At 62.5% G+C, this 57671-nt stretch carries 47 protein-coding genes and 3 tRNA genes (2 of these 50 cut by a window edge); 29 read left to right on the top strand and 21 right to left on the bottom strand.

Features of this window, described 5'->3' with window-relative positions:
• On the top strand, positions 1 to 792 hold the 3' portion of the coding sequence (locus AB0O81_RS07470; protein ID WP_363582823.1) for an acyl-CoA dehydrogenase family protein. It extends 372 nt beyond the left edge of the window; the window shows 792 of its 1164 coding nt (coding positions 373–1164); the start codon falls outside the window, past its left edge; its stop codon occupies positions 790 to 792.
• Positions 793 to 866: 74 nt separating this feature from the next.
• Here AB0O81_RS07470 and AB0O81_RS07465 read toward each other — a convergent pair whose 3' ends face one another.
• From AB0O81_RS07465 to AB0O81_RS07455, 3 genes are all read right to left on the bottom strand, one after another.
• Positions 867 to 1706, bottom strand: coding sequence for an energy-coupling factor transporter transmembrane component T (locus AB0O81_RS07465; RefSeq protein WP_363582821.1), 840 nt, complete (start codon positions 1704 to 1706; stop codon positions 867 to 869).
• Complete coding sequence (locus tag AB0O81_RS07460; protein ID WP_363582819.1) at positions 1703 to 3532, bottom strand: energy-coupling factor transporter ATPase; 1830 nt, start codon at positions 3530 to 3532, stop codon at positions 1703 to 1705. The genes AB0O81_RS07465 and AB0O81_RS07460 overlap by 4 nt, the downstream gene beginning before the upstream one ends.
• Positions 3533 to 3615: 83 nt before the next feature.
• Positions 3616 to 4167, bottom strand: coding sequence for an ECF transporter S component (locus tag AB0O81_RS07455; RefSeq protein WP_363582817.1), 552 nt, complete (start codon positions 4165 to 4167; stop codon positions 3616 to 3618).
• A 136-nt stretch (positions 4168 to 4303) separates the two neighbouring features.
• On the opposite strand from AB0O81_RS07455, the gene AB0O81_RS07450 reads away from it, so the two are divergent.
• Positions 4304 to 7873, top strand: a complete 3570-nt coding sequence (locus tag AB0O81_RS07450; RefSeq protein WP_363582815.1) for a S8 family serine peptidase — start codon at positions 4304 to 4306, stop codon at positions 7871 to 7873.
• Positions 7874 to 7947: 74 nt separating this feature from the next.
• On the opposite strand, the gene AB0O81_RS07445 is transcribed toward AB0O81_RS07450, so the two are convergent.
• Positions 7948 to 8268, bottom strand: coding sequence for a GNAT family N-acetyltransferase (locus AB0O81_RS07445; RefSeq protein ID WP_363582813.1), 321 nt, complete (start codon positions 8266 to 8268; stop codon positions 7948 to 7950).
• A gap of 115 nt (positions 8269 to 8383) precedes the next feature.
• Here AB0O81_RS07445 and AB0O81_RS07440 point away from each other — a divergent pair, with 115 nt between their 5' ends.
• From AB0O81_RS07440 to AB0O81_RS07415, 6 genes are all read left to right on the top strand, one after another.
• Complete coding sequence (locus tag AB0O81_RS07440) at positions 8384 to 10150, top strand: MDR family MFS transporter (RefSeq protein ID WP_363583362.1); 1767 nt, start codon at positions 8384 to 8386, stop codon at positions 10148 to 10150.
• A 12-nt stretch (positions 10151 to 10162) separates the two neighbouring features.
• The gene (locus AB0O81_RS07435; protein ID WP_363582811.1) at positions 10163 to 12667 is read left to right on the top strand and encodes a DUF3516 domain-containing protein; all 2505 of its coding nucleotides are present in this window, start codon (positions 10163 to 10165) and stop codon (positions 12665 to 12667) included.
• A gap of 53 nt (positions 12668 to 12720) precedes the next feature.
• Complete coding sequence (recQ, locus tag AB0O81_RS07430) at positions 12721 to 14733, top strand: DNA helicase RecQ (protein ID WP_363582809.1); 2013 nt, start codon at positions 12721 to 12723, stop codon at positions 14731 to 14733.
• Between the two features lie 185 nt (positions 14734 to 14918).
• The gene (locus AB0O81_RS07425) at positions 14919 to 17024 is read left to right on the top strand and encodes an acyl-CoA dehydrogenase (RefSeq protein WP_363582807.1); all 2106 of its coding nucleotides are present in this window, start codon (positions 14919 to 14921) and stop codon (positions 17022 to 17024) included.
• A gap of 34 nt (positions 17025 to 17058) precedes the next feature.
• Positions 17059 to 17637, top strand: a complete 579-nt coding sequence (locus tag AB0O81_RS07420) for a DNA-3-methyladenine glycosylase I (protein ID WP_363582805.1) — start codon at positions 17059 to 17061, stop codon at positions 17635 to 17637.
• Positions 17638 to 17698: 61 nt separating this feature from the next.
• Entirely contained in the window at positions 17699 to 20044 is a 2346-nt protein-coding gene (locus AB0O81_RS07415; RefSeq protein WP_363582803.1) for an excinuclease ABC subunit UvrA, read from the top strand.
• Positions 20045 to 20065: 21 nt separating this feature from the next.
• Here the strand turns inward: AB0O81_RS07415 and AB0O81_RS07410 are convergent, their stop codons facing one another.
• From AB0O81_RS07410 to AB0O81_RS07400, 3 genes are read right to left on the bottom strand one after another with little or no spacing between them, the layout of a single operon-like run.
• The gene (locus tag AB0O81_RS07410) at positions 20066 to 20575 is read right to left on the bottom strand and encodes a dehydrogenase (RefSeq protein WP_363582801.1); all 510 of its coding nucleotides are present in this window, start codon (positions 20573 to 20575) and stop codon (positions 20066 to 20068) included.
• Positions 20576 to 20634: 59 nt separating this feature from the next.
• Positions 20635 to 22374: a sodium:proton antiporter gene (locus tag AB0O81_RS07405; RefSeq protein WP_363582799.1), complete on the bottom strand. Its 1740-nt coding sequence runs from the start codon at positions 22372 to 22374 to the stop codon at positions 20635 to 20637.
• 1 nt (position 22375) lies between these two features.
• Positions 22376 to 23389: a malate dehydrogenase gene (locus tag AB0O81_RS07400; protein ID WP_363582797.1), complete on the bottom strand. Its 1014-nt coding sequence runs from the start codon at positions 23387 to 23389 to the stop codon at positions 22376 to 22378.
• 145 nt (positions 23390 to 23534) lie between these two features.
• On the opposite strand from AB0O81_RS07400, the gene pip reads away from it, so the two are divergent.
• On the top strand, positions 23535 to 24602 hold the full coding sequence (gene pip / locus AB0O81_RS07395) for a prolyl aminopeptidase (RefSeq protein WP_363582795.1): 1068 nt from the start codon (positions 23535 to 23537) through the stop codon (positions 24600 to 24602).
• Between the two features lie 174 nt (positions 24603 to 24776).
• Positions 24777 to 26351 carry a DEAD/DEAH box helicase gene (locus AB0O81_RS07390; RefSeq protein WP_363582793.1) on the top strand — a complete coding sequence of 525 codons (1575 nt, stop codon included), beginning with the start codon at positions 24777 to 24779 and terminating at the stop codon, positions 26349 to 26351.
• 52 nt (positions 26352 to 26403) lie between these two features.
• Here AB0O81_RS07390 and AB0O81_RS07385 read toward each other — a convergent pair whose 3' ends face one another.
• Genes AB0O81_RS07385 through AB0O81_RS07355 form a run of 7 tightly spaced genes read right to left on the bottom strand, consistent with a single transcriptional unit; the run spans position 26404 to position 34757 of the window.
• Positions 26404 to 28041 (bottom strand): GMC family oxidoreductase N-terminal domain-containing protein, encoded by a 1638-nt coding sequence (locus tag AB0O81_RS07385; protein ID WP_363582791.1) that lies wholly within the window; start codon positions 28039 to 28041, stop codon positions 26404 to 26406.
• Positions 28038 to 29837, bottom strand: coding sequence for an aldehyde dehydrogenase family protein (locus tag AB0O81_RS07380; RefSeq protein ID WP_363582789.1), 1800 nt, complete (start codon positions 29835 to 29837; stop codon positions 28038 to 28040). The genes AB0O81_RS07385 and AB0O81_RS07380 overlap by 4 nt, the downstream gene beginning before the upstream one ends.
• 23 nt (positions 29838 to 29860) lie before the next feature.
• Positions 29861 to 31309: an MFS transporter gene (locus AB0O81_RS07375; protein WP_363582787.1), complete on the bottom strand. Its 1449-nt coding sequence runs from the start codon at positions 31307 to 31309 to the stop codon at positions 29861 to 29863.
• Between the two features lie 48 nt (positions 31310 to 31357).
• The gene (locus tag AB0O81_RS07370) at positions 31358 to 32629 is read right to left on the bottom strand and encodes an aminotransferase class V-fold PLP-dependent enzyme (protein ID WP_363582785.1); all 1272 of its coding nucleotides are present in this window, start codon (positions 32627 to 32629) and stop codon (positions 31358 to 31360) included.
• On the bottom strand, positions 32619 to 33593 hold the full coding sequence (locus tag AB0O81_RS07365; RefSeq protein WP_363582783.1) for a hypothetical protein: 975 nt from the start codon (positions 33591 to 33593) through the stop codon (positions 32619 to 32621). The genes AB0O81_RS07370 and AB0O81_RS07365 overlap by 11 nt, the downstream gene beginning before the upstream one ends.
• On the bottom strand, positions 33590 to 34450 hold the full coding sequence (gene kynA / locus AB0O81_RS07360; protein WP_363582781.1) for a tryptophan 2,3-dioxygenase: 861 nt from the start codon (positions 34448 to 34450) through the stop codon (positions 33590 to 33592). Before kynA ends, AB0O81_RS07365 begins: the two co-directional genes overlap by 4 nt.
• 49 nt (positions 34451 to 34499) lie before the next feature.
• A complete protein-coding gene (locus tag AB0O81_RS07355; protein ID WP_337336848.1) occupies positions 34500 to 34757 on the bottom strand; it encodes a glutaredoxin domain-containing protein in 258 nt (85 codons plus the stop codon).
• Positions 34758 to 34849: 92 nt separating this feature from the next.
• Here AB0O81_RS07355 and AB0O81_RS07350 point away from each other — a divergent pair, with 92 nt between their 5' ends.
• Positions 34850 to 35995 carry a glycosyltransferase family 2 protein gene (locus AB0O81_RS07350; RefSeq protein ID WP_363582778.1) on the top strand — a complete coding sequence of 382 codons (1146 nt, stop codon included), beginning with the start codon at positions 34850 to 34852 and terminating at the stop codon, positions 35993 to 35995.
• On the opposite strand, the gene AB0O81_RS07345 is transcribed toward AB0O81_RS07350, so the two are convergent.
• Entirely contained in the window at positions 35992 to 36246 is a 255-nt protein-coding gene (locus AB0O81_RS07345; RefSeq protein ID WP_363582776.1) for a PLDc N-terminal domain-containing protein, read from the bottom strand. The two genes, AB0O81_RS07350 and AB0O81_RS07345, sit on opposite strands and share 4 nt — an antisense overlap.
• A gap of 31 nt (positions 36247 to 36277) precedes the next feature.
• Here AB0O81_RS07345 and AB0O81_RS07340 point away from each other — a divergent pair, with 31 nt between their 5' ends.
• Entirely contained in the window at positions 36278 to 36793 is a 516-nt protein-coding gene (locus AB0O81_RS07340) for an ACT domain-containing protein (protein WP_363582774.1), read from the top strand.
• 12 nt (positions 36794 to 36805) lie between these two features.
• On the opposite strand, the gene pgi is transcribed toward AB0O81_RS07340, so the two are convergent.
• The 4 genes from pgi to AB0O81_RS07320 form a co-directional block, all read right to left on the bottom strand.
• Entirely contained in the window at positions 36806 to 38485 is a 1680-nt protein-coding gene (gene pgi, locus AB0O81_RS07335; RefSeq protein WP_363582772.1) for a glucose-6-phosphate isomerase, read from the bottom strand.
• Between the two features lie 91 nt (positions 38486 to 38576).
• A tRNA-Phe gene (locus AB0O81_RS07330) sits at positions 38577 to 38649 on the bottom strand.
• Positions 38650 to 38719: 70 nt separating this feature from the next.
• Positions 38720 to 38793: transfer RNA gene (locus tag AB0O81_RS07325), tRNA-Asp, on the bottom strand.
• 20 nt (positions 38794 to 38813) lie between these two features.
• A tRNA-Glu gene (locus AB0O81_RS07320) sits at positions 38814 to 38886 on the bottom strand.
• Positions 38887 to 39108: 222 nt separating this feature from the next.
• Between AB0O81_RS07320 and AB0O81_RS07315 the strand changes: the two genes are divergently transcribed.
• Positions 39109 to 40542 carry a peptidoglycan DD-metalloendopeptidase family protein gene (locus AB0O81_RS07315; RefSeq protein WP_363582770.1) on the top strand — a complete coding sequence of 478 codons (1434 nt, stop codon included), beginning with the start codon at positions 39109 to 39111 and terminating at the stop codon, positions 40540 to 40542.
• A gap of 47 nt (positions 40543 to 40589) precedes the next feature.
• On the opposite strand, the gene ppa is transcribed toward AB0O81_RS07315, so the two are convergent.
• Complete coding sequence (gene ppa, locus AB0O81_RS07310) at positions 40590 to 41123, bottom strand: inorganic diphosphatase (protein WP_363582768.1); 534 nt, start codon at positions 41121 to 41123, stop codon at positions 40590 to 40592.
• Between the two features lie 99 nt (positions 41124 to 41222).
• On the opposite strand from ppa, the gene tilS reads away from it, so the two are divergent.
• The 12 genes from tilS (at position 41223) to lysS (ending at position 52479) form a co-directional block, all read left to right on the top strand.
• Positions 41223 to 42230 (top strand): tRNA lysidine(34) synthetase TilS, encoded by a 1008-nt coding sequence (gene tilS / locus AB0O81_RS07305; protein ID WP_363582766.1) that lies wholly within the window; start codon positions 41223 to 41225, stop codon positions 42228 to 42230.
• A gap of 38 nt (positions 42231 to 42268) precedes the next feature.
• The gene (gene hpt / locus AB0O81_RS07300; RefSeq protein WP_363582764.1) at positions 42269 to 42823 is read left to right on the top strand and encodes a hypoxanthine phosphoribosyltransferase; all 555 of its coding nucleotides are present in this window, start codon (positions 42269 to 42271) and stop codon (positions 42821 to 42823) included.
• Positions 42824 to 42967: 144 nt separating this feature from the next.
• A complete protein-coding gene (gene ftsH / locus AB0O81_RS07295) occupies positions 42968 to 44983 on the top strand; it encodes an ATP-dependent zinc metalloprotease FtsH (protein ID WP_363582762.1) in 2016 nt (671 codons plus the stop codon).
• Between the two features lie 9 nt (positions 44984 to 44992).
• Positions 44993 to 45607 carry a GTP cyclohydrolase I gene (gene folE, locus AB0O81_RS07290; RefSeq protein ID WP_363582760.1) on the top strand — a complete coding sequence of 205 codons (615 nt, stop codon included), beginning with the start codon at positions 44993 to 44995 and terminating at the stop codon, positions 45605 to 45607.
• Positions 45604 to 46413 (top strand): dihydropteroate synthase, encoded by an 810-nt coding sequence (gene folP / locus AB0O81_RS07285; protein ID WP_363582758.1) that lies wholly within the window; start codon positions 45604 to 45606, stop codon positions 46411 to 46413. The genes folE and folP overlap by 4 nt, the downstream gene beginning before the upstream one ends.
• Complete coding sequence (gene folB / locus AB0O81_RS07280) at positions 46410 to 46787, top strand: dihydroneopterin aldolase (protein WP_363582756.1); 378 nt, start codon at positions 46410 to 46412, stop codon at positions 46785 to 46787. Before folP ends, folB begins: the two co-directional genes overlap by 4 nt.
• The gene (gene folK, locus AB0O81_RS07275) at positions 46784 to 47317 is read left to right on the top strand and encodes a 2-amino-4-hydroxy-6-hydroxymethyldihydropteridine diphosphokinase (protein ID WP_363582754.1); all 534 of its coding nucleotides are present in this window, start codon (positions 46784 to 46786) and stop codon (positions 47315 to 47317) included. The genes folB and folK overlap by 4 nt, the downstream gene beginning before the upstream one ends.
• Complete coding sequence (locus AB0O81_RS07270; protein ID WP_363582752.1) at positions 47314 to 47811, top strand: DUF3180 domain-containing protein; 498 nt, start codon at positions 47314 to 47316, stop codon at positions 47809 to 47811. Before folK ends, AB0O81_RS07270 begins: the two co-directional genes overlap by 4 nt.
• Positions 47753 to 48397 carry a PH domain-containing protein gene (locus AB0O81_RS07265; RefSeq protein ID WP_363582750.1) on the top strand — a complete coding sequence of 215 codons (645 nt, stop codon included), beginning with the start codon at positions 47753 to 47755 and terminating at the stop codon, positions 48395 to 48397. Before AB0O81_RS07270 ends, AB0O81_RS07265 begins: the two co-directional genes overlap by 59 nt.
• Positions 48394 to 50118, top strand: coding sequence for a PH domain-containing protein (locus AB0O81_RS07260; RefSeq protein WP_363582748.1), 1725 nt, complete (start codon positions 48394 to 48396; stop codon positions 50116 to 50118). Before AB0O81_RS07265 ends, AB0O81_RS07260 begins: the two co-directional genes overlap by 4 nt.
• Complete coding sequence (locus AB0O81_RS07255; protein WP_363582746.1) at positions 50115 to 50828, top strand: DUF2520 domain-containing protein; 714 nt, start codon at positions 50115 to 50117, stop codon at positions 50826 to 50828. The genes AB0O81_RS07260 and AB0O81_RS07255 overlap by 4 nt, the downstream gene beginning before the upstream one ends.
• A gap of 121 nt (positions 50829 to 50949) precedes the next feature.
• The gene (lysS, locus tag AB0O81_RS07250; RefSeq protein WP_363582744.1) at positions 50950 to 52479 is read left to right on the top strand and encodes a lysine--tRNA ligase; all 1530 of its coding nucleotides are present in this window, start codon (positions 50950 to 50952) and stop codon (positions 52477 to 52479) included.
• Here the strand turns inward: lysS and AB0O81_RS07245 are convergent, their stop codons facing one another.
• A complete protein-coding gene (locus AB0O81_RS07245; RefSeq protein WP_363582742.1) occupies positions 52480 to 53634 on the bottom strand; it encodes a DUF4192 family protein in 1155 nt (384 codons plus the stop codon).
• A 125-nt stretch (positions 53635 to 53759) separates the two neighbouring features.
• Between AB0O81_RS07245 and AB0O81_RS07240 the strand changes: the two genes are divergently transcribed.
• From AB0O81_RS07240 to AB0O81_RS07225, 4 genes are all read left to right on the top strand, one after another.
• Positions 53760 to 53960 carry a hypothetical protein gene (locus tag AB0O81_RS07240; RefSeq protein ID WP_363582740.1) on the top strand — a complete coding sequence of 67 codons (201 nt, stop codon included), beginning with the start codon at positions 53760 to 53762 and terminating at the stop codon, positions 53958 to 53960.
• A 52-nt stretch (positions 53961 to 54012) separates the two neighbouring features.
• The gene (gene cls / locus AB0O81_RS07235; protein ID WP_363582738.1) at positions 54013 to 55476 is read left to right on the top strand and encodes a cardiolipin synthase; all 1464 of its coding nucleotides are present in this window, start codon (positions 54013 to 54015) and stop codon (positions 55474 to 55476) included.
• A gap of 39 nt (positions 55477 to 55515) precedes the next feature.
• On the top strand, positions 55516 to 56268 hold the full coding sequence (locus AB0O81_RS07230) for a hypothetical protein (protein WP_363582736.1): 753 nt from the start codon (positions 55516 to 55518) through the stop codon (positions 56266 to 56268).
• A gap of 517 nt (positions 56269 to 56785) precedes the next feature.
• Positions 56786 to 57671: the 5' portion of an ATP-dependent Clp protease ATP-binding subunit gene (locus tag AB0O81_RS07225; RefSeq protein ID WP_363582734.1), read on the top strand. It continues 1640 nt past the right edge of the window; the window shows 886 of its 2526 coding nt (coding positions 1–886); its start codon is at positions 56786 to 56788; its stop codon lies off the right edge, out of view.

The following is a 57671-nucleotide window of genomic DNA, read 5'->3' as shown; positions in this document are numbered from 1 at the left end:
CTCGGCGCCCTCGCCATGACTGAGCCTGGCGCAGGTAGCGACCTCCGCGGTGCGAGCACGACCGCCAAGAAGGTTGACGGCGGCTACATCGTCAACGGTGCGAAGACATTCATCTCTTCGGGTAAGACTGCTGACATCGTTGTCACGTTCGTCAAGACCGGCGAGGGCAACCGCCCCGACGCCTTCAGCCTTCTCATCATCGAGAACGGCATGGAGGGCTTCGAGCACGGCAAGAAGCTCAACAAGATGGGCTCGCATGGCCACGACACCGCAGAGCTCTCTTTCTCTGACGTCTTTGTGCCCGACGAGAACCTCATTAGCGGCAAGGAGGGCCAGGGCTTCATCCAGCTGATGATGAACCTGCCCCTTGAGCGATTGTCGATTGGTATCGCTGCCGCTGCGGCATCGCAGGCGGGCTTCGCCTGGACGGTCGAATACACCAAGAGCCGTGAGGCGTTCGGCGAGCGCATCATCGACTTCCAGAACACGCGCTTCAAGCTCGCAGATATCTCCACCACGGTAGACGTGATGTGGGCGTACCTCGACCGCGCACTGCTGGCGTACAAGGACGGAAAGCTCACCGCCGAAGAAGCGGCGAAGGTCAAGTTCTGGACCACTGAGCGCGAGTGGGAGATTCTCGACCAGTGCGTGCAGCTGCACGGTGGCTATGGCTACATCACCGAGTACCCGATCGCTCAGGCTCTGCTTGACGCACGCGTTCACCGCATCTACGGCGGTACGAACGAGATCATGCGCGAGATCGTTGGTCGCCAGATCGCAGGCAAGCGCTAAGCGTCTCCTCGACATCGAAATGCCGCGTCTCGCCCTTCGGGGCGGGCGCGGCATTTCGCGTCATTGGCCGCTAGCTACGCAAGAACCCACGGATACGTGAAGAAGAAGATCAGGGCGGATGCTGCGACGAAGAGCGCGACAAATACAGTGTCGCGAGGGCGCCACGGCACCAGGTAGCGCTCGGTGCGGTCAGGATAGGCACCGAAGGCGCGCGCATCCATCGCGAGGGCAACCCTTTCAGCGTGCCGGATCGCCCCGGCGAGCAGCGGCACAATATAGCCGCTCCACCGAGCGATCACGGCGACCGGTCCGCGTCCGCCGTGGGCGCCACGCACGCGATGGGCTTGTCTGATGACCTCAAGCTCATACCCGAACCGTGGCACGAAGCGGAACGCGGCGAGTGCCGTGTAGCCGATGCGATACGGCACCCGCAGTTGCTGAACCATTGCTCGCACGAGATCTGGGCCGGTGGTTGACAGCCCGACAATCAGCGTGAGCGAGACGATCGCCGCGATGCGAAGACCAGTCGTGAAGCCGATTGCGAGTGCGCCCCAGTACAGCGTCCAGTCGCCTAATTGCAGGGCGGGGGCGGTGTGGTCGACCTGGGCGGCATCGGTCCAGATCGAGAACCCGACACCGACGACGATGATGGCGAGTGGCAGAGTCACCAGGACAGCGGCAAGACGCCTCGTCATCGATACTCCGACGAGAATGATCGCGTAGCTGAGCACGATGAAGGCGGCAGGGGTGACAGCATCCCGAACAAAGACCAGCACCATCATCGCGGGAAGCGGCGCCATGAGTTTGGCCAGCGGGTTGAGGGCGAAAAGAAAGCGGATAGGGGACGCCGCTACCCGCGCTGCATACGGATCGAATTCTTCTTGCGCGGGAGCGAGCAGTGTCGCGGCGGTCATGAGATGCTCCCGCCCGGAAGGTCTCGAAGACGTGCGATATCCGTGAGATCAGGGTGCGAGGGCAAGTTCGCGAGGGCCTGCCGAAGCGGCGGCAGGCGTAGACCCGCCCGTTCAATCAGCGTGTGATCGCCGAAGATGTCGGGTGTGGGTCCGGCTGCGATGACGCGGCCGTCGGCGAGCACGATCGTGCGGTCAGCGTATTCGGTCACCAGTTGCATGTCGTGGGTGACCACAACGATGGTGGTGCCGTGATCATTGAGCTCTCCCAGCAACGAGAGCAACTCGTCAGCGCGAGCGCGGTCTTGCCCGAACGTCGGTTCATCGAGAACCAGAATTGGAGCTCCCGCGACCAGAGCGGTGCCGACGGACAGTCGCCGCTTTTGCCCTCCCGAGAGCAGGAAAGGGTGGCTGTGTGCCTTGTCGGCGAGGCCGAACCTCTCAAGCAGTGCGAACGTGCGAGCTTCAACCTCGTCTTCTGGCAGTCGTTGGCGCCGCAGCCCATGCGCAACTTCGTCAAACACCGTATGCGCGATGAATTGGTGCTCAGGGTTCTGGAAGACGAAGCCGATTCGCGTACTCATGGTGTGCGCGTCCGTGCGGGCAACGTCGACGCGTCCGCGGTCCGCAGCGCTGCCCACTCGGGCGGTGCCACCCACGTGCGCGTCGCTATTCAAATGCACGGTGTCGCGTGGTGGTGCAATGACCCCGGCAATCGCCTGGATCAGGCTGGTCTTGCCCGCCCCGTTCGCTCCGACGATCGCAACGAACTCGCCCTTGCGGATCTCAAGGTTCACGTCGTGAAGCACCGTGGCGCGTCCGCGTCGAAGTGTGAGGTTGCGCACCTCGATGGCAGTGTGAGGTGTGGATGCTGCGCGTTGCGTGACCGCGAGTGGATGCGGCATCTCGTCCTTGACGGCAGCTACTTGCTCGGGTGCTGATTCGAGCGCGGCGCGAAGTTCGGCGGGTGTGAGGGGGAGGGGGTCGAATACGTACCCGGCGCGACGCATTCGAAGCGCGGCGATCGTCGAGACGGGCAGCCACACCCCCATCGCGTGCAGCTCGGTCGCGCGATCGCGCAGCACTTCGTCGACAGAGCCGTCATAGGCGACAACGCCCGCGTGGTCGAGCACGACCACTCGGTCAACGAAACCGATCGCGGCATCGAGGTTGTGTTCCACTAGCAGGATTGCATGATTGCTGGCAGAGACCAGCTCGGCAAGGGCCTGATAGACCTCTTCAATTCCCTGCGGGTCAAGGTTTGCGGTGGGCTCATCGAGCACGAGCAGCGGTGCACCCATGGCCAATGCGCAAGCGATAGCGAGGCGCTGGCGGCCGCCACCCGAGAGGCGGTCAGGATTCTCACGGCGACGTTCCCACAGCCCGACCTGCCGAAGCGCGGCCTCTGCGCGTGAGAGCACAGCGGCGGTGGGCATTCGAAGATTCTCCGGACCGAAAGCTACCTCATCGAGAAGAGTGCCCGTCACCAACTGCGCGTCGGGGTCTTGGAAAACCATGCCGACGCGGGTGCTGAGTTCGGCTACGGAGGTCTCGAGGGTGTTGAGTGCGTCGACCGAGAGTGACCCCGTAACTCCAGCCGGTATCGCGTGAGGGATCAAACCGTTGAGGGTGAGGGTGAGGGTGGACTTGCCCGAACCAGAAGGCCCGAGCAACAGCACGACCTCACCCGGGGCGATCTCGAGGGAGACCAATGCTGGCGAGGCTACGGTTTCACCCTCGTGCGTGATCGCAACCTCTCGCAGCCGCACCAGGGGGACGGTGAGGTCGGCCGGCCCAGCGGTGGAGGCGTCGCGCTCGAGTGCGGTCATGAAACTTTCCGAAGGTGAACTTAGTCAGTCCTAACTTAGTTCACCCTAAGGAATAGGGCGAGTCTCACGGAGTCGCTGTGTGCTCAGCTTCGCACGCGGCGAGGCACGCCGGCGCGGCGCAGAGCACGACCGATGGCGAGGCCTATTGCCGTCCACGCGACAGGGCCCGCGATGAACAGCGCTACGTAGACAATCTGTCCCCATAGTGGAAAGCGTGTGACGTCTGCGGCGAACCAGATGGCAACGGCGATGACGGCTCCCACAATCACCGCAGAGAGAAAGAACCGCCACGGTTGCCACTGTTTGTAGCGCGAAGTCGCGGCCACGAGTTCTTGGAGCCCGCCGATGAGCAGGGCAGTGCCGATGTAGCGACCGATCCAAGGCGGGGTCATCGCGCTTGCCACGAGGGCCGCGACGAAGTGAGTGATGAGCGCAACCCACGGCGCCCGCAACAGTTCTTGGGCGATTACGCCGGGAAGCACGTGCACACCAAGCACGAGACCATAAAGGATGGGCAAAGTCGCCGAAACGGGCACGCTGATGACGCCAGCAGCCACCTGCAATACGCCTGTCGCGACGCCAATCGCGGCGCACGTGAGCAAGACGCTCGTAGACAGGCGCGATTGTGAAGTCACCCGCCCAGCGTAGTCCCGGTCTCTCATCGGATTCTCACAAAGGCCCATTCACAAGCTCGAAGCTGTGGGTTAGCTTTGATTTTGCGGGTGTCGAAGACGACATCTGCTCATCTTCCTACACACCAGGGAGCACTTCATGGGTCGAAATGCCTTGAGGGCTGCAGCGGCGATTACCCTCGCTGCGCTGTTCACAAGTACCGCCACCGCCGGCTTCGGCGCGACCGACGAGGAGGTGACCGTCCCCGCCCCCATCGACTCGCCCACCGGCAATTACATCGTGCTTCTCGAGGAAGAACCTGTCGCTGGCTATGAGGGCGGCGAAGCAGGCCTTGCGCCCACCAAACCTGGAGAAGGTGAGAAGCTCGATCCTCGCTCGCGTAGCGCTCAGAACTACACCGAGTTCCTCGAAGAGCGTCAGAACGAGGTTGCTGCCGAGGCGGGCGTCGAGCCTGAAGCGTCCTACCAGGTCACGCTCAACGGCTTCAGCGCGCAAATGTCGCCGGAAGAAGCTGGCAAGCTCTCTGCCGCCAAGGGCGTGCTTTCCGTGTATCCCGATGAGATTCGGCACCCCGACGCTGTTTCATCGACCGAGTTCCTCGGTCTTGAAGGCGACGACGGCGTCTGGCAGTCAGTCGGTGGCGTGGATGCTGCGGGCGAGGGCGTAGTGGTGGGTGTCGTCGACACCGGTATCGCGCCTGAGAGCCCCTCATTCGCAGGCGACCCGCTTGGAACAACCCCCGGTGAAGATCCCTACCTTGTCGGCAACAACGTCGTCTTCGACAAAGCAGATGGGCAACAGTTCGTCAGCGAGCGAGTGACGGGTGATGAATGGGACAACAGCGACTATTCGACGAAACTCATCGGCGCGAAGTACTTCTCCTCGGGCGCCGCGGCCGCGGGCTACGATTTCGCCGCTGACTACCTGTCGCCCCGCGATGGCGACACCCACGGTTCCCACACCGCGAGCACTGCCGCCGGCAACGCGGGGGTAGCGGCCTCTGTTGCAGGCACCGACTTCGGCACGGTTTCAGGCGTCGCCCCAGCCGCAAAAGTCGCCTCATACAAGGCTTGCTATGTCGGTCCAGATCCGCTCACGACCGATGACGACATCTGCGCGCTGAGCGACCTTCTGAGCGCGATCGACGCTGCCGTCGCCGACGGTGTTGATGTCATCAACTACTCGATCGGTGGCGGCTCGGCGACCTCAACGCTCGCGGCCGACGACGTGTCGTTCTTCTACGCTGCCGTTGCGGGCGTTTTCGTCTCGGTGAGCGCCGGCAACTCTGGCCCGGGCGCGTCAACCGCCGACCATGCATCGCCGTGGTACATGACCGTCGCCGCATCCACTATTCCGACTTACGAAGGCACCGTGCAGTTGCCCAGTGGCTTCGAGGCGGCGGGTGCATCGATCTCAGTGCCGTTCGGCACGACGATCACCGACGATGTCATCTACGCCGGCGACGCGACGCTCGCTGGTCAGTCCACGACCGAGGCTGCGCTGTGCTACCTCGACACGCTTGACCCTGCCCTCGTCGAGGGCAAGATCGTGGTCTGTGACCGCGGCACCATTGCCAGAGTCGAGAAGTCCGAAGCTGTTGCCGAAGCGGGCGGCGTGGGCATGATTCTGGTGAACGTCACTCCGGGCTCTCTCGACAATGATTTTCACTCAGTGCCCACCGTGCACCTGAGTGATGAGTACCGAGACGCGATCCTCGAATACGTGCGCGCGACGCCGAACCCCACGGCGACTCTCATCGGTGACAACGTCACGGGCATCGAAACGCCCACGCCACAGGTGGCGGGATTCTCAAGTCGCGGTCCGATGCTGGCAGACGGCAGCGACGTCATCAAGCCAGATATCTCAGCTCCCGGCGTCGCGATTCTCGCGGCGGCGGCCAATGCTCCGGGCGAAGCGGGCGTGTTCGAGTTCCTCTCGGGAACCTCGATGTCATCACCGCATATTGCAGGCCTTGGGGCGTTGTATCTCGGCGAGCGACCGCTTGCCAGCCCCGCTGAGGTCAAGTCGGCAATGATGACTACCGCCTATGACACGGTTGACGCATCGAACAATGCGGTCACCGACCCGTTCGCGCAGGGCGCGGGACACGTAGACCCGACAAAGTTCTTCGATCCTGGGCTGCTCTATCTCAACGGACCGAATGACTGGGCCTCTTATATGGAGGGCACCGGCAATGCTGACTTTGCCGACATCGAGCCGATGGATCCCAGCGACCTGAACCTCGCGTCGATCGGTATCGGAAGCTTGTCAGGATCGCAGTCAGTGACTCGCACGGTCACCGCGACCACCGCCGGAACGTACACCGCGTCGGTGTCGTTCCCCGGCATCACGGCTGAGGTTTCACCCTCTACGGTCACGCTCGGTGTAGGTGAAAGCGCTGAATTCACCATGACGTTCTCGAACGAGAGCGCGGCGGTCGAGCAGTGGTCGACGGGTTCGCTGACGTGGACGGGCCACAACGGAATCACCGTTCGCTCACCGCTGGCAGTGCAACCGGTCACCGCCGATGCGCCAGAATCGGTGATCGGTCAAGGCATCACATCGAGCACGGATGTCACTTTCATCTCGGGCATCTCGGGCGATCTTCCGCTGAATCTCAGCGGACTTGCACCGCTCGAACTGCTTGTGGCTCCGGATGCTCCAGAGGCGCATTCAGGCGACGAAACCTCGGGCGATGCGAACGGCAATATCTCTTGGGTCACCGAGATTGAAGAGGGCACGCGTCTCGCCCAATGGACGCTCGACTCTTCTGACGATGTCGGCAGCGACCTCGACCTGTTTGTGTACCACGTCGTGAGTCCCGACGATCTGCGCTACTACGAGGTATGGCAGTCCGCGACGGGCTCAGCCGACGAGCAAGTCACGTTGGACTACCCAGAAGCGGGTACCTATCTGATCATTGCGAACCTGTATTCGGTCACCGATCCATTCACGTGGGACCTTCATGAAGGCATCGTTACCCCCGATGGGGTCGGCGAGTTCACGGCGACGCCCAACCCCGTCAACGTGGCTCAGGGCGAGCAAGCAACCTTCACCGCGTCATGGCAGAACCTTGAACCGTCAACCAGTTACCTGGGCGTCGTGCAGTACGGCGATTCTGCGGTGCGCACGCTGGTCACTGTCGAGGCAGGCGATCCCGCTCCGGTTGCCACTAAAGCTCCGAAGATCACTGGGTCTGCGAAGGTCGGTAAAACGCTCAAGGCTGACCCGGGAAAGTGGACACCGAGCGGCGTTTCAGTTGCCTATCAATGGCTGCGTGATGGCGAACCTATTGATGGAGCAACCACGCCGCGCTATGAGGTGACGTCGGCGGACGCTGGTTCAGCACTCTCGATTCAGGTGACCGCCACGCAGAGCGGGAACACCAACAGCGGCGTGGCTGTGAGCGATGAAGTGATTGTGAAGAGCAGCTCGAAGACGACCGTCAAGATGAACCGCTACGTCGGCAAGACTTCGCAGACGTTCGAAGTCAAAGTGTCGGTGAACGTTTCGGGCGACGCCGCTGCCGAAGGCGAAGTGACAGTGCGAGTGGATTCCAAGAAATACACGGGCACACTCGCCGACGGGGCGCTCACCATCACGCTGCCGAAGCAGAGCAGAGGCATCCACGTCGTGACGGCCGTCTATGAAGGCACCGACACGGTTGAGAGGTCAGCAGGAGTGTCAGGGTTCTTGGTGATCCGCTAGGGCGAAAACGTTGAGGGGCGCTCGAGCAGTGCTCGAGCGCCCCTCAACGTGTGGCGTGCGTTGGCCGACGAGGGTTACTCGGGGTGCGGCTCGTCGGGCCACACCACCTCAAGCCCCTCCACGGGGTTGCGCTTCAGATACTTCTCGACGAATGGGCAGTGCGGCACCACGGTGTCGTTTCGTGCGGCGGAGTCAGCCATCGCGTCTCTGACGAGAAGCTTCGCAAGCCCTCGCCCGGCGAAGGCGGGGTCAATTTCAGTGTGCGGAAAAGACACGCGTTCATGAGAGTCGATCTTGTAGTCGGCGAAGCCAGCCAACACATCGCCGACATGAATCTCGTAGCGGCCCGCTTTCTCATTGCGCGCGACGGTGGTTTCATCTGCGGAGGTTGTCATTGGCATCCTTTCCTCTGGTGATCAACGTACGGCTTTGTGAATCGTGTTGCCAGTCTCGCACTGCAGTAGGTTCCTGAGAGTGACGAAACCTGAACGGGCCGCTTCGCCCGCACTGATGACTCACCGACAGATTCTGTTGGTGATCGCTGGCCTGATGTCGGCGATGTTCCTGTCGGCGCTTGACCAGACGATCGTCGGCACGTCGATGCGCACGATCGCCGATGACCTGGGCGGTCTCGAACTGCAGGCGTGGGTGACCACCGCCTACCTCATCACCGCGACGATCACCACCCCGATCTATGGAAAACTCAGCGACCTGTACGGCAGACGACCGCTGTTCATCTTCGCGATCGCGGTGTTTCTGCTCGGGTCGCTCCTTTCGGGCATGGCGACGTCGATGTATGAATTGGCGGCGTTCCGTGCAGTGCAGGGCATCGGCGCTGGTGGTCTGATGGCGCTTCCGCTCGCAATCATGGGTGACATTCTGGCGCCGCGTGAGCGCGCCCGCTACCAGGGCTACTTTCTTGCGGTGTGGGGTGTGTCGAGCCTGATCGGACCGCTGGTGGGCGGACTGCTCGCCGGCACCGATCAGATTCTTGGCGTCGCGGGGTGGCGCTGGGTGTTTCTCGTCAACATTCCGGTCGGAATCATCGCGATGTTCATGGTGGTGCGTTTCCTTCACGTGCCCCGCTTCGCTCGAAGTGGCAAGGTGCGCATCGACTGGTGGGGGGCGACCTTTGTCATGGTCGCACTTGTGCCGTTGTTGATCGTCGCGGAGCAGGGAAGCGAGTGGGGCTGGAGCTCAGGGTGGTCGATCGGATGCTACGTCACCGGTGTGCTCGGCATTGCCGCCTTCATCTTCACCGAGCTCAAGATGGGCGAAGATGCTCTGCTGCCGATGAAGCTCTTCCGCATCCCCACATTCTCAGTCGTGGCCGTGCTGGGCTTCCTCGTCGGATTCGCTATGTTCGGCGCGATGATGACGATTCCGCTGTACCTGCAACTGGTAGACGGGGCAACACCCGCCGAGAGCGGCTTGCTGATGTTGCCGATGATCCTTGGACTGATGGTTTCTTCGATCGGCAGCGGGCAGATCATCGCCCGCACCGGAAAGTACCGAATGCTGCCCATTTTGGGCACTGCTTTGTTGTCTGTTGGCTACTTCTGGATGACGTTCCTCGACGCAGATCAGCCCATCTGGGTGATCATGGTGGGAATGGCGATCATCGGACTCGGCCTAGGCCAGCTGATGCAGACTCTCACGATCGCCAGCCAGAACGCGGTCACGGCGCGTGACATGGGCGTCGCTACGAGTTCGTCGACGTTCTTTCGCCAGATCGGCGGCACGCTCGGCACCGCCGTGTTCTTCTCGCTGCTGTTCAACAGGTTGAACGAAACGCTCGCCGAGGCGTTCTCAAACCCCACCATCATCGGCCCGCTGACAGACGCGATGCAAGACCCTACGGTGCAGGCCGACCCCGCGAACGCAGAGATTCTTGCCTTGCTCAACACGCAGGATCCCGCACAGATCGGCGGCGCGCTCGACACCGACAGCTCGTTCCTGCTCGGGGCCGACCCTCGGCTCGCTGAGCCCTTTCTCGTAGGCTTCAACGAAGCGACTGTCTCGGTGTACTGGCTTGGCTTCTTCGCAGCCATGCTCGCGTTCTTGGTGGCCTGGTTTGTGCCCTCGCTGCCGCTGCGTGAGGTATCGGCAATGCAGGAACAGGCCGATGCTGATGCCGCTGCTGCGCTGGTCGAACCAATGACGGGTTCGATCGCTGCCGCTGCCGCTGCCGCTGCCGCTGCCGCTGACAACGACAGCGAAAGTGACGCCCGGAGCGACGCCGAGAGTCGTGACGGGGGCGATGCCACCAAGAGGTGACAGAGTGGGGGGATGCCACAGCTCACCGACCTCGTGCCACCGGGCGCTGACGAAGACACCGTTTACGACGGGTTTGTGCAGTGGGCATCCAGTCGTGGACTGACGCTCTACCCCGCTCAAGATGAAGCGGTCATCGAGATCGCTTCCGGCGCGAACGTGGTGCTTTCCACCCCGACGGGCACCGGAAAATCGATGGTTGCGATTGCCGCTCACGCGGCGGCGCTCGCCGCAGGTGGGCGCACCTATTACACCGCGCCGATAAAGGCCTTGGTGAGCGAAAAGTTCTTTGCTCTGGTCGACATTTTCGGTGCAGACAACGTCGGCATGGTCACGGGCGACTCGTCGGTCAACGCGGATGCGCCCATTATTTGCTGTACCGCAGAGATTTTGGCGAACCTCGCGTTGCGCCAAGGGCCAGACGCGCTTGTCGACCAGGTCGTCATGGACGAGTTCCACTACTACGGCGACAGTGACCGGGGCTGGGCCTGGCAGGTGCCGTTGCTGCTTCTGCACCGCGCCCAGTTCATTCTGATGTCGGCAACCCTCGGCGACGTGACCGACATCGCCGAAGATCTCGAACGCCGAACGGGCCGGCCGGTCGCGCGCATCACGGGCGTCGAGCGCCCGGTGCCATTGCATTACTCGTACATGCGCAAACCCGTGCATGAAACGGTCGAAGAGCTGCTTCAGACGGGTGAGGCGCCGGTGTACATTGTGCACTTCTCGCAGGCTGCCGCGATGGAGCGAGCGCAGGCGCTCTCGTCAATTCGTATCGTGTCGCGCGAGCAGCGAGACGAGATTGCCGAGGCAATCGGCGGGTTCCGCTTCACCACCACGTTCGGGCGCACGCTCTCGCGATATGTGCGGGCGGGGATCGGTGTTCATCACGCGGGGATGCTGCCGCGCTACCGGCGACTCGTCGAAACTCTGGCGCAGCGGGGCCTGCTTCGAGTCATCTGTGGCACCGACACCCTCGGCGTCGGCATCAACGTGCCGATCCGCACCGTCATGATCACTGCACTGACCAAGTACGACGGCCAGCGGATGCGACAGTTGAGCGCGCGCGAGTTTCACCAGGTGGCTGGCCGGGCGGGGCGTGCTGGCTACGACACCGCCGGCACCGTGGTGGTGATGGCTCCCGACCACGAGATCGACAATGCGTCGTCGCTGGCTAAGGCGGGGGATGACCCGAAGAAGCTCAAGAAGGTCGTGCGAAAGAAAGCGCCGCAGGGGTTTGTCAACTGGGGCGAGGCCTCATTCGAACGACTCGTTGAGGCGGAACCTGAGCCTCTGGTTCCCCAGATGCAACTCACCGCTGCGATGCTCATCAACATCATCGCGCGTGGCGGCGACGTGTTTGAGAACGTGCGCGACATCGTGCGCAACAACCACGAGCCTCGTGCGCGACAGTTCGAGCTCGCGCGCCGCGCGCTTGACATCTTCCGCACCTTGGTGGCCGCCGACGTGGTTGAAGTGACAGGGGAAGGCAGCATCCGACTCACTGTCGACCTGCAGGCCAATTTCGCCCTCAACCAGCCGCTGTCACCTTTCGCGCTCGCCGCGATTGAGTTGCTTGACCCTGAAGACGAAGCGGGCAGCGTAGGAAGCGGGCACTACGCACTCGATGTCGTAAGTGTGATCGAGTCAACCCTCGACAGCCCTCGGCCGGTGCTGTCTCAGCAGCAGTTTCTGGCCCGAGGCGAGGCGGTTGCCGCGATGAAACGCGACGGTATCGAGTACGACGAGCGCATGGAGCTGCTCGAAGAGGTGACTTATCCGAAGCCGCTCGAAGAGCTGTTGAGCCAGTCGTACGAGGTCTTCGCTTCGAGCCAGCCGTGGATTCGTGACTTTGAGCTATCGCCGAAGTCGGTCGTGCGCGACATGTTCGAGCGGGCCTTCTCGTTCGCTGAACTAACGCAGCATTACCAACTGGCGCGCAGCGAAGGGCTTGTGCTGCGCTACCTCTCTGATGCCTATCGCGCCATCCGGCAGACCGTGCCGACCGAAGCTCAGACGTCTGAGCTGCTCGATCTGATCGAGTGGCTGGGCGAGCTTGTGCGCCAGGTCGACTCGAGCCTCGTCGATGAGTGGGAAGCGCTGATCAACCCGGTGGCTGATCCATCCGCTCCCGTCGTTCCGCCCGCACCGCCGTCGGTGCTCACGAACCGCCGCGCCTTTCTCGTGCTGGTGCGCAACGAGCTGTTTCGCCGCGTGCAGTTGGCGGCGTTGCAGAAAGACGACGAGTTGGTCGCGCTCGACCCTGACGTCGACTGGCCAGCGGCTCTGGACGCCTACTTCGACGACCATGACGAGCTGCTTACTGGCGGACCGGCGCGTTCACCGCGGCTGCTCGACATCGACGAATCGACAGCAGCCGATGGCATCTGGAAGGTTGAGCAGACGATCGACGACCCTGCCGGCGATCACGAGTGGCGCATCCGGGCTGAGGTCGACCTTGCCGCGTCGGTAGAAGAGGGCACAGCGGTCGTTCGCGTGACGGAGGTCGTGCGGCTCTAGCCCGCCTGGAGAACGGGTGAGTGGTGTCGGGTGCCACGGCTACCCTGGGAGGGATGAGCAACCAGTCAGACCCATACGCAGACCTGGTGTGGGATCCAGACGAATACGCCCCGCCGCCGGAGTTTGACGAGCCGCCGTTTGACGAGGGGCCATATCGCGGTGCACCGAACTCAGCTGCTGGCGCCAGCGCGCCACCTGGCCCTCCCACCACGTTCCCCTCGTCGCCACGCAAAGACTTCGTTGGTGCCGACGCACGAGCGGTGTTACACGAGGTCTACGGCTACGACACCTTCCGCGGCGACCAGGGTGAGATCATTGACCAGGTCATCGCTGGTGGCGATGCTGTGGTGCTCATGCCGACCGGTGGCGGAAAGAGTGTCTGCTATCAGTTGCCCGCACTCGTGCGACCGGGCACCGGGCTCGTGGTCAGTCCTCTGATCGCCCTCATGCACGACCAGGTTGACGCGCTCAAGGCCAACGGTGTGCACGCGGGCTACCTGAACTCGACGCAGAGTCCCGGCGAGCGGGCGGCAGTCGAGCAGGCGTACCTCTCCGGCGAACTCGACCTGCTCTACGTCGCACCCGAGCGCCTCAATACCGAGCCCACGTTGCGCTTTCTCGCGCGGGGAAAGCTCAGCGTTATCGCCATTGACGAAGCACACTGTGTCTCGCAGTGGGGTCACGACTTTCGTCCTGACTACCTAGGCCTCGGCGGTCTCGGCGAGCGATTCCCCGGGGTGCCGCGCCTCGCGCTGACGGCGACGGCAACCCGTGCGACTCATAAAGAGATCACCGAGCGTCTGCAGATGCCCAAGGCGAAGCACTTCGTCTCGAGTTTTGACCGCCCCAACATTCAGTACCGCATCGAGGCGAAGACCGATCCGCGCCGACAACTCGTCGCCTTCATCCGCTCCCTTCGCGCGACCGCTGACACCGACCCCCCGGCCGGCATCGTCTACGCGCTCAGTCGCAAATCGGTCGAGCAGACGGCTGAGTACCTCAGTACGCAGGGCGTGAACGCGCTGCCCTATCACGCGGGCCTTCCCGCCGAGACTCGAGCCGCCAACCAATCGCGTTTCCTGCGCGAAGACGGTGTCGTCATGGTGGCAACGATCGCTTTCGGCATGGGCATCGACAAGCCCGACGTCCGCTTTGTCGCGCACATTGATCTGCCGAAGTCGGTAGAGGGCTACTACCAAGAGACCGGTCGCGCCGGACGTGACGGCGAAGCATCCATCGCCTGGATGGCCTACGGCCTCGGTGACGTCGTGCAACAGCGACGGATGATCGACCAGAGCCCGGGTGATCGCACCTACAAGGTGAGGCTCGGGCAGCACCTCGACGCGATGCTCGGTCTTTGCGAAACCGTCACCTGTCGACGCCAGAACCTGTTGGACTACTTCGGTCAGCCGTCGCAGCCATGCGGCAACTGTGACACCTGCATCGAAGCCCCCGACACCTGGGATGGCACCATCGCCGCGCAGAAGCTGCTGTCGACGATCGTTCGGCTCAAGCGTGAGCGCAACCAGGCGTACGGTGCCGGACACCTCGTCGATATTCTGCGCGGGGCATCGACCGAGCGAATCCGTCAACAGGGCCATGACACGCTCGCGACCTACGGGCTTGGTTCCGATCTCAGTGACCAGGACTGGCGCAGCGTCATTCGTCAGATGCTCGCTCGCGGAATCATCGTCGCGCAGGGCGATTACGGCACTCTCGCGCTGAGCGAACCCGCGGGCCCGGTACTGCGAAGCGAAGCAACCGTTCTGTTGCGCCGCGATGTGATCGGCCGCACGGGCACAGCACCTCGGGTTCGCAAGACATCAGCATCCGACACATTGGATGCTGCCGATCGCGGGCTCTTCGAAAAGCTGCGTGAGTGGCGAGCAGGTGTGTCGAAGGAACTTGGGGTGCCGGCTTACATCGTGTTCGGCGACGCGACGCTGCGCGCTCTCGCCGAACACCGTCCACAGAGTCTGGGCGACCTCGATGGAGTGACGGGCATCGGCGCCAAGAAGCGCGAAGCGTACGGCGAGGCGGTGCTCGCGGTCGTGGCTGGCGCCTAGCTCGCAGCTGGGCACTCACAGCACGTCTGCGGCTTCGCCGGAGTACCTGTCGGGAGTACACAACAACAGGCGAAGCCGTAGCCTAGCCGCGTTGTAGCAATGCGCCAATGGTGTTGCCGGGACGTTAGAGGAGTCCTACGGTCGAAAGTGACTTAGCCTGACCTCCAAAGCCGAAAGGTGATGCCATGTCTGACACCGCCGTCCGTTCCTCAACGCCCGCCAAGAGTAAACGCACGCCTGCTGGCGGCGCGCCCACTGCCGCCCACACGGCCGAAGAAGCATCCGAGCCGCGCATTGAAATCGATGCTGTCACCGACCTGCTGCTGGGAACATGGGCAGATACTCGCCGCGAAGCGCGCGAGATGATCAAAGATCCCGCGTTCTGGCGCATCGAAGGTCAGCCCATGGCAGAGCACCGCGAGCGTGTGCTCGAACAGATGCACCTGCTGGTTCCTCATGGCGCATCGCGCCGCGCAATTCCGAAAGAGTACGGCGGCGAGGGGAACAACGGCGCCAACATCGCCGGATTCCAAGAGCTCGTTCTCGCTGACCCCAGTCTGCAGATCAAGTCGGGTGTGCAGTGGGGACTCTTCGGCTCTGCGGTGTTGCAGTTGGGCACAAAAATGCACCACGACAAGTGGTTGCGCGACATTGTCGATCTGACCATCCCTGGCGCGTTCGCGATGACCGAGACCGGGCATGGCTCGGACGTCGCAGCGATCGGCACCACCGCGACCTACGACGTTGACACCGAAGAGTTCGTCATCCATACGCCGTTCCGCGGCGCATGGAAGGACTACCTCGGCAACGCAGCCGTGCACGGCAAGGCAGCAACGGTCTTCGCGCAGCTGATCACCGGTGGCGTGAACTACGGGGTGCACTGCTTCTTCGTTCCGATCCGTGACGATGAGGGCGCCTTCATGCCCGGCGTCGGCGGCGAAGACGACGGGGTCAAGGGCGGCCTCAACGGCATCGACAACGGTCGCCTTCACTTCGACCAGGTGCGCGTGCCCCGCGAGAACCTGCTCAACCGCTACGGCGATGTTGCCGCTGACGGCAGCTATTCGAGCGACATCGCTAGCCCAGGTCGACGCTTCTTCACCATGCTGGGTGCCCTCGTGCAGGGCCGTGTCTCGCTTGATGGTGCCGCGACCACTGGCACGGCGCTCTCGCTCTATATCGCGCTCACCTACGCCAACCAGCGTCGCCAGTTCGATTCTGGCTCGGGCACCGACGAGATTGTGTTGCTCGACTACGGCAAGCACCAGCGCCGCCTGCTTCCGTTGCTCGCGCAGAACTACGCGCAGTTCTTCGCTAACGATGAACTGCTGCAGAAGTTCGATGGCGTCTTCTCGGGTCGAAGCGATACTCCCGATGAGCGTGAAGATCTTGAGACCCTTGCCGCTGCGCTCAAGCCGCTCTCGACCTGGAACGCGCTCGACACCATCCAAGAAGCGCGCGAAGCATGTGGGGGCTCCGGCTTTCTCGGAGAGAACCGACTGGTCGGCCTGCACCAAGACCTCGATGTCTACGTCACCTTCGAGGGCGACAATAACGTGCTGCTCCAGCTTGTGGGCAAGCGCCTGCTGAGCGATTTCGCGAAGCAGTTCAAGGGCGCGGATGCTGCCAAGCTTGCCAAGTACGCGGTAGAGCAGACGGCGGGCAAGGTCTTTCACGGTGCTGGGTTGCGTCAGTTCGGTCAGTCCGTGGCTGACTTCGGTTCGACGGCACGGTCGGTGGAGTTCGGTCTTCGCGCGGAACAGCAACACGAACTGCTTGCGGGCCGAGTGGAACAGATGGTGTCAGACGTCGCCACTGCACTGCGACCGGCATCCAAGCTCTCGTCCAAAGAAGCAGCGGCGGTATTCAACAGCCGCCAGGCGGAGCTCATCGAAGCTGCTCGTGCGCACGGCGAACTGTTGCAGTGGGAGGCCTTTTCTGACGGTGTCGCTTCCATCGACGACGAAGGCACGGCGCAGGTGCTCACTTGGCTTCGGGACCTCTTTGGTCTCTACCTGATTGAGAAACACCTCGCGTGGTACATCATCAACGGACGGCTCTCGACTCAGCGAGCAGCATCGGTCACTCGCTACATCGACCGACTCTGCACCAGGCTTCGTCCGCATGCCCAAGATCTCGTAGACGCCTATGGCTTTGCTCCCGAGCATGTGAGGGCTCCAATCGCTCTCGGCGCTGAGCAGGAGCGTCAGCAAGAGGCGCGCGCGTACTTTGAGAACCTCGCTGCATCGGGCACCGCCCCGGTCTCCGAGAAATCACTTAAAAAGAAGTAGCGGATCTGTCGCACCGCGTGCATAGGCTGGCGTGGTGACGACAGACATCCGCAACGGTCCTGACGACATCGCAAGGTGTGCGTGGGTTGGAGACGACGCCGAGTATCGCCGATACCACGACGAAGAATGGGGTCGGCCACTGCACGGAGACCGTGCGCTGTTCGAGAAGATGAGCCTTGAGGGCTTTCAAGCGGGACTCAGCTGGATCACCATTTTGCGCAAGCGCCCCCACTTTCGTGAGGTGTTCGCAGGCTTTGATCCCGCGGTGATCGCGCGTTTTGATGACGCCGACATTGAGCGGTTGATGATGGATGCAGGGATCATCCGCAATCGGCTGAAGATCGGGGCAACCATTTCGAACGCTCGGCTCATGCTGGAGCTGCCTGAGGGAGAATTCGACGAGTTCATGTGGTCGTTCGCACCAGAGCCACGACCTCGCCCGCAGTCGTTCGCAGATGTGCCGGCCACGACTGCTGAATCTGACGCCATGAGCAAGGCGCTGAAGAAACGGGGCTTTCGCTTCGTTGGGTCAACCACCATGTATGCCTTGATGCAGTCGTCGGGCATGGTCGATGACCATGTACCGGGTTGCTGGCGAGCAGCATCTGCCTGAGCCTCGAGCGTAATGTCGACGATGCGCGCCAGAATGTAGGTGGCACGACGAGAGGAAACTCATGACCGAGGCATCCGGACACATCGCTGATTCTCACGAGGTGATTCGCGTCGTCGGCGCGCGCGAGAACAACCTCAAGAACGTGAGCGTCGAGATTCCCAAACGGCGATTGAGTGTCTTTACCGGTGTGAGCGGATCGGGCAAGTCTTCGCTCGTGTTCGGCACGATAGCAAATGAGTCACAGCGTCTCATCAACGAGACCTACCCCACATTTGTGCAGCAGTTCATGGGACAGATGAATCGTCCTGAAGTTGATGCGCTCGAGAATCTGAGCCCGGCGATTTTGGTAGATCAGGAGCGGATGGGCGCCAACGCCCGATCGACGGTCGGGACCGCAACCGATGCACACGCCATGCTCCGCTTGCTGTTCAGCCGTATCGCCACCCCTCACATCGGCTCGCCTCAGGCCTATTCGTTCAATGTGCCATCGGTCAGCGGCAGCGGGCGCATCAAGACCGCGACCGGTAAGAACGAGGCCCGGTCATTCTCGGTAGCCGGCGGAATGTGCCCGCACTGCCAAGGACTAGGGCAGGTCAGCGACGTCGACCTTGACGAACTGTTCGACCGCGAGAAGTCGCTCATTGACGGTGCCATCACGATCCCCGGCTACAGCGCCGATGGCTGGATGGTGCGAGGTTTCAGCGAGTCCGGGCTGTACCCCGCAGACGTGCCCATCAGGGATTTCACTGAGGAGCAGCTCAATGACTTTCTCTACAAAGAGCCCACCAAGATCAAGATCCAAAACATCAACATGACCTATGAGGGTCTGGTGCCAAAGATCACCAAGTCGATGCTCCAAAAAGACCGCGATGCTCTGCAGCCGCACATTCGCGCGTTCGTTGACCGGGCTGTCAAATTCCTAGCTTGCCCAGAGTGCGAGGGCACACGGCTTGCACGGGCCACGCGAGATTCGAAGATCGACGGCGTCAGTATTGCCGACGCAGCCGAGATGCAGATCACTGATCTGGCCACATGGCTGCGTTCGATCAAAGATCCCCAGGTCGCGCCGCTGCTGGTCAGCTTGCAACAGCTCATCGATTCGTTCGTCGAGATTGGTCTCGGCTATCTCTCGCTCGACCGAGCGTCGGGAACCCTCTCTGGTGGTGAAGCTCAGCGCACAAAGATGATTCGGCACCTCGGCTCCTCGCTGACTGACATTACCTACGTGTTTGATGAGCCGACCGCCGGCTTGCACCCGCACGACATTCAGCGCATGAATGACCTGCTTCGCCAGCTGAGAGACAAGGGAAACACCGTTCTTGTTGTCGAACACAAGCCCGAGGTCATCGATATCGCCGACTACGTCGTCGACCTTGGCCCGGGCGCGGGTCGTGCGGGCGGCGAGGTGCAGTTCAGCGGTACCGTCGCCGCCCTTCGCGCCTCAGACACCCTGACCGGCCGCTACCTTGACCACCGTGCGACCCTGAAAGAGGCCACTCGCGCGCCGAAGGGGGCGCTGGAGATTCGGGATGCCGCGCAGCACAACCTGAAGAATGTCAGCGTCGATGTGCCACTGGGGGTACTGACCGTCGTGACAGGAGTGGCAGGGTCGGGAAAATCGTCACTCATCCACGGCAATCTGCCCGCGTTCGACGATGTCATCGTCGTCGATCAGTCGGCCATCAAAGGTTCTCGCCGCAGCAGCCCAGCGACCTACACGGGATTGCTCGACGGGATTCGCACCGCTTTCGCCAAGGCGAACGGCGTCAAACCGGCACTGTTCAGCGCAAACTCCGAAGGTGCGTGCATCGCATGCAAGGGGCTGGGTGTGATCATCACCGAGCTCGGCTTCGCTTCGACGGTGGAGACTCGCTGTGACCTCTGCGAGGGCAGTGGCTTTGCTGATGAGGTGCTCGAGTACTTGCTTGACGGCAAGAACATAAAGGAGGTCATGGCAATGACCGTGGCCGAGGCAGAGGAGTTCTTGCCAAAGAAGGGCGCAAGCCACACCACGCTCACCCGCATGATCGACGTGGGAATCGGGTACATCACGCTCGGTCAGGCGCTCAGTACCCTCTCGGGCGGAGAACGCCAGCGGCTGAAGCTGGCGATCTTTATGGCTAAGAAGGGCGCGATCTATGTGCTTGACGAGCCCACGACCGGACTTCACCTCGCTGACGTTGACAATCTGCTTGGCATGCTCGACAGGCTTGTCGAGTCAGGCAACAGCGTGATTGTGATCGAGCATCATCAGGCGGTGATGGCGCACGCCGACTGGATCATTGATCTGGGCCCAGGGGCGGGCCGGGGCGGTGGCGAAGTCGTGTTCGAAGGCACGCCCGCTGACCTCGTTGCGTCGTCAGATACGCTCACCGCGACACATCTGCGCGAATACGTCGGCGGCTGAAGGGCGCGCCTCGAGCGGGTTTTACTGCTCGGCGACGGCGACGGCGACAGCGACGGGGTCGGCGAGGTGGCGACCAGTGTGACTGAGCACCTTCACCATGACCCCGCGATTGCGTAGCGCGGCGATTGTTCGCCGCTCTTCTTCGATATCGCGGCCCAGCGCGTGCATATTGGCGACCACGAGCACATCGCCACCTTTGAGAGTGCCGAAAAGGCGGACGAGTCGCTCTTCCCACGATTCGAGCGTCTCGGGCGCAGGGTGGCGGAATCCTTCGATCGGCACTCCAAACCGAGTGAGCTCGTTTCGCTGATCAACCACGGACGGCATGTCGTCACGTGAGATCACGAGTCCGACGAGCCGTGCACCCGAGGGGCGGGCCTGCCACCAATGCCGGTCGGCTTGAAGCTCGGTGAAGCAACGCGGGCAGTCGGCAGCGGGGTGGGGCAAGTGGAGCGGCGCGGTTTCGGGATGCGCGTGATCGCTGGGGGTGCGGATGCCGTCGGTTGCGGGAGTCATTGCCGTCTCGCTCATGGAGATACCTCTTCGTCGGTTCTCATTCTCGCCCAGCACAGCCCGATCCGCCAACCACGTCACTCGCTCTCGAGCCGCAGCTGCACGCTGAGCTCATCAGCATCCAACTCTGCGAGCGCTTGGCGCAGCGCTTCGGTGCTGTAGTGACCGCCTCTCGCCAGCTCATTCAGCCGAGCGCGCATTGCTCGCAAGATCGCGAGTCGCAGCTCGTAATAGGTGTGTGCGTCGCCCGATCTCAACTCACGGGGTTGAAGCAGCTTCGCGTTCACGGACTTCATCATCGCTTCAGAAAACGGCGATCCGTCGCGCTGTTTGAGTGACGCGTGGCCGACCGCCGCGGCAGCCGCATCGCGGAGCGCGTCATCGATCTGCTCCTGCTCGGCGCGCCCCGCCCGCTCGGTGTTCTCTGAGCGGGGAAACTTCAGCAGCTTGACTACCCAGGGCAGCGTGAGGCCCTGGATCGCGAGTGAACCGACCGCAACGGTGAATGCGACGAAGATCAGCAGGTCGCGACCGGGAAGCTCGCGGGGAAGCGTCTGGGCAGCGGCTAGCGTGACAACGCCTCGCATGCCCGCCCACACGATCACCGCGCCATGCTTCCATCCGAGCGCGGTGGCTTGGTAGTAATCCAGGTCGCGCATGGCACTCGCGAGCCGCTTGCGCATTGAAGCGATGCTGCGAGCTGAGCGTGGACCGTCGAAGCGCGCGCGCAGACCACCGTCGCTCTCGGGACGCGTCGCAATGTCATCAATGCGGTCGCTGATGTGAGCGAGCCGTTTGCGCTGAACTGTCGTCGCCCGACGCCCCTGAATCCACACCAGAAGAGTGACGTAACCGGTGCGCATCAGCAAAATGATGAAGAATGCTCCGCCAGCGAGTATCAATCCGGTGCCGATGCCACCGTTGTTCGCGAAGTTGCCGTCGATGATCGCGTTGAGCTCCAGCCCCATCAGCAGGAACACACCACCTTCGAGCATGACTTCAAGCGTCTTCCACGTGGCTTCGTCAGATCGGCGCTGCTCGGGTGAGAAATAGCGTGCGGCGCCCTGGCCGGTGACGATTCCCGCAACGACCGCAGCGACGAGCCCAGACCCTCCCAGCTCTTCCGTCGGCAGGTAGGCGATGAACGGCACAACAAAAGCGAGGGCGGTGTTCGCGGGCGGATTCGAGATTTTCGACCGTAGGCGCAGGTTCGCGAGACCGACAATGGCCCCGATGACTACCGCGGCGATTACGCCCCATGCAAACGCCGGAAGAAAGCTGACGCTGGTGTCGGCGACAGTGCTGGTCGCGACCGCGGCGGCCGCGACCATGGTGCGTAGCAACACCAGGGCTGTTGCGTCGTTCAGCAGGCTCTCTCCTTCGAGCATGGTCACCACGCGCCGAGAGATGCCAGCGCGTCTCGCGATTGCAGTCGCCACCGCATCGGTCGGGCTGAGAATCGCCCCCAACGCGATGGCAATCAGCGGATCGATGCCCGGAATGACAGCAATGAAGAACGCTCCCAGCGCGAGCGAAGTCAAGATCACGAGCACAAAGGCCAAACCGGCGATGGGACCGAAGTCACGCCGAAACTCGAGCGCGGGAAGGCGCACCGCCGCGGCGTAAAGCAACGGTGGCAAAACCCCCACCAAGATCCACTCCGGGTCAACCTCGGGCACGTCGACCGCCGGCAGCAATCCCACACCGATACCGATCGCGACCAGAATCATCGGGCCCGCGATCCTGACGCGCGGAGCAACCGCCGTCGCCAGCGCGATCACGACGACGACGCCAAGCGCTATCAGCAGCACTTCCATCTCAGAGCACTCCGAGGTCTCGTACGGCGTCGCGCTCCGCCGAAAGCTCTTCAACCGAGGTGCGCAGTCTGGCGCGTTGACGGTCGGTGAGCGAGAGGTTCTCGACGATTCGGTAGCCGTTTCCGTTTGAGGTGACCGGGAACGAGCAAACGATGCCTTCGGGAACGTCATACTCGCCCTGAGAGAGCACCGCCGCAGACGTCCAGCCGTGCGACATGCCCAACTGCTCATCGCGCACGTGAGCGATCGTGGCGTTCGCAGCCGATGCCACCGACGACGATCCGCGTACCTCGATGATCTCCGCTCCGCGTTTGGCCACCCGAGGGATGAAGTCGTTGTCGAGCCACCTCATCGCCGCTTGTTCGCTGCCGAAGTGCCTGGCAAGAGCGGCATCCACCGATTCGCCTCTGACGGTCGCGTGGGTGGTATCGGCAAACTGCGTGGCAGAGTGGTTTCCCCAGATTGTGACGTCAGCGATATCGTCGGGGCGCACGTTCAGGGTTGCGGCGATGAGTCCGACCGCGCGGTTATGGTCAAGGCGGGTCAGAGCACTGAAGCGATCGGCGGGAATCTCGGGCGCAGCTGCTGAGGCGGCGATCAGCGCATTGGTGTTGGCAGGGTTTCCCACCACGACCGCCCGGACGTCGCTCGCAGCGGCAGCGGCAAGCGCCTTGCCCTGGGGGCCGAAGATGCCGGCGTTGGCCGCCAGCAGATCGGCCCGTTCCATGCCCGGCCCTCGGGGGCGGGCACCAACGAGCAGCGCAATGTTGCACCCATTGAAGGCAGTGAGTGGGTCGTCAGTGACCTCGACTCCCCGCAGCAATTCGAAGGCGCAATCCTGCAATTCGAGCGCTGCACCCTCAGCAGCCCGCACCCCGGCAGGAATCTCGAGCAAACGCAAGCGAACCGGCTGATCGGCACCGAGCATCGCTCCCGCAGCGATGCGGAAGAGCAACGCATAACCGATCTGACCGCCTGCGCCGGTGATCGTCACCGTGGTGGGAATCTTTTCCATGGTGCGAGCCTAGAACTGATTGCAATGCAAATGAGGGCCCGCAGGCCAGGGCCCCTCGCTCTACCGGGTTGCGCGCGGTACCGTGAGCCATGATGATCATTGCGCACTGCCAATGGCGACAGTGCGAGAAAGCCGGAAGAAGCCGATGAACGACTCACTGGATGACATCCTTTACCCCGACATCGAACCGTACGAGACCGGACAGCTGATCGCGGGCGAGGGCAATCGCGTCTACTGGGAACAGAGCGGCAACCCCAAGGGCAAGCCTGTCGTTTTTCTGCACGGTGGCCCCGGCGGCGGGACCTCATCGTGGCAACGTCGATTCTTTGACCCCGAGCGCTATCGAATTATTCTTTTGGATCAGCGAGGATGCGGAAAGTCGACCCCGCACGCGAGTGACCCCGAGGCCGATCTTCGCTTCAACACAACGTGGCACCTTGTTGCAGACATCGAGTTGTTGCGCCGAAACCTTGGCATCGCGAAATGGCAGGTCTTCGGTGGCTCATGGGGCAGCGCGCTCGCACTCGCTTACGCCCAGTCGCATCCCGACGCGGTGAGTGAGATTGTGCTGCGTGGCATCTTCACCCTTCGCCGACACGAACTCGAATGGTTCTATGAGGGTGGCGCAGGAGCCGTATACCCCGACCTCTGGGAAGACTTCATTGCACCGATTCCGGTGCTCGAGCGTTCCCGCATGATCGAGGCCTACCATCGGCGACTCAGCGATCCAGACCCTGCCGTGCATATTCCTGCTGGAGTCGCATGGTCGAGGTGGGAAGCGTCCACGCTGACTTTGCTTCCTGGCCCTGAGCTGGTCGGCGACATGACCGACCCCGCTGGAGCAACCGCATTCGCACGGATTGAGAACCATTACTTCATGCACGGTGGCTGGTTTGACGAAGGCCAGCTGATTGGTGGCGTGGATGCGATTCGGCACATTCCGGCCGTGATCGTGCAGGGCCGTTACGACATGTGCACGCCGCCGATGACAGCGTGGGACCTGCACCGGGCGTGGCCCGAGGCCGAGTTCTTCATGATCTCGGATGCTTCGCACGCCGCCACCGAGCCGGGGATTGCGGCGGTGCTACGCGCCGCGACCGACAAGTTTGCCGCCGATGAAACGCCTGCGGCAGCGCATGAACCCACCGGTTATGAATCTCTGCCAGAGACGCAGCCTCTGTCTCTGGCAGAGGCTGCGTCTCTGGTAGACTGAGGACTCTTGCAGCGCTCCGATGCGCTTCTTGCGTCGTAGAACGCTCCCTCGCCGCCGTCTGTAGACACACTCCCAGACGTTGCTGGCTGAAACTTTCGCACGGCGACCCCAGGTCAAAATTTGACTCGGGCCACCGAATAGGGCGCGTATCTGTGCCCGGAGAACGAATCCTCAATGACTGATGTCACATTCAGCACGCTCAACGTGCCACAGCCCCTCGTCAACATCCTTGCGGCCGAGGGCAAAACCAACGCCTTTCCGATTCAGGTAGATACGCTCCCTGACACGCTTGCTGGTCGCGACGTGCTCGGTCGTGGAAAGACGGGCTCGGGCAAGACTCTCGCCTTCTCGATTCCGATGGTGGCGCGACTCGGCACCGAACTGGCAGGCGGTCGCCGCCGTGCTGGCCTGCCTCTCGGCTTGGTGCTCGCACCGACCCGCGAGCTGGCCACCCAGATCAATGCGGTTCTCGAGCCGCTTGCCAAGGCCTATGGGATGACTACCACCACGATCTTCGGCGGCATCAACCAGAACCGTCAGGTGCAGGCCCTCAAATCGGGCGTCGACATCATCGTCGCGTGCCCTGGTCGCCTTGAAGACCTCATGAAGCAGGGCTTCGTGAAGTTGAACGCTATCGAGATCACCGTCATCGACGAGGCCGACCACATGGCTGACCTCGGATTCCTGCCCGGTGTTACCCGCATCTTGTCGGCAACGCCGACCGGGGGGCAGCGGCTTCTGTTCAGCGCCACGCTTGACAATGGCGTAGACAAGCTCGTCAATCGTTTCTTGCAGAACGAGGTGCTTCACTCGGTCGATGAGGCCAACTCGCCCGTTGCCGCAATGACCCACCACGTCTTCACGCTCGATGGCGTCGACTCGAAGAACGAAGTCATCCGCACGCTTGCCTCCGGCACCGGTCGTCGGATTCTCTTCATGCGCACCAAGCACCAGGCCAAGAAGCTCGCGCAAAAGCTCACCGCCGCCGGTATTCCCGCGGTTGATCTGCACGGAAACCTCTCGCAGCCCGCGCGTGACCGCAACCTCGCTGCGTTCTCGTCGGGCGCCGCCAAGGTTCTCGTCGCCACCGACGTCGCCGCTCGTGGCGTGCACGTCGACGACGTCGAACTAGTCATTCACGTTGACCCGCCCATGGAACACAAGGCGTACCTGCACCGCTCGGGTCGCACGGCTCGTGCTGGCGCCGAAGGCGCCGTGGTTACGCTGGTTCTACCCGGTCAAGAGAAGGACGTCGCTCAGTTGCTGCGCAAGGCCGCGATCACGGTCCCTCCCACGCGCGTGACGCCGACTTCGCCCGAGGTAGCCGCGCTCGTCGGTACGGTTGCCGCGTACGTCAAGCCTGCCCCGAAGGTCGAGCCGCAACGCGGTGGCGGCCGCAGCCAGGGTGCAAACGCACAGCGCAAGCGCGCCGCACGCGAAGGCGGCGGTCAGTCACAGCCTCGTCGTGACCGGTCGGGACGCCCCGCACAGCGCAGCTCTGAAGCAGCCGGCGGTGGCCAGCGTTCGGGTGGACAGCGTTCAGGCCAGGGCGGCTCATCGAGCGGTGGTCAGCGTTCAGGCCAGCAGCACGCGGCTCCCCACCGCGACAGCTCCCACCGGGATGCAGCGCCGGCCGGCAAGCCTCGTCAGTCGGGTTCGCGTCGCGCCTCGCACGCGGGCGGCTCGTCGAGCTTGATGGTTGGCTCGGTGGTCCGCGAGAACGGCGGCAACCGCCGTTCAGGTCGCTGACCTGCAGCATCCATGCTTCGAACTGCCCTTCCGCTTCTGCTGAGGGGCAGTTCTATTTGGGCGCTTTGCGCTCGAGGATCAGATCGGCGGCGCGCTCGCCGATCGCAATCGCGGGGGCGTTGGTGTGCCCGCGGATGATCGTCGGCATCACCGAGGCGTCGACCACGCGCAGACCGTGCACCCCTCGCACCCGCAGCTCTGGGTCAACGACAGCGGCATCATCTAGACCCATGCGTGCCGTTCCCACCGGGTGGTAAAGCGTGTGCGAATACTGATCGACGGCGAGCTCTGCCCGCTCGGCGGCACTCATCGTTGCGCCGTCAGCGGGCTGGACCCACTCACCATTGCAGACCGCTTGCAACGCGTCGGTGGCGATGAGGCGCTCGCACTCGGCAAGTCCAGCAATCAGCGTCGCTCGGTCGATACCCTCTGGGTCTGACAAGTATGCGGGGTCGATAACGGCCTTGACATGGGGATCTGCCGAGGCCAGGCGAATGGTGCCGCGGCTGCGCGGTCGCATCAGGATCGCCCCAACCGTGAGGCCCTCAGCGGGCAACGGCACGAGCCCCTCGCCGACATAGGGAGCGGCGGCGAAGATGATCTCGATGTCAGCCAAGCCCGCGGTCATTCCGGTCGTATCCGCGACCGGCGTGCGTACGAAGCCGCACGCTTCGGCGACATTCGAGCTGAGCATGCCCATGCGTTTGGTGAGATAGCGCGCGAGCTGCCACGCGCTCTCCGCGGAATACAGGGTGCCGCCGAGTGCCCCGGGCGCCAGTCCGGCGACGAGATGATCTTGAAGGTTGCTGCCGACGTCGGGGGACTCCGCGACGAGCGCGATGCCATGATCAGCCAAGTGCTGGGCTGGTCCCACGCCGCTCAGCATCAGAAGCTGCGGGGTGTTGACCGCGCCACCGCAGAGGATCACTTCGCGACTCGCGCGGGCGTGACGGGTGACGCCGTTGATTTCAACGTAGACGCCGGTTGCCTCAGGAACGGTGTCAGTGCTGAAGGTGACGCGTCGCACGAATGCGCCGGTGACCACGCGCAGGTTTTTTCGCTTGCCTGCCGGACGCAGGTAGGCGTCAGCGGTGGATGCTCGTGCTCCTCGCCGCTGCGCCACCATGGTTTGGCTGAAGCCGAGGCCGGTGGGCTGGTTTGCTGGCACGACTTCGTGGCCTGCTTCGCGCGCGGCTTCGAGGAACGCGGCTGTGTGAGGGCGGGGATCGCGCTGGTTCTCGATGCGCTGCGGGCCGCCGGTTCCCTGGGTCTTGTGGCTGACAGTTTCGTTGTCTTCGGCCCTCATGAAATAGGGGGTCAGCGCATCCCATGACCAGCTGTCTCCGGCGACATCCGCCCACTCGTCATAGTCCGCGGCGAAGCCGCGCACCCACATCATGGCGTTGAGCGATGACGAGCCGCCGAGCGTCTTTCCTCGAGGCCAGAACACCGTTCGGCCATTCAGGGAAGATTGCGCGACGGTGTCGTAGTTCCAGTCGTACTTTCCTCGGAAGAGCTTCGAGAAAGCGGCTGGAATGTGCAACTCGAGCGCCTTGTCGGCCTCGCCAGCTTCGAGCAGAAGCACTGAAATTCTTGGGTCTTCGCTGAGACGGGCCGCAAGCGCCGCGCCCGCTGAGCCTGCGCCGACGATCACATAGTCTGCGTCGAGGGAATAGCGACGCTTGCTCATGCGCCGAATGCCTTCGTGAGGGTCTTCGCGAGTCCGCCCCAGTTGCGGTCGATGCGGAAACGAGTGAGGCCTTCGCTCACGCTTGCACCGGTCCGCGAGGTGACAAACCACGGCGGTTTCGGCAACACCGAAAACGTGCCAGGCCGCAACACCGCGCCTACCGAGCGAGGGAATGGGCGGAATGGACCGCGCACGATTGAACGCTCGACACGGTCGAGCAACAGCGCGTTGTGCACAATGCCGATCCCGCTTTCGACGTTTTCGAGACTCGCGCCGGGAAAGCCGCCCCACGACAGGGTCGGGGTCAAGAATCCGAGCGCGGTCCAGGCGTTGATAGCGATGGTGCCGTAGCGCAGGTCGGCCATCGACCGTTCGAAACTATCGCCGAGCGCATCGAGCGTGCGCGGATCAACAATGACGTTCGCGCCAAGCGTTCCGATGAGGTTGTCGTTGGCGTGAGCCACAGCTGCGTCGAGGAACTCTTGTCCGTTACCGGTAAGCGTGACAACGCCCAGCACCGGGGCGAAGTACTCCGTCGTCTCGAGCGCGCTCGCGTCATCGTCGGCACCGATTTCAATGAGCGCGCGGGTGCCCCCGGCACACCAGTCGGCGTTGGGATAGGTAGAACCCGCGGTTTCGAGCTTCTCGTTGCTGCGTGGATACCACGCTGAGCGGCGGGGGGCGGCATCATATGCCCTGCGCAACGCAACAAGAAAGTCCTCGCGCTGTGCCCAGTCGGCGCTAACGATGACGACTTGCCCCGCGATGCAGTTGTGCCCGGAATTCTGCAATCGCATGGTGGTGATGTGCTCGGCCTGAAACTTCAGGTCTGCGTCGGTCCACTTGCCTGGCACCACGATGATGGGTGAAACTCCACCCAGTTCGGCGGTGATGGGTTTAGTCAGTTTGGGCTTGTTCTCACGACGACGCTTGGTGGTTGCCGCAGAGCCGGCACCTTTCGAAGGCCCCCAAACAATGGCGTCGAATGTGGTTGCTGCGCCGGTGATGTGCACGTGCGAAATCCGCGGGTGGGTCGTGAGATACGCGCCCACTGCGCCGTCGCCTCGGATGATCTTCAAGAATCCTGGCTCGATAAGTGGCGCGAGGGCGCGTTCGAAGACCGGCACGAGTGAATCTTGAGTGGGGTTGACCTTCAACAACGCCACACGATTGTGTGCGAGTAGTTCATAGATGACGTCGAGCACGGGAATCGAGGTGATGTTTCCAGCTCCCAATACCAGACCGACACCACCCGAGTCTGAAGGCGTGAGCTGCGCGAGGCCAGCTTCTTCCCGAGCGTCACGCGGTGTGACGCCAGGCTCAAACCAGATTTCGCCGGTGTAGCCCGAAAGAAGAAGAGAATCCACACGGGAAAGGGGAAACACATGGGCGCGGGTGCGGCCACCAGCGGCCGTGTCGATCTTCACCCCGCTAAGAGGGCTCTGGCCTTCGGCGAGCGTGCGAAGCGTCGAGCGGTATACCTCAAGAGAAGTCAGCGTGCCGTAGGGGCCTGACAGCCACTCTTCGCCGCGTAACGGGTGGCCAGGCTCGAGCTCTTTCGAGTTGGCGGCCGTGTCGGCCCACTCCTCGGCGACTGCGCCTACTGATGAGGCGAGCCGCTCCATCAGTGTCGCGCGCTGCGACAGAGTCAGGTGACGCCACATCTGTGCGCCGGTCTCAAGCCGATCGATATCGGCATCGAGCGCTTCACGTACGTCGGCGGAGAGCCCGGATTTCGCTACGGGCGGCCGCTTCGCAGCGGATTTGGCTGGCGTCTTTGGCGATACCTCAGGCAATGCGCTCTCCTTTGTGCGAGTGATCAGTCTATGTCGGCTCGTCGCAGCGGGTACTTGGCGAGGGTGATCAGACTGATGGCGATGAGGATCGCTGGAACAACGCTGAAGCTCACAACAATTCCTGTCACGGCGGCATCGGGTTGGATTACCAATTCGCTCGCGGTGGAGGAGATGTAACCGGTTGCGGTGAGGGTGATCGAGAGTGTGGTGGCGCCGAGTGCGAAACCGACCGTCTCGCCGGCCGTCCACACACCGCTGAACGCACCGGCTTGGCCCGCACCGTAGGCGCGCTCGTCTGCCGAGATCACATCGGGAAGCATGGCCATCGGCAAAGACTGCATGCCCGCGTACGCGATTCCACTCACGGCAACCGGCGCGTAAACCCACTCGCCTGGTACCCAGAGCGCAAGAACGATCGTCAATGCGGCGATCGCGAAGACGACGCTCGAGATTGCAAAGGAGCGTTCCTTGCCAATGCGACGAGCAATCGCGCCCCACACCGGAGCCGCGAACAGCGCTGGCGCGATGAGCGCCACGAAAAGCAGCTCAACGGCGGCTTCCGAGTGGAGCACCCAGGTCGCGACGTACTGAGCACCGGCCAGCATGAGGCCGGTCGCCAAAGCCTGCAGCACGAACGTGGCAAGCAACGCGCGAAAAGCCCCGCTGCGACGAAGCGCCGCGATACCCGCCGCGTAGTGCACGCGAATGCTCGTGCGAGGAGGAGGCGCAGTCGGTGCGATCGGTGTGGACGCTGATGAAGAGGGCTGGATGCTGCTGCGTGCGGCGCGGCGAGTCACGGTGGTGGCGAGCAGCATCCCGACCCCGATGACCAACCCCGCGATGATGCCCATTACGAGATAGCCGGTGACCGGATCGTCGGTAGTGCGGCGCAGCGCGGGGCCGCCAGCGCCGAACAGCAGGATGGCGAACGTCAGCACGACGACCCGCCACGTCAGCAGACGTGTTCGCTCGTTGTAGTCGGGGGTCAACTCTGCAGGCAGGGCGATGTAGGGCACTTGAAACAGGCTGAACGCGGTCGCGGTGGCAGTGAACGCGATGACGATCCAGATTGCGCCGATGACCGGGCCCAGTGACGGCGGCACGGCGAAGGTGAGTGCGAAGAACACCGGCAACGAGAGTGCGCCGACGAGCATGAGACGCCGCCGCGTACCGTTGTGAATCAAGTCTCGGTCGGTCATCGCGCCGATAATCGGGTCGATGACGACATCCCAGACCTTGGCGCCCGCAATGACTAGGCCCGCGACTAATGCTGCGATCCCGAGCGAGTCGGTCATGTAATAAGTGAGCACGAGCCCCGGAAGGGTGGCGAAGCCACCGGTGCCGAGAGATCCGATCGCGTAGCGCCAGATGGTGCTGCCGGGCAAGCGTCGTGTGGTCGCAGGCGTCTGCAGTACCGATTCCGTGTCGCGCGCAGGCGTATCGTTCGCGGCGCCGTGGGCATCATTGCTCATCGCAGAAGTGTAAGTCTCTGTGCGGCGATTCTCACCGTTCGAGAGCGTTTAGCCGCGAGGTGTCGCCGCTTCTACTGCGAGTCGCACGGCGGCGAGTCCTTCGAGTACCTCTTCGAATGACGTAGACAGCGGCGATAGTCCAATGCGCAGCCCGTGTGGGTCGCGGTAATCGGGAATGATGTCGTTCTGCCACAGCGCTGCGGTCACCTCGCGCATTGTCGGATGCGAGAGGGTGATGTGCCCTCCGCGCCGGTCGGCCTCGCGGGGGGAGGCGACAGTGACTCCCAGCGGAGAAAGCAGTGCGTCGCTCACGCGCAGCGCGAACTCGGTCAGTTGTACAGACTTTTCGCGCACTGCGGCGATGCCGACGCGCTCGATCAGCATCAGTGTGTCTTGCATGGCAAGCATGCCGGTGATCGGCGGTGTGCCCGACACAAACCGCCGCATGCCCTCGGCCGGGCGATACTCGGGCCCCATCGCGAAGACGTCTGCTGTGCCCATCCAGCCTTGGATGGGTTGTGTCAACGAGTTGTGCAGATGCGACGCGACATAAGCGAACGCGGGCGAGCCCGGCCCGCCGTTGAGGTATTTGTAGGTGCAGCCGACGGCGAGGTCAAAGCCCCACTCATCGGCGTGCACTGGTACGGAGCCAGCGGAGTGGCACAGGTCCCACAGAATGAGTGCGCCAGCGTCGTGCGCGATGGCGGTGAGAGCAGGCGCGTCAGCAAGATAGCCCGAGCGGTACGCCACGTGCGACAGCAAGACCACCGCGGTTTCGGCTCCTACCGCTGCGCTCAGCGCGTCGGCCGTGACACCGCCGTTGAGATCGACGTCGATCCAGCGCACGCGCCCGCCACGCTCTCGCGCGATCCCTTCGACGAGGTAACGATCGGTGGGAAAGTTATCGCGGTCGACCACGATCTCGACGCGTGCCGGGTCTGCCGCATGCTGTGTGTCGAACGCCGCGCGAAGCAATTTGTAGAGCAGCACCGTGGTGGAGTCGCCGACCACAGTCTGACCCGCCGCTGCGCCGATCGCTGCCCGGCCGATCGAGTCGCCGATTTCGAAAGGAAGTTGCATCCAGGCTTCATCCCAGCCTCGAATGAGGCGACCGCCCCACTCTTGCTCGACGAACGACGTCAAGCGCGCCACGCTGGCCCGCAGCGGACGCCCCAGTGAGTTGCCGTCGAAGTACACCAGCGATGTGTCGGCACCCACGAACTCGCCGCGCACTTCACTTAGACCGTCAGCGAGGTCAAGCGCAGCTGCGGCCGAGGCGAAGTCTTCGATCGCCTGCGAATACTCGGTCTCAGTCATCATGCACCAGCTCCTCGTGTGGAACGACGGTGGCGTTCGCCAGCCATCGCGGGATGTGTTCGATCGACGCGGGCGGGTCGCCGGGAACGAAGGTGGCGACGCCTGCCAAGGCATCGTTGTAGGGCCAGGCGTCGATGAGGGTGTCGATCAGTGCGCTGCCCTGAATTCCTGCCGCGTTCATCGCCGCGACCTCGCGCACGTTGATGCCGACGGGCAGATCGCCATTGCCAAGATCCGTGCCGTAGAGCACATGGCCGCCAGCGGCGGCGAAGGTGGTGAGGTTCTGCGTTGCATGTGAGATCGCCGCGGGGTCATCCCGATGGATGTCGAGCGTTGAGATCCACTGTTGGCCAGCTTCGACGCATTCGCCCACCAGATCGGGGGTGAGCGCCTCGCTGAAGGGAGTGTGAGCCAGCACATCGACTTGGGCATCGAGAGCGAGACGGAGCATGCCCTCTCCTTGCACATGAGCCACGACGGGGAGCGAGTTCTCATGCGCGACTTCAACGATCGCGCCAAGGGTCATCGCATCGAAGGCCGCGGTGCCAGCGTGCAGAGCAACCTTGATGACGGCGGCACCGAATGTCGCCTGCTCTTGGACCGCCGTTGCTGCGCCGCCCGCGATGCCCGGATGCAGTGAGGAATCAGTGACCTCGCGCCAGATGGTGTCGGGAGCCCACGTGCGTCCGGTGGGATACCCGCCCCGGGGAGTGAGAATGGCACCGGCATAGGCCAGACGCGGAATATGGTCGAGAGGGCGCCGAGCAAGCGCGACGGGATCGCCTCCGAGATCCACCACCCCAGCGATGCCACCCGCGGCGAATCCTGACTCATCGATGAGGTGCAGGTGAATGTGGTGATCGATAAGTGGCGGCAACGCGACACCATGGCTGCCAGTCAACGCCGCACGGCACAGCACAGCACTCGGGCCGAGCAGGGCACGCAAGGCGAACGGGTCGCCGTTCATCGGCCGATCTCGGTGCGCACTGCGAACAGTTCAGGAAAGAAGGTCAGCTGGAGCGCTCGCTGCAAGAAGGGAACTCCGCTGGATCCGCCGGTGCCGTGCTTGAAGCCGATGATTCGTTCGACAGTCTTGAGGTGTCTGAAGCGCCAGAGCTGAAAGTTGTCCTCGAGGTCGACCAGTTCTTCGCAAGTCTCGTACGCCTCCCAATGGGACTTGGGATCTTCGTAGATGGCGGTGAGCACGGGCACCAACTCGGGCGAGAACGTCCAGGCTTGCGTGACGTCACGCTCAAGGAGCTCTGTGGGAATCTCGTAGCCCGTGCGAGCGAGTAGCCGAAGGAACTCGTCGTAGAGGCTCGGGGCCTGCAACGCAGAGTTGACCAGTTCGTATGCGGCAGGGTCGTTCTCGAAGACACGAAGCATCGCCGCGTTCTTGTTGCCCAAGGTGAACTCGATAGCCCGGTATTGGGGAGATTGAAAGCCGCTCGCGTTGCCCAGCACGCCGCGAAACTGGGCATACTCGGCGGGAGTCAACGTTGCCAGCACCGACCATTGTTCCGTGAGGGTGCGCTGAATGTGCTTCACGCGCGCAACGCACTTGAGTGCTGGCGCAAGGTTGTCCTCGCGCAGATAGGTGCATGCCGCGCCAAGCTCATGCAACACCAGCTTGAGCCACAGTTCCGTGGTCTGGTGCTGAATGATGAACAGCAGCTCATCATGATGCTCGGGCGAGCTCAGTGGGCGCTGCGCAGACAGCAACGTGGCGAGATCGAGATACCCGCCGTAGCTCATGCGATCGGCAAAGTCGGTCACTACCGACTCTTCGATGGCTCGGGTATTTCGATCGACGCCTTCGCTCACACGCTCAGCCTACGGCCGCGCGGTGTTTCTCGCTGGGGGATCAGCGTGTTCAGATCAGCGAAAGCTCGCGCAGCTTCGACTCGACATCGGCGTTAGACGGCTCGACGTGGTGAGAAGCGTCGGGGTAGACAACGACCGGAATGTTTGTGCGACCCGAAACTTCGCGCGCCACATCTGCCGCGGCAGGATCAGCGACCAGGTCAACGTAGGTGTACTCGACACCGAGGGTGTCGAGCTGTGCCTTCGTGCGTACGCAGTCGCGGCACCAGTCCGCGCCGAAAAGGGTGATTGTGGTCGAATCAGTCATGCTTCTATTCTGCGGCCAATTTTCCGGGTGGGCTCTGAACGGTGTGTGCAGAACTCGTGTCATAACGCTCAGGCATGCGACTATGAGAGATAGTGCAACTGTCGATCATCGTTCCCACGTTCAATGAGGCTCCGAACATCGCGGAGCTTGTTCGGCGTGTCACGGCGAGCGTTTCGCGCCTCGACGCCGAGATTGTTTTCGTCGATGACAGCACGGATGCAACGCCCAATGTGATCCGCGAGGTGGCGAAAACCGCGACCATGCCGGTCCGCGTCATCCACCGTGAAACCCGCGAGGGCGGATTGGGTGGAGCGGTCGTCGAAGGCTTCGTTGCCGCCGAAGCCGATCTGTGTGTTGTGATCGACGGCGACCTTCAGCATCCACCAGAAAAGATCATCGAACTTTGGGACCGCTTTTCTCAGGGCGATGTCGACATCGTGACCGCATCTCGGTATGCAGGTGGCGGCACAGCCAACGGTCTCGCTGACCGCACGCGCGTGCTGGTGTCGAAAGCATCGACGGCCGTGACGAAGGCGATGTTTCCCGTCAGGCTGCACGATGTGGCAGACCCAATGACGGGCTTCTTCATGATCGATCGTCGCTCGGTCGACACGGCAGTTCTGAAACCGCGCGGATTCAAGATTCTGCTTGAGATTCTCGCGCGTCGAAACTTTCGCATCGCCGAGATACCGTTCGATTTCGCGGGCCGACATGCGGGCGAGTCGAAAGCGTCGATGCGTCAGGGCTTGCACTTTCTCACCCAGCTCACCGCGCTGCGGTTCGGAAAGATGTCGTTGTTTGCGGTGATCGGTGCGCTCGGAGCCGTCGCGAACGTGGCGATCGTCTGGGCATTGACCGGGTTGGACGTCGACTACATCTGGGCGGCGATTATCGCGGCCGAAGCGACGATCCTCGGCAACTTCGTGCTGCAAGAGCGCTTCGTGTTCCATGACATGCGCGATGAAGCTTCCAGCATGTGGATGCGCTTTGTGAAGTCATTCACCTTCAACAACGCAGAGGCGTTGATCAGAATCCCGATCATCGCGCTGATGGTGGAATCCGGACACTTCTCAGCCGTCATTGCCACGGCGATCACGCTGGTGTTTGCGTTCGTCTTACGTTTCGTCTTCCACTCGCTGGTGGTCTATGCGCCGAAGAAGCCGGGGGAGACGCCCAGCAAGGCGCGTCAGCTGGCAGAAGAGATCGACGAGCAGCTGATGACTCCCGGCGAGCTCTAGACGGAGTCGCTCGGGAGCGAGCACGCTTGTGCGACGCACCGGCGTCCGATCGCGAACCATGCGAGAGGACCGAACAGCGGAACAAAGACGATGAGCATCACCCACATCAGTCGTTCGGTCAGACTGAGCCACTTGGTCGCGCGCCACCAAGACACCATTGCGACGACGGTCAGAACCGCGATTGCGAGCATCACAATCGACCAGATGACGTCGTAGCTCGCGGGCGCCAGGGGGTTCGCAACGGCAAGCATAAACGCGACGATACCCGACTACGCTGACCGTGTGACTACTCTCATTTTGACCGTCGTCGGAGATGACAGAGCCGGCCTCGTGGCCAAGATCGCAGAGATCGTCGAGCACCACGGAGGCAACTGGGAAAATAGCGAACTCGCTGAGCTCGCGGGAACCTTCGCGGGGGTGATCCAGGTGTCAGTGGCACCCGAGCGAGCCGATGATCTGCGTGCCGCGCTCGACATTCTGGAAGGTCTGCTCACCGTCACCGTGCACACGAGCGCAGACAGTGACGTGAGCGCGAGCGATGCGCAGATGGTCACTGTGCGCGTGCTCGGCAACGACCGAGCGGGCATCGTTCGGGATATTTCTTCGGTGCTGAGCGCCCACGACATCAGCATCGATCGACTCACCACCGAGACGAAAGATGCGGCCATGTTCGGCGGTCGCCTGTTCGAGGCGACCGTGGTGGCGAAGGTAGCCGCATCGATCGATTTGGCGGAGGTGCAAGACGGTATCGAGAAGCTTGCCGCCGAGATTCAGGTGGACGTCACCTTCGAGCGCTGAGCGCTCGCCGACTCAGTCGCGGTGTTCGCGGTAGTACGCCAGGAGTGACTGGGTTGACGCATCTTGCGCGGCGATCGCGGCGCTGTCACCTTCGATCGCCGGAGCGATCTGCATGGCGAGTTGTTTGCCCAGCTCGACTCCCCACTGATCGAACGAGTTGATGCCCCAGATCACACCCTGGGTGAAGGTGATGTGCTCGTAGAGCCCCACCAGCTGTCCGAGTACCGATGGAGTGAGCGACGCAGCGAAGATTGACGTCGTGGGGCGGTTGCCGTCAAACGTGCGTGCTGCGACCAGTGCTCCGGTCGTGCCCTCGGCTTCGACCTCGGCTGCGGTCTTGCCAAAAGCGAGGGCTTTCGTCTGTGCCAGAAAGTTCGCGAGGAAAAGCCCATGCACATCGGTACCGCCGTCTTCACGCGGGTACGCCGGGTTGACGAACGCGATGAAGTCGGCGGGAATCAGCCGCGTGCCCTGGTGGATGAGCTGGTAGAAAGCGTGCTGACCGTTTGTGCCCGGCTCGCCCCAGAAGACCTCGCCAGTCTCTGTCGTGACGGGCGACCCGTCCCAGCGCACTGACTTGCCGTTCGACTCCATGGTGAGCTGCTGCAGGTACGCCGCAAAGCGGTGCATCTGCTGCGCGTAGGGCAGCACTGCGTGCGACTGCGATCCGAGAAAGTTCGAGTACCAGATGTTGAGCAGCCCCATAAGGACCGGAACATTCTCGTGGAGAGGCTGCGTGCGCACGTGCTCATCGACGGCGTGGAAGCCGGCGAGCAGCTCGCGGAATACATCCGGTCCGAGAGTGATGGCCAGCGATGTGCCGATGGCACTGTCGACCGAATAGCGGCCGCCCACCCAGTCCCAGAACCCGAATGCGTTTGCGGTGTCGATGCCGAAGTCCGCAACCTTGTCGAGCGCGGTCGACACAGCGATGAAGTGGTGAGCAACCGCGTCTGTTCGGGATGCTTCATCGTCGGCGATCACGCTGGCTTCGACGAGCTTCGTCCAGAGCCATTGGCGCGCGAGGCGCGCGTTCGTGAGTGTTTCGAGGGTTGTGAAGGTTTTAGACGCCACGATGAACAAGGTTGTCTCGGGGTCGAGGTCAGCCGTCGTCTGGGCAATGTCTGTCGGGTCGATATTCGACACGAAGCGCGCTTCGATGCCCGCGTCGGCGTAGGGCTTGAGTGCCTCGTAGATCATGACGGGGCCGAGGTCACTGCCGCCGATGCCGATATTGACGACGTGCGTCACCTTCTTGCCGGTCACGCCCCTCCACTCGCCACTGCGAACCCGGGCGGCGAATGCGTCGATCTTGGCGAGCACGTGCTGCACATCGTCATCGATCTGCTGGCCGTCTACAACGAGTGCGGGGCTTGCGCCTGCGGGCCGGCGAAGCGCGGTGTGAAGCACGGCACGGTCTTCGGTGGTGTTGATGTGCTCACCAGCGAGCATCGCCGCATAGCGCTCGGCAACACCGGTCTGCTCAGCGAGGCGCACGAGCGAGGCCACGATGTCGTCGGTGACGAGGTTCTTTGACAAATCGACTCGCAGGTCGGCGAGGTCGAAGGTGAGCCGCTCTACGCGGCCAGGATCATTGGCGAACCAAGAGCGCAGGTCGGGGGAGAAACCCTCGTGGTGGGCGCTGAGTTCAGCCCAGGCGGACGTGGAAGTGGCGTCGATCGGTGCAGTCACGAGACAAACGCTACCCACTCTGGGGGTGTCGCGGGGACCGAGAGGGCAAAATAAAAGACCCTCCCCCAGTAGAAGCCTAGGAAAGGGCCAGTGGCTCCGACGGGCGTCGATCCCGTGACCTCTCGATTTTCAGTCGAACGCTCTACCAACTGAGCTACAGAGCCTCGCGGCATTTCGAAAAACGTCGCGATCTAAGACGAAAGGCCCTCTCGAAAAAGGGCCCGTCGCTCAGAGCGACCCTGACGGGACTTGAACCCGCGACCTCCGCCGTGACAGGGCGGCACGCTAACCAGCTGCGCTACAGGGCCTTGCATATTAAATTGTAGTGTGACCCCAACGGGATTCGAACCCGTGCTACCGCCGTGAAAGGGCGGCGTCCTAGGCCACTAAACGATGGGGCCGGGTCGCCCGATGGGATCAGGCTTGCCGAGGGTCAAGCATACGCAAACATTCATGAATGTGCCAATCGAGGGCGCGCCGAACCAGGTTAACTCTCAGCGCAATCGAGACTGGCTGGTGCGCTTGGGCGCGAACGAGCGCAGGATATAGACAACACAAAAACCCATTTCGGGACTCATGTTGCTAATGTGAAAGTTGTGACTAGGCGCGGGCGGGAGGAATTGATGGTTTCCGAAGACGTCGCAGACGACTGCGGCTGCGCTCCGACCGACCGTGAACGCCGCGGCTTCAGCTCAGTTCTCAACCGTCGATCAGCTCTCGGCCTTGGTGCTCTCAGCGTCGTTTCTTTCAGCGCACTGTTCGGTGGCGTCGTCGCACCGGCCTTTGCCGCGACCTACCCGTCGTGGGACGACGTCGAAGAGGCGCGCAAGAACGAGTCATCCAAGGCTTCCGAGATCGCCCGCATCCAGGCGCTCATCCAAGCATTGGCTGACGATGTCGCAGCCAAACAGGCTCTCGCAGAGCAAGCCTCTGAAGATTTCTACACAGCACAGCAGGAGTATTTCGACGCTTCTTATCGCGCCGACGAGCTTCAGTCTCAAGCCGACGAGCAGGCGCAGCTGGCCCTCGATACGGCAAACAAGGCCGGGCGCGTCGCCGCTCAGCTCTACCGCAACGGCGGCGACGACACGTCGATGGAGCTGTTTTTCTCGGGTTCCGCTGCGTCGGCCGACGATCTGCTCGCTCGACTGGGCACGATGGACAAGCTCATCGAGCGCAACCAGTCGGTCTACGCAGAGGCGATCACCGCGCGCGATTCAGCCCAGAGCCTGACCGACCAAGCCGAACTGCAGCGCGCTGAGCGCGACCGGTTGCAGAAGATCGCCGAGCAGAAGATGGTGGCCGCGCAAGAGGCCGCCGACGCCGCACAGGCAGCACTCGACGAGCAGACCGAGCGCAAGATCACTCTTGACGCGCAGTTGGCAGCGTTGCAAGACACGTCTGCTCGCACGCTGGCTGAGTATCAGGAGGGCGAGCGCGTTCGCATCGAGGCTGAGCGCAAGGCGAAAGAAGAAGCTGAGCGCAAGGCGAAAGAAGAAGCTGAGCGTCTCGCCGCCGCTGCGGCCGCCGCAGCGAAAGCCGCCGCTGCAGCGAACAGTGGGAGCAGTGGTAGCGGCAGCAGCGGGAGCAGCAGCGGCAGTAGCGGCAGCGGGTCGAGCAGCTCAGGTTCGAGTTCGAGCTCGGGCTGGGTGCGTCCATCGACGGGCTATCAGAGTTCCGGCTATGGCGCTCGCTATGTGCAATGCGGCAACGGATACTGCTCGAGCGGATATCACTACGGCGTCGACCTGGCCGCAGGCTGTGGCTCGGCAATCTACGCAGCCTATGGCGGCACCGTGGAATATGCCGGCTACAACGGCGGCTACGGAAACTACATCAAGATCAACCACGGCGGCAATATCGGCACCGGATATGCGCACATTCGTTCTGGCGGCATCTTCGTCAGTAGTGGGCAAACGGTGAGCGCCGGGCAGCTCATCGCCAGCGAGGGAAACACGGGCAACTCGTTCGGCTGCCACCTTCACTTCGAGACCTATGTCAACGGATTCCCTGTGAACCCGATCAGCTTCATGTCGGCGCGAGGAATCTCGGTTTAGACGACGAGGGGTGGATGCCTCGCGGCATCCACCCCTCAAAAATGCCTTTACAGACTGCTGGGCGATTCGCCCTCGCCCTGCGTGCGAGTCTCGCCCTCGTGCTCCTCGAAGCGCACAAAAGACTCAGAGACGAGACGCTCGGCCTCGGCAGCTCCAGCCCACTCATCGACCTTGACCCACTTGCCAGGCTCAAGATCTTTGTAGTGCTCGAAGAAGTGACCAATCTCGTTCTGCGTGTACTGCGAGATGTCTGAGATGTCTTGAATGTGATCCCAGCGCGGGTCCTTCGCGATGACGGCTACGACCTTGTCGTCTCCACCGGCCTCGTCGCTCATCTTCAGCACGCCGACGGGGCGTACCTTGGCAATGATGCCGGGGGCGAGATCGTGGTCAAGCAGAACCAGCACGTCGAGGGGATCGCCGTCTTCGCCGAGGGTGTTCTCGAAGAACCCGTAGTTGGCGGGGTAGCCCATCGGGGTGTACAAGATGCGGTCGAGAAAAACGCGGCCAGTGCCGTGGTCAACTTCGTATTTGATCTTGCTGTTGCGAGGGATCTCGATAACGGCGTCGTATGCGCCCATGGGGTTCTCCTTCAAAATCTGTGGGATGCCGCCGTCCAGCCTAGTCGCGTGACCATCCAGATATCAGTGGCACCCCGGCGTCGCCGGTAGCGTAGCCCCGTGGCACATCGTGAACCCCTTGATCCCGCCGTCGCCGAGGTTCGGTTGGCGGTGCGCTCTGTGCTGTCAACGATGCAGGCAGGCGACACGGTGATCGTCGCGGTGTCGGGTGGCGCGGATTCGCTCGCGCTAGCCGCTGCCGTTGCATTCGAAGCCCCGAAACTCTTGATCACGGCCCTCTCAGTCACAGTGGATCACTCGTTGCAACCCGGCTCTGCCCAAATCGCTGCCGATGCGAGTGACAAGGCCCGTGCGCTAGGGCTGGAAAGTCGCGTGGTTACTGTCGAAGTCGAGCTCCAAGGCGGGCCAGAGGCATCCGCCCGACGCGCTCGCTATGCCGCTCTCGGTGAGGCTGCACGTGAGGTGGGTGCGGTGGCGGTGCTTACTGGCCACACTCTCGACGATCAAGCCGAGACCGTGCTGCTCGGGCTTGCGCGCGGATCGGGTGCCGCCAGCCTGCAAGGAATGGCAGTCGAAGCGGAGCTGGACGGACTCTCGCTCGTGCGTCCGTTGCTCGAGATTCGCCGTGAGACGACACGAATCGCCAGCGCCGCGCAGCACCTCGCGCCCTGGGACGACCCGCACAACGACGACCCGCGCTTCGCGCGCGTGCGCGTGCGCACAACAGTGTTGCCCGTGCTTGAGGCTGAGCTCGGACCCGGCATTGCCGAGGCGCTTGCGCGCACAGCAGCGCAGCTGCGTGAAGATGCGGAGGCGTTCGACGAGATGATCAACGAGACGATTGAAGACATTGTCGAGCATGCCGAAGCGGGCATCTCGGTGTCAGCGCTCGCCCTCGCCGCCAACCCCGCTGCGCTGCGAAATCGCATCATTCGGCACGTGGTCGCATCTGAGTTCCACCAAAGCCTCACCAGGGCACAAACGCTTGAAGTTGCGCGTCTCGTCACGCGCTGGGCAGGTCAGGGAGCCATCGATTTGCCGGGATGCCAGGCCCGCCGCATCGGCAACCAGCTGGAGTTCACAGCACGCACCGTCAACGACGACTGACTCTGACGAAACGGCGACTGCGCCATAGACTCGCTGTTATGCGCGCGGCCGAAATTCGAGACGACCTGACCGACATTCTTGTGACCGAGGAGCAGATCCTTCACAAGCTCGACGAGATCGCCGCGCAAGTCGCAAGCGACTACGAGGGCAAGGACCTGCTTTTGGTGGGTGTGCTCAAAGGCGCAGTTATGGTGATGGCCGATTTTTCACGGGCGCTGCCCACCCCGGTTCCCATGGACTGGATGGCCGTCTCTTCGTATGGCGCCGGAACCAAATCGAGCGGTGTCGTACAGATTCGAAAAGACCTCGATACGGATCTGCACGACAAGCACGTGCTGATCGTTGAAGACATCATCGACTCAGGGCTGACCCTCGCGTGGTTGCTTGAAAACTTCGAGTCACGCGGTGCGGCCTCGATCGAAGTTTTCGCGCTGCTGCGCAAGCCCGACGCAGCCAAGGTTGAGGTGCGCTCGAAGTATGTCGGATTCGACATTCCCAATGACTTTGTTGTCGGCTACGGACTCGACTATGCCGAGAAGTACCGCAACCTGCGGGATGTCGCTGTCCTGGCGCCGCACGTGTATCAAGACTGAGCTGGCCGCTGGCCGCTTACGCCGTGGGCGAATGCACAGCAATGGCATAGCGCCCCCGTTATACCCTGAATGCACCGCCGCGCGAGGCACGAGTGTGCGTTGCGGAGGTTCGTCGACGAAAGGGATCGGGCACACGCCCGCACCATGAACTTCAAGAAGCTCACCCGTAGCCCGTTCTTCTATGCACTGCTGATCGGGCTTCTGCTGATCGTCGGGTTCTTGCTCATCTCGAGCTTGACCGGCGCTAAGCAGATCACGACGCAGCAGGGACTTGAACTGCTCGACGGCAACACGGTTGTCGAAGCGGGGATCACGGATGGCGACCAGCGCGTCGATCTGACGCTGTCGGAACCATTTGAAGGGTCCGAAGACGTGCAGTTCTACTACGTAGAGGCCCGCGCCGACGAGGTCGTTACGGCCATCAACAATGCGAATCCGACCGATGGCTTCAACGACACGGTTCCGCAGACCACCTGGCTCGATGGGCTGCTGTCGCTGATGATTCCGATTCTGCTGCTGGGTCTGTTGTTCTGGTGGTTGCTCTCGAGTGCGCAGGGCGGCGGCAGCAAGGTGATGCAGTTTGGTAAATCGAAGGCCAAGCTCGTCAGCAAAGAAATGCCGCAGGTCACTTTCGCAGATGTTGCTGGCTCGGATGAAGCCATCGAAGAGATGGAAGAGATCAAAGACTTTTTGCAAGATCCGACTCGCTTCCAGGCAGTCGGCGCTCGTATCCCGAAGGGCGTCTTGCTGTACGGCCCCCCAGGAACAGGCAAGACCCTGCTCGCTCGCGCTGTCGCAGGCGAGGCCGGAGTGCCTTTCTACTCGATCTCAGGTTCTGACTTTGTTGAGATGTTCGTCGGTGTCGGCGCCAGCCGCGTTCGCGACCTGTTCAACCAGGCCAAAGAAACCGCACCCGCCATCATCTTCATCGACGAGATCGACGCCGTGGGACGCCACCGTGGCGCTGGCATGGGCGGCGGGCACGATGAGCGTGAGCAGACGCTCAACCAGATGCTCGTGGAGATGGACGGCTTCGACCCGAAGGCGAACGTCATCGTCATCGCGGCGACCAACCGCCCCGACATCCTTGACCCCGCACTTCTTCGCCCGGGCCGCTTCGACCGTCAGATCGGTGTTGACGCTCCCGATCTGAAGGGCCGCAAAACGATCCTTGAAGTGCACGGTCGCGGCAAGCCGCTGTCGGACAACGTTGACCTTGAGGTCGTCGCACGCAAGACTCCGGGCTTCACCGGCGCTGACCTCGCCAACGTGTTGAACGAGGCTGCGCTGCTCACCGCGCGATCGAACGCGCAATTGATCGACAACCGCGCACTCGACGAGGCAATCGACCGCGTGATCGCTGGCCCGCAGCGGCGCACACGTGTCATGAAAGACAAAGAGAAGCTCATCACCGCGTACCACGAGGGTGGCCACGCGCTGGCAGCGGCGGCGATGAACCACACCGACCCCGTCACCAAGGTCACGATTCTTCCGCGAGGGCGTGCGCTCGGGTACACCATGGTGCTTCCCCTCGAAGACAAGTACTCGGTTACGCGAAACGAATTGCAAGACCAGCTTGCCTACGCGATGGGCGGGCGTGTGGCAGAAGAGGTCGTTTTCCACGACCCCACCACGGGTGCCTCCAACGACATCGAGAAGGCCACGAGCATCGCACGCAAGATGGTGACTGAATACGGCATGACCGGTGACGTGGGCCCGGTCAAGCTCGGCTCGTCGTCGGGTGAGGTATTCATGGGCCGCGACATGGGTCACGGGCGTGACTTCTCAGAGCGCATCGCTGAGCGGGTCGATGACCAGGTACGTGCGCTTATTGAGCAGGCACACAACGAAGCGTACGAAGTGATCAACGAGAACCGTGATGTGCTCGACAAGCTGGCTCTTGAGCTGCTTGAGAAAGAGACACTCGACCACCTCGAACTCGCCGAGATATTCAAGGACGTCAAGCGCCTGCCGCCGCGGCCACAGTGGCTCTCGAGCGAGCAGCGCCCGGTGTCGCAGCATCCTCCTGTAGACGTTCCTGCCCGCGCCCCCGCGCCCGACCTGGTGGTCGCGTCGGTCGAGGCAGAAGCTGACACCGAGGCTGAGGTGGCCGCGCCCGAGCCTCGCGCGAGCGGGCAAGCGCGCCCGGCGACCGCGTAGGAGCGATAAATGGCCGTCGACCGTGAGCGCGTCGCGGCGCTCGTTCGTGAACTTCTTGAAGCGATTGGCGAAGATCCTGATCGACCCGGGCTTCGCCAAACCCCTGAGCGGGTGGCCAGCGCGTACGCAGAGTTCTTCGCCGGGGTGGGTGAAGACCCAACTGAGCCCCTCGCGCACACCATCTCGGTGACGCAGGGACCTGCGCCTGAAACGTTGCCCTCAGGGGCGGTGATGGTGCGCGACATTCGATTTCGATCGATTTGCGAACACCACCTGCTGCCGTTTCGCGGACACGCTCATATTGCCTATCTGCCCGGGGAGCAGGTCGTTGGTCTGGGAGCTCTGCCCAAGGTCGTCGACGTGCTGGCATCGCGCCCACAGGTGCAAGAGCGTCTTGGTGAGCAGGTCGCTGATGCGATCGCGAGCTCACTCGACGCTCGCGGCGTGCTCGTAGTGCTCGAGGCGACTCACGAGTGCGTGACGATGCGCGGCGGACAGCAGTCTGATTCTTCGACGGTCACGATCGCCGCCCGTGATGAGTTGACGGATCCCATCGCCCGCGCAGAACTGATCGCGCTACTGCCTGCCCATGGTGTGGGCCGTGGGGGAGGGCACGCCGGATGACCCTTGTGATGGGCATCGTGAACGTGACTCCCGATTCGTTCAGCGACGGTGGGCGATTTCTCGCAACTGATGCAGCAATCGCACACGCCCTGCAGCTGCGAAGTGACGGCGCCGACATCATCGACATTGGCGGCGAATCCACGCGCCCGGGCGCGCAGCGGGTCGACCCCGGTGCTGAGCGCGACCGTGTGCTCCCCGTCATCGCAGGCCTTGCCGCAGCCGAAGTCGCCATCAGCATTGACACCATGAATGCATCCACCGCGCTCGCGGCGGTCAACGCGGGAGCGTGCATCGTCAACGATGTGTCGGGTGGCCTCGCCGATTCCGACATGCTCGATGCGCTCGCGCCCACCGGTGTGCATATCGCGCTGGGGCATTGGCGCGGCCCGTCCGCACACATGTACGCGCGAGCCACCTATGACGATGTGGCTGAAGACGTTGAGCGGGAACTTCGCGAACGAGTGGATGCTGCGCTCGCCGCGGGCTTTACTGCTGACCGAATCATCGTCGACCCGGGAATCGGGTTCGGCAAGGCAGGCGCTCAGAACTGGGCCACGTTGCGGGGCACCGAACGCCTCGCCACTACGGGGCAACGCGTGTTGATCGGCACTAGTCGCAAGCGCTTTCTCGCCGAAATGCTCGCCACAGATGCGATCGACGCCGACGAACAACGACGAGATCTGGCGACCGCTGCGACCAGCCTGCTCGCAGCGCAGGCGGGTGCCTGGGCGGTGCGCGTGCACAATGTCGGTGCGACGCGTGATGCTCTGAACGTGCTTCACCACTGGGAAGGACCAACCTCTTGACCGCGGCTACGCCCCTCGATGAGATCACGCTGACCGGTCTCAGTGTTTTCGGGTATCACGGCGTCTACGACAGCGAACGGCGGGAGGGTCAGAACTTTATCGTCGACCTGACGATGTACGTCGACACTCGCGCCGCGGCGGCCAGCGATGACGTGCGCGATACGGTGCACTACGGCGAGATTGCCCAACGGGTGGCAGCCATTGTTTCTGGCGAACCGGTCAATCTGCTCGAGGCGCTGGTCGAGCGCATTGCCTCTGATCTGTTGACGATTGAGAGCATCGCACGGGTACGCGTGACGGTGCACAAGCCCAACGCTCCTATTCCACTCTCTTTTGCCGATGTCTCAGTGTCGATCGAAAGGGCAAAGCCATGAGTCGTCGACTAGCCGAAGGCATAGGCGCCACGCCTGGGCGCGACGCGTATCCAACCATCACCGCTGTCGTCGCACTGGGCGCAAATCTCGGCGATCGCGACGATACGATGCGCACTGCGCTGGAAGACCTCGCTCGCCTGCCTCTGGTGTCGCACGTACATGCCTCAGCGCCGATCGAGTCGGTGGCGCTCAAGCTCGACGGGCCCGATGACGCAGCGCCGGCGTACCTCAACTCGGTGGCGCTGGTGCAGACACGTCTGGCGCCGACCGTGCTGTTGGCATACCTGCATGCGATCGAGAACCGTCACGGCCGTGAGCGGCGTGAACGCTGGGGTGATCGCACACTTGACCTCGATCTCATCGCGTATGGCGAGGTCACCAGTGATGATCCTGCGCTTGTGATTCCTCATCCACGGGCTGCGCAACGAGAGTTCGTGCTGGCGCCGTGGTTGGGGCTCGATCGCGATGCCGTGCTACCCGGGCACGGCCGAGTCGATGAAATCCTCAAGCAACTGAGGCAAGAAAAGTGAAGCGCACGAGTGTAGGAGTGCTACTGATCGCCGCAGGGGTTGGCGCCGTCGCGGGTTTTATCATTGACCAGCTATTGACCCTGTCTGGCAGGGCAACGTTCAGTCCCAGCGTGATGCTGCCCGTTCTTCTGGTGCTGCTCGGGGTGTTCGTCGTCGTGATGGCACTTCCCGTGGGCCGTGCGACGCGGGGCCTGCACGGCGCTCCGGTCAACCCATTCCGCGCGCTGAGGACGGCCATTCTCGCGAAGTCTTCGAGTATCGTTGGCGCTGCCGTAGCGGGTGTAGCCATCGGGTTGCTTGTCTTCTTGCTGACCCGGCCGGTGACCCCGTCGTTAGGATCAATGTCGGCGATCATCGCGACTCTCATCGGTGGTGGCGCTCTCGTAGCCGCGGGGCTGATCGCCGAACACCTGTGCACCATCCGGAAGGACGACGATGACGAACAACCCGGAGGAGACGACCCCGGACTCCGGCCTCGACTCCACGACCACTGAGTCCCTCGAAGCCGAAGCCGAAGCCGAAGCCGGTGCCGGTGCCGGTGCCGTGACCGTCAGCGACGAAGCGGCGACGTTCTCGAAACTGGTGGAGCCTCGCTCGGAACACCGGCTCGTGCTTGAAGCAGGCATCTGGCATCAGATTTCACCCAAGTACGTCATCGTGCAGCTGATCTCAAGCGGCACGGTTCTGCTTTTGGTGATCGTGGCCACGTTGTTGCTCGCCCTGCTGTGGAACCAGTGGTGGGCGTGGATTCCGGGCGGCATCATCACGTTCGTGATGGTCTGGTCGCTTGCCATCATGCCGCGGCAAGCGAGGGCCATCGGCTATCAGCTACGCGAAGATGATCTGGTCTTTCGGCGTGGAATTCTCTGGCAACGAATGGTCGCTGTTCCCTATGGGCGCATGCAGTTGGTTGACATCACCCACGGCCCGCTCGATCGCAAGTTCGGCATTGCGCAGCTGAAGTTCGTCACCGCGGCTGCAGCCACCGGCGTCGTGATTCCGGGCTTGTCGCAGGGCACTGCCGAGATGCTGCGCGACCACCTTGTTGCGGTCGCAGAGAGTCGCCGCACAGGCCTATGACCGATCCGAATGTGCCGGGTTCTGAACCGGCACCCCACGTGACGAGCGCACCGCCGCAAACGCTGGTGCGTTCGCCGCTCAGCGACGGCGAATGGCAGCGCATGCACCCGCTGAGCCCACTGCTTCGTGGCGGGTTGGTGTTGCTCGTCATCGTCGGCGTGGTGGTCGCGAACCTGCGCGATCGGCTGCTGGGTGTTGTGTTGCCGTGGCTCTCGTCTGACTTCGATCGCTACGACAACTACGACTCCTCGAACGACCCCATCGACTATGTGATCGCCCACAACCTGTACCTGGTCGCGATTCTCGTCGTGTTCGGCGTGATCGCACTGTTGATGCTGGGGTTTTATGTATCGTGGCGCTTCCACACCTTTCGTATCACCCACGACGACGTCGAGGTGCGCAGCGGCATCTTGTTCCGCACCCAAAGACGAGCGCCCCTTGACCGGGTGCAGGGCGTGAACCTCACTCGCCCGATGGTCGCAAGATTGTTCGGGCTCGCGAAGCTCGAGGTTGTCGGCGCGGGTATGGACTCGAACGTCAAGCTTGAGTACCTGTCGACCGTGAACGCGGAAACCGTGCGTGCCGATATCTTGCGCCTGGCCTCGGGCCAGCAGCTCGCTGAGACCGCTGAGGCGAGGGCGTCAGCATCCGGATCTCGAGTGTCTGCACTGAGCACGACGATGAGTCGCGAGATCACGAGCTTGATAGAGGGCCCAGAAGCCCCGGTCGCTGAGCCAGAGTCTGTCGTAGATATTCCTGTCGTGCGGATTGTCGTCTCTCACATGGTCAGCCCGTCCACGGTGTTCGTGTTGATCATGGGCGTCGCGATCGTCATCGGGGTTTCGCTCGGGTACACCTGGCTGCTGTTGGGCTTCATTCCCGCTTTCCTCGGTCTTGGTGCCTATTGGGTGAGTTCGATCTTGCGCTCGCTGCGCTACTCGATCGCGCCAACGCCCGATGGTGCACGAATCACGTTCGGGCTGCTCACCACCATCACCGAGACCATCCCGCCGGGCCGCGTGCACGCCCTTGAGGTAGCGCAGCCCATTCTTTGGCGACCGTTCGGGTGGTGGGCAGTGAAGCTCAATCGACTCAGTGGTCGCAGCGCCAGTGACACAACCACCGATCAGTTCACAACAGTGCTACCCGTCGGCACTGCGGCAGACGTGGAGCGGGTGCTGCGGTTGATGCAGCCCGCGGTACCCGAGATGGAGTGGCCGCTCATCGTGCAAGAGGGAATGTTCGGGCCACTTGAACACGACAGCTTCACGACCACTCCTAAACGCGCCTGGTGGATTCGTCCGCTGTCGTGGAAACGAAACGGCTTTCGGTTGACGGACGACCTGCTGCTCTTGCGCAGAGGAACTATTTGGCGCAATCTTTCAATTCTGCCGCTGGCGCGATTGCAGAGTTTCGCGCTTCACCAGGGGCCTTTTGACCGCAAGAGTCGCGTCGCGAGCGCCCACGCTCATGTCGTGACCGGTCCGGTGTCAGCGCACTTGGCAGCCGTTGATCGGGATGCTGCGCTGGCCATGCTCACCGATGTCGCCGCAGGGACTGTGCGCGCCGCGGCGAGCGATCATTCGCATCGTTGGGCGCACATCGAAGAGGCGAATCATTCAGATGACGCGGAAGGCCGTGATGATGCCATCGCCGTGATCGACGGCAAAAGCGGCGAACCCGAGACAGCGTGGCCAGCTCACCCGAAGGAAACCGAATGAAGCGTGAAGGTCGTCTAGGTGTAGGGATCATCGGTGCGGGAAAGGTCGGTCCGGTCGTTGGTGCAGCGCTCGCCGGCTCTGGGCATGCGCTCGTCGCCATCACTGCGGGCAGTGACCGCGACCGCGTCGAGGCAATCCTGCCGGGGTTGCCGGTCCTGGATGCGGCTGAAGTAGTTCGCCGCAGCGAACTCGTCGTCATCGCCGTTCCCCACGATCAGCTGCCAGACCTCGTCGCAGGACTGGCTGAGGTCGGCGCGTGGCAACCGGGTCAGTTGGTGCTGCACACCGACCCTGCGTACGGCACGAGCGTGCTGGCACCTGCGATGGCGAAGGGGGCGATTCCGCTCGCCGTTCACCCTGCGATCGCATTCACTGGAACATCGATGGACCTGAGGCTTCTCACCAATTCTTTCGCCGCAGTCACCGCCCCCGGACCGGTGTTGCCTATTGCACAAGCGCTCGCCGTCGAATTGGGCTGTGAGCCGGTCGTGATCACCGAAGAAGACCGTGCCGACTACGCAGAGGGCATCGCGACAGCGACGCAGTTCTCGCGGTCGATCGTGCAACAGTCCACGACGTTGCTCGCCAAGGTAGGTGTGCCGAACCCTGGTCTTTATTTATCGACACTGGTGCACTCGACGATCGATCACACTCTCGCCGAAGCAGGCGGCAACGACGGCTCCAGGATGACTGAGATGGATCTCGACTGACGTTGACGCCGTAAAGCCCTTTGGGTGTGGTCTTTACGCGGTGTCTCCGTTCGGTGCCTTGGCACGGCGCCGGACGCGGTGCCACCGATAGACTTGGGTGACTTTTGAGGAGCCATCTGCGATGACTGATACCAGCGCGCCCGCGCCGGCCGAGGACGAACCGACCGACGACGAGATTTTCGAGCAGAAGGCAGTTCGCCTCGCCAAGCGGGAGCGTCTGATTTCAGAGCGAGTGGATGCTGCTGGTGGCGCGTACCCTGTGAGCCTTCCCATCACCACGACCATCCCCGCGCTTCGTGCCGAGTACGGCGCGCTCGAAGCGGGAGATGAGACCGGGGTTATCGCAGGGGTGGCCGGCCGCATCGTGTTCAGCCGCAACACCGGCAAACTGTGTTTTGCGTCGTTGCAGTCGGGCGACGGAAGCCGCATCCAGGCGATGGTGTCGTTGGCATCTGTGGGCGAAGAGTCGCTGCAGGCGTGGAAAGAGATTGTCGACCTTGGCGATCACGTGTTCGTCTCGGGCGAGGTCATCTCAAGCCGCCGCGGTGAACTGTCGATCATGGTGACCGAATGGCAGATCGCGGCGAAAGCTGTGCTCCCGCTGCCGAACATGTATTCCGAGTTGAGCGACGAGGGTCGCGTGCGCAGTCGGTTCCTCGATCTCATCGTGCGCGATCAGGCACGTCAGACCGTTGTTGCCCGGTCGAAGGTCAACGCGAGCCTGCGCCAGACGTTCACCAACCACGACTTCATCGAAGTAGAGACGCCCATGCTGCAAGTGCAGCACGGCGGGGCATCCGCTCGTCCATTCATCACCAACTCAAATGCGTTCGACGCTGACCTTTACCTGCGCATCGCTCCCGAGCTTTACCTGAAGCGCGCCGTAGTCGGTGGCATCGATCGTGTCTATGAGATCAACCGCAACTTCCGCAACGAAGGCGCTGACTCAACACACAGCCCCGAGTTCGCGATGCTCGAAGCGTACGAGGCGTACAGCGATTACAACGGCATCGCCGATCTGACCCAGGAGCTCATCCAGAACGCGGCCGTCGCGGTCGCGGGATCGACCACCGTCACCTGGGCGGATGGCACCGAGTATGACCTTGGTGGCGAGTGGGATCGCATCTCAATGTATGGCTCGCTGTCAGAGGCTTGCGGTCGCACGATCACCCCCGAGACTCCATTCGATGAACTCACCGCGCTCGCCGAGGCAGAGGGTGTGGATGTTCCCGCGAAGGTAGCCACACACGGCAAGCTCGTGGAAGAGCTGTGGGAGCACTTCGTCAAGGGCGGGTTGACCCGACCGACATTTGTGATGGACTTTCCCGTCGACACCAGCCCGCTCGTGCGCGAACACCGCACCATCGCGGGCGTCGTAGAAAAGTGGGATCTGTATGTACGTGGATTCGAATTGGCCACCGGCTACTCCGAGCTCGTTGACCCGGTGATCCAGCGGGAGCGGTTCGTCGAACAAGCCAAGCTCGCAGCCCGTGGCGATGACGAAGCGATGCGAGTCGACGAAGAGTTCTTGCGCGCTCTCGAGCACGGAATGCCCCCGACTGGTGGGATGGGAATGGGTATCGATCGGCTGCTCATGGCGATCACCGGGCTGGGTATTCGAGAGACGATCCTCTTTCCGCTCGTCAAGTAGTCAGCTCGGTGGCGGGGTCGCGGTGAAGGCCCACTCGGGCAGATGCCCCGCTGCCACAAACGAAAGCACGATCTCAGACAGCCCGTGTTCGGGCTCGATCTCGCAGGCCATGCTCGCGTACACCTCAGCGTGCGATGATCGACCCAGCGCCCATGACAGCCATGCGCACATCGACAACGGTCCGGCGCGCATTTCCCGGGGCACCGCGGCGGCAATGCGGCGGCTGAGTTCGAGGCCAGCGTGGAGCCTGCCGGGATCGGGGCGCTCCCCCTCACCCCACATGCGCATGGCGAGGTCTGGTGGGTACTCTTCTCCTGTTTCCCATCGCAGCTGGGCATCCAAAGCCTCGTCGCCGTCGTCAAACTGTCCGCTCCACTGCACCAGCGCGACATCTCGCATGCTGGGGCGCGCCAGGCACCAGCCCACAAGGGCTACGTCGTACGGGGCCAGATCTGCGACATTCCACGTGAGCGACTCCTCGAACAGGGCGGGGATGTCGTCGAGGGTGTAGGCCGCGGCAATCGTCTGGGGGTTGATCCGCTGCCTTACCTCAGGCGCCGCATCACCGTCACACGTGCCACTGAGCAGTTCCACCAGATGCTTGAGCGACACAATTGCTTCTGCAACGTGCTCCCGTTGCACGGAATCCACCGGTGGCAACGCGGCCCCTGCTGTCTGGTTGCCGACCGGCGCCGGCCCTGTTTCAGCATCTGCATTCACATCTATCTCGGCAAGTGGGCGGCCTTCACCCGGGCACTCAATATCGAACAGCGACCCCCAGGCGTCTGGCGCGACGCAGATCATGTCGGTGACGTGCACTCCACAGGAGTCGGCACGACGCTCGAGCGCTCGCAAGAGATCTTGATGGGGCATCGCAGCGTCGGCGGCAAACGTCGAGTCGGTATAGGCGACTGCAGCGACGGCTGTTGCTGTCGGAAGGCGGCAGACCATGCCGATGACTGTCGAAGCGATGCGATCGATGGTGTCAGGGGGAGTATCGGGCGAAGCGCCGGGAAGATCGAATCGCATGGCGCCGAGGCTTCGGCCGCCCTCGAACGGCACCAGTACGAGACTTCGCGATGGGGTGAACCCGAGCAGATGAGGAACGAGAGACAGGAACTGTGCGGCATTCGCCGCCTTCACGATGGTGGTCATGCCCAAGACATTTGAGCATTCGGCGTGCGCGAAACGAGACAATTTTGCGCGGTAGGGGAGCACCCACAAAGAGCCGGGTGTTAGCGAGGGTCCAGCATGATCGCTCATCCGCGTATCCTGGAGGCATGGATAGCTACTGGGTCGCGGTTGTGTGGACGCTGTTGCCCACAGTCGTGGTCAGCATCATCTTCTTTCTGGTGATGCGAGGCGTGATCCGAATGGACCGCACCGAGCGTCGCGAGTACGCGAAGTTCGAGGCTGAGGAGCGTGCGCGCCGGGGACTGCCCGCGGCATCAGCATCCACCTCATCTGTCTCTTCAGATTGATGTCGTCCCGGCCCGCTACGCTGGGCTCACCCGTGGCGGGAAGGCCCAATAGATGACGATCGAGATCGACACCACCTGGTGGCTCGTATTTGTTTTCGTTTTCGATCTGATCGTACGAATTACTGCGATCATCGTCATTCCGCGCAATCGGCGCCCGACCGCGGCCATGGCGTGGCTGTTGGCGATCTACTTCATTCCCTTCGTCGGTGTGTTGCTGTTTTTGGTCATCGGAAACCCGAAGCTGCCGCGCAAGCGTCGACAGATGCAACGCAAGATCAACGACTACATCGAAGAGACCAGCCAATCGCTCGACTTCGGCACGCTCCGCCCTGGTGCACCTGAGTGGTTCACCTCGCTTGTCACGATGAACCGCAATCTCGGCGCACTGCCGCTCGCGGGCGACAATGGCGCACGGCTGATTTCTGACTATCAGCAGAGCCTCGACACGATGGCCGATGAGATCCGCAAGGCAGAGCGCTACGTGCACGTCGAGTTCTACATCTTGCAGTCCGATGTATCGACCGACAACTTCTTCAGCGCTCTTGAAGAGGTCGCCGCCCGTGGGGTGGTCGTTCGCGTTCTGCTGGACCATTGGGCAAACCGGGGCAAGCCGTACTACAAGAAGACACTCAAACGGCTCGACAAGATGGGCGCCCACTGGCATTTGATGCTTCCGGTACAGCCGCTGAAGGGCAAGTATCAGCGCCCCGATCTGCGCAACCACCGCAAGCTGCTCGTCGTTGATGGCCTTGTAGCGTTCATGGGCTCGCAGAACGCGACTGATTCGACCTACAACTTGAAGAAGAACATCAAGCGCGGTCTGCACTGGGTTGACATGATGGTGCGCTTCGATGGACCCGTGGTCGCATCGGTGAACGCCGTATTCCTCAGCGACTGGTATAGCGAGACTGAAGAGATTCTCACCGACGAGATCGATCTGCTCCGCGTCGCGTCGGGCACCGGTGACTTGGACTGCCAAGTCATCCCGTCTGGCCCGGGATTCGAGTTTCAGAACAACCTCAAGCTGTTTGCGGGCCTGCTCTACGCCGCACAGCACAAGATCATTATCGTCAGCCCCTACTTCGTGCCCGACGAGGCACTTCTGATGGCGGTCAATTCGGCGTGCCAACGAGGTATTCATGTGGAGCTCTTCGTCTCAGAAGAAGGCGACCAAGCGCTGGTCTACCACGCCCAACGCAGCTATTACGAGGCTCTGTTGCGCGCGGGCGTGAAGATCTGGATGTACAAGCGCCCGTTCATTCTGCACTCGAAATCGATGACCATTGACGATGAGGTCTCAATCCTCGGGTCGAGCAATATGGACATGCGCTCCTTCGGTCTCAACATGGAGATCTCAATGCTGGTGCGAGGTGCCGAGTTCACCGAACAGATGCGTGAGACCGAAGACATGTACCGGGAATCATCACGTGAACTCACGCTTGAAGAGTGGCTGAAGCAACCGCTGCGCTCGACGGTGCTCGACAACCTCGCAAGGTTGACTTCCGCCCTGCAGTAACAGTTGTGAGACGTTCGCGTTGAGCGAGACACTTGAGGAGTGGATGCTGCGCCGCATCCGCTCTTGCTAAGAAAGGTGACGCTCGTGGGGGTTCGCTCGATAGGGATTGGGCTGGTTGTGCTTTTGGGGAGCATGCTGGTCGGCTGTTCGGTATCTTCGGCAGGTGACGCTCCCACTCAGTCGCCGGTCGAGGAGTCCGCTGATGTCGCCGAAGTTGAGGCCGCATGGCTCGAGGGCGGGGCGATGATCGGTGTGGTCACTCTGGGGAGCTCAAGCTGTGTACCGACTGCGACAGAAGTCTCGGTGAGCGGCCAAGTGCTCACTGTCGAGCTTGCTGAGCTCGGCGACATCTGCACGCGCGACCTGGTTCCGCGTGCGACCGGAGTGGGTGTTCCCGAAGGCCTTGACACGGCTCAAGATGTCACCGTGATCACGACAGGAGCGGTCGAGGGCGAAGCGTTGCTTGCTGGCGTACCCGGCCTTGTTTCCGGGGATAGCTCAATGGAAGTCCTGCCCAGCGCTGGCTGGACCGGCGCCGACGGTCAGTTCGTGATTTTGACCTGGGGGTCATCTTCGTGCTTGCCGATGATCGAAAGCTCAGAGGCCACTGGCCCGGCTGAGGTCACCGTCACGTTCGCAACGCCGGATGCTGATCAGGTATGCACGCTTGATATGGCGCCGCAGACCACCGTCGCGTGGGTGACAGAACTTGAGGAAGACGCCGACGTCGAAGCTGTGCTCACTGGCTTCGACTTCGATGGTGTGCGGGTGCCCATCATCGGCGTCAACTAGCTCCGAGTTTCGCCCCGACGGATTCGCGCTGTTCGGGATTGTTCGGATTAGGCAATAACACCCGCAGTATTACGAGGCGGAGCCTCATACGGGCAGTTTTTGGCGGTGAGCGGTGTCGCGGCTCGGTTACGATTTTAGCTGTTGAGGGCACTCTGGGGAGAGTGGCTCGGGGAGCTAACCCGCAACGTTGGTTGTCGGCGTTGGGTGGTGAATGTGCACAATTCGCCTCCAACGCCGGCGCCGTTTTTCTTTCTCCTACGGCTTGTCTCGCGTTGCAGCGATTCCGCAGGACTCATTGGGACCTAGTCAACGCGCACCCATGTGAGCGTCATACTGAGCTCTGCCAGTATTTCCGCGTTTGCAGTTCGCGCCGCTCGATATGCCGACGCACGTCGCGCGTCAACCGCCGGTCAGCGCGTATGCCCATGGCGAACACGGGCATACCGTTCGCGCGCTCTGGTTACCCTCGATGTAAGGCACTCAGTGGTCGACCGACCCAGGTACCCCGGAGGAAGCGATGTTCGAGAGATTTACCGACCGTGCACGTCGTGTGGTTGTGCTCGCCCAAGAAGAGGCGAAGATGCTCAACCACAACTACATCGGCACTGAGCACATCCTGCTCGGTCTCATTCACGAGGGTGAGGGCGTTGCTGCGAAGGCGCTCGAGAGCCTCGGTATCTCGCTCGACGCTGTGCGCGAGCAGGTGCAAGACATCATCGGTCAGGGGCAGCAGCAGCCGACCGGCCACATTCCGTTTACGCCGCGTGCCAAGAAGGTGCTTGAGCTGAGTCTGCGCGAAGCGCTGCAGCTCGGTCACAACTACATCGGTACAGAGCACATCCTGCTCGGCCTCATCCGCGAGGGTGAGGGCGTTGCCGCGCAGGTGCTCGTCAAGCTCGGCGCAGACCTCAATAAGGTGCGCCAGCAGGTCATCCAGTTGCTCAGCGGATACCAGGGCAAAGAGCCCGCAGGTGTTGCCGCTGGTGCAGGGGAGCAGCCCGCATCTGCACAGGGCGGCTCGGCGGTGCTTGATCAGTTCGGTCGCAACCTCACCCAGGCTGCGCGCGACAACAAGCTCGATCCGGTCATCGGTCGCGAGAAAGAGATCGAGCGGGTCATGCAGATCCTCTCGCGTCGCTCGAAGAACAACCCCGTTCTCATTGGTGAGCCCGGCGTCGGCAAGACAGCCGTCGTCGAGGGTCTTGCTCAGGCGATCGTGAAGAACGACGTTCCTGAGACCCTCAAAGATAAGCAGGTCTACTCGCTCGACCTCGGCTCGCTGATCGCCGGCTCTCGTTACCGCGGTGACTTCGAAGAGCGACTCAAGAAGGTCACGAAAGAGATCCGCACGCGCGGCGACATCATCGTCTTCATCGACGAGATCCACACCTTGGTGGGCGCCG

It is taken from the genome of Microbacterium sp. NPDC076911, assembly GCF_040687125.1.
Taxonomy (GTDB): Bacteria; Actinomycetota; Actinomycetes; order Actinomycetales; family Microbacteriaceae; genus Microbacterium.
The sequence above is the reverse complement of the archived record's forward strand: the minus strand, read 5'-3'. Positions and strand labels throughout refer to the sequence as shown.

Excerpts from the sequence above, each read along its gene's own strand:
- AB0O81_RS07465 (WP_363582821.1), bottom strand. The coding sequence starts at position 1,706 with ATGACCGCCGCGACACTGCTCGCTCCCGCGCAAGAAGAATTCGATCCG.
- AB0O81_RS07375 (WP_363582787.1), bottom strand. The coding sequence starts at position 31,309 with ATGAGCAATGATGCCCACGGCGCCGCGAACGATACGCCTGCGCGCGAC.
- AB0O81_RS07440 (WP_363583362.1), top strand. The coding sequence starts at position 8,384 with ATGACTCACCGACAGATTCTGTTGGTGATCGCTGGCCTGATGTCGGCG.
- AB0O81_RS07315 (WP_363582770.1), top strand. The coding sequence starts at position 39,109 with ATGGTTTCCGAAGACGTCGCAGACGACTGCGGCTGCGCTCCGACCGAC.
- AB0O81_RS07265 (WP_363582750.1), top strand. The coding sequence starts at position 47,753 with ATGACGAACAACCCGGAGGAGACGACCCCGGACTCCGGCCTCGACTCC.
- AB0O81_RS07460 (WP_363582819.1), bottom strand. The coding sequence starts at position 3,532 with ATGACCGCACTCGAGCGCGACGCCTCCACCGCTGGGCCGGCCGACCTC.
- AB0O81_RS07345 (WP_363582776.1), bottom strand. The coding sequence starts at position 36,246 with ATGCTTGCCGTTGCGAACCCCCTGGCGCCCGCGAGCTACGACGTCATC.
- AB0O81_RS07390 (WP_363582793.1), top strand. The coding sequence starts at position 24,777 with ATGACTGATGTCACATTCAGCACGCTCAACGTGCCACAGCCCCTCGTC.
- AB0O81_RS07365 (WP_363582783.1), bottom strand. The coding sequence starts at position 33,593 with ATGAACGGCGACCCGTTCGCCTTGCGTGCCCTGCTCGGCCCGAGTGCT.
- AB0O81_RS07450 (WP_363582815.1), top strand. The coding sequence starts at position 4,304 with ATGGGTCGAAATGCCTTGAGGGCTGCAGCGGCGATTACCCTCGCTGCG.
- folE (WP_363582760.1), top strand. The coding sequence starts at position 44,993 with ATGGCCGTCGACCGTGAGCGCGTCGCGGCGCTCGTTCGTGAACTTCTT.
- ftsH (WP_363582762.1), top strand. The coding sequence starts at position 42,968 with ATGAACTTCAAGAAGCTCACCCGTAGCCCGTTCTTCTATGCACTGCTG.
- AB0O81_RS07255 (WP_363582746.1), top strand. The coding sequence starts at position 50,115 with ATGAAGCGTGAAGGTCGTCTAGGTGTAGGGATCATCGGTGCGGGAAAG.
- folP (WP_363582758.1), top strand. The coding sequence starts at position 45,604 with ATGACCCTTGTGATGGGCATCGTGAACGTGACTCCCGATTCGTTCAGC.
- lysS (WP_363582744.1), top strand. The coding sequence starts at position 50,950 with ATGACTGATACCAGCGCGCCCGCGCCGGCCGAGGACGAACCGACCGAC.
- AB0O81_RS07400 (WP_363582797.1), bottom strand. The coding sequence starts at position 23,389 with ATGGAAAAGATTCCCACCACGGTGACGATCACCGGCGCAGGCGGTCAG.
- AB0O81_RS07260 (WP_363582748.1), top strand. The coding sequence starts at position 48,394 with ATGACCGATCCGAATGTGCCGGGTTCTGAACCGGCACCCCACGTGACG.
- cls (WP_363582738.1), top strand. The coding sequence starts at position 54,013 with ATGACGATCGAGATCGACACCACCTGGTGGCTCGTATTTGTTTTCGTT.
- AB0O81_RS07410 (WP_363582801.1), bottom strand. The coding sequence starts at position 20,575 with ATGAGCGAGACGGCAATGACTCCCGCAACCGACGGCATCCGCACCCCC.
- AB0O81_RS07245 (WP_363582742.1), bottom strand. The coding sequence starts at position 53,634 with ATGACCACCATCGTGAAGGCGGCGAATGCCGCACAGTTCCTGTCTCTC.
- pip (WP_363582795.1), top strand. The coding sequence starts at position 23,535 with ATGAACGACTCACTGGATGACATCCTTTACCCCGACATCGAACCGTAC.
- AB0O81_RS07435 (WP_363582811.1), top strand. The coding sequence starts at position 10,163 with ATGCCACAGCTCACCGACCTCGTGCCACCGGGCGCTGACGAAGACACC.
- AB0O81_RS07385 (WP_363582791.1), bottom strand. The coding sequence starts at position 28,041 with ATGAGCAAGCGTCGCTATTCCCTCGACGCAGACTATGTGATCGTCGGC.
- AB0O81_RS07445 (WP_363582813.1), bottom strand. The coding sequence starts at position 8,268 with ATGACAACCTCCGCAGATGAAACCACCGTCGCGCGCAATGAGAAAGCG.
- AB0O81_RS07240 (WP_363582740.1), top strand. The coding sequence starts at position 53,760 with ATGGATAGCTACTGGGTCGCGGTTGTGTGGACGCTGTTGCCCACAGTC.
- ppa (WP_363582768.1), bottom strand. The coding sequence starts at position 41,123 with ATGGGCGCATACGACGCCGTTATCGAGATCCCTCGCAACAGCAAGATC.
- folK (WP_363582754.1), top strand. The coding sequence starts at position 46,784 with ATGAGTCGTCGACTAGCCGAAGGCATAGGCGCCACGCCTGGGCGCGAC.
- AB0O81_RS07415 (WP_363582803.1), top strand. The coding sequence starts at position 17,699 with ATGACCGAGGCATCCGGACACATCGCTGATTCTCACGAGGTGATTCGC.
- AB0O81_RS07405 (WP_363582799.1), bottom strand. The coding sequence starts at position 22,374 with ATGGAAGTGCTGCTGATAGCGCTTGGCGTCGTCGTCGTGATCGCGCTG.
- recQ (WP_363582809.1), top strand. The coding sequence starts at position 12,721 with ATGAGCAACCAGTCAGACCCATACGCAGACCTGGTGTGGGATCCAGAC.
- AB0O81_RS07425 (WP_363582807.1), top strand. The coding sequence starts at position 14,919 with ATGTCTGACACCGCCGTCCGTTCCTCAACGCCCGCCAAGAGTAAACGC.
- AB0O81_RS07355 (WP_337336848.1), bottom strand. The coding sequence starts at position 34,757 with ATGACTGATTCGACCACAATCACCCTTTTCGGCGCGGACTGGTGCCGC.
- hpt (WP_363582764.1), top strand. The coding sequence starts at position 42,269 with ATGCGCGCGGCCGAAATTCGAGACGACCTGACCGACATTCTTGTGACC.
- AB0O81_RS07370 (WP_363582785.1), bottom strand. The coding sequence starts at position 32,629 with ATGATGACTGAGACCGAGTATTCGCAGGCGATCGAAGACTTCGCCTCG.